This window comes from Chenggangzhangella methanolivorans (assembly GCF_019797865.1).
GTDB lineage: Bacteria > Pseudomonadota > Alphaproteobacteria > Rhizobiales > Methylopilaceae > Methylopila > Methylopila methanolivorans.
The window spans coordinates 3,896,935-3,953,351 of sequence record NZ_CP081869.1 but is presented as its reverse complement, the minus strand read 5'-3'; the positions used below and the strand labels follow the sequence as shown (position 1 = coordinate 3,953,351).

Annotated in this window: 48 protein-coding genes and 15 pseudogenes (1 of these 63 running past the window's edge); 41 read left to right on the top strand and 22 right to left on the bottom strand. The window is 68.3% G+C overall.

What is annotated here, in order from left to right; translation table 11 throughout:
• Positions 1-5: 5 nt before the first annotated feature.
• The 5 genes from K6K41_RS20655 to K6K41_RS20635 all read left to right on the top strand — a co-directional run bounded on the left by K6K41_RS20655 (position 6) and on the right by K6K41_RS20635 (position 3,493).
• Complete coding sequence (locus K6K41_RS20655; protein ID WP_315855066.1) at positions 6-659, top strand: response regulator; 654 nt, start codon at positions 6-8, stop codon at positions 657-659.
• Positions 660-784: 125 nt separating this feature from the next.
• Entirely contained in the window at positions 785-1,771 is a 987-nt protein-coding gene (locus tag K6K41_RS20650) for a hypothetical protein (RefSeq protein WP_261402061.1), read from the top strand.
• Positions 1,768-2,055: a hypothetical protein gene (locus K6K41_RS20645; RefSeq protein WP_261402060.1), complete on the top strand. Its 288-nt coding sequence runs from the start codon at positions 1,768-1,770 to the stop codon at positions 2,053-2,055. Before K6K41_RS20650 ends, K6K41_RS20645 begins: the two co-directional genes overlap by 4 nt.
• A gap of 217 nt (positions 2,056-2,272) precedes the next feature.
• Positions 2,273-2,575 carry an EF-hand domain-containing protein gene (locus K6K41_RS20640; protein ID WP_261402059.1) on the top strand — a complete coding sequence of 101 codons (303 nt, stop codon included), beginning with the start codon at positions 2,273-2,275 and terminating at the stop codon, positions 2,573-2,575.
• Positions 2,576-2,788: 213 nt separating this feature from the next.
• Positions 2,789-3,493, top strand: coding sequence for a response regulator transcription factor (locus K6K41_RS20635; protein WP_261402058.1), 705 nt, complete (start codon positions 2,789-2,791; stop codon positions 3,491-3,493).
• 44 nt (positions 3,494-3,537) lie between these two features.
• Here the strand turns inward: K6K41_RS20635 and K6K41_RS20630 are convergent, their stop codons facing one another.
• The 5 genes from K6K41_RS20630 to K6K41_RS20605 all read right to left on the bottom strand — a co-directional run bounded on the left by K6K41_RS20630 (position 3,538) and on the right by K6K41_RS20605 (position 7,721).
• On the bottom strand, positions 3,538-3,870 hold the full coding sequence (locus tag K6K41_RS20630) for a DUF2218 domain-containing protein (protein ID WP_261402057.1): 333 nt from the start codon (positions 3,868-3,870) through the stop codon (positions 3,538-3,540).
• A 79-nt stretch (positions 3,871-3,949) separates the two neighbouring features.
• Entirely contained in the window at positions 3,950-5,854 is a 1,905-nt protein-coding gene (locus K6K41_RS29680) for an iron chelate uptake ABC transporter family permease subunit (protein ID WP_315855065.1), read from the bottom strand.
• On the bottom strand, positions 5,851-6,066 hold the full coding sequence (locus tag K6K41_RS20615) for an ABC transporter substrate-binding protein (protein ID WP_261402056.1): 216 nt from the start codon (positions 6,064-6,066) through the stop codon (positions 5,851-5,853). Before K6K41_RS20615 ends, K6K41_RS29680 begins: the two co-directional genes overlap by 4 nt.
• Positions 6,042-6,782, bottom strand: coding sequence for an ABC transporter substrate-binding protein (locus tag K6K41_RS20610; RefSeq protein ID WP_261405799.1), 741 nt, complete (start codon positions 6,780-6,782; stop codon positions 6,042-6,044). Before K6K41_RS20610 ends, K6K41_RS20615 begins: the two co-directional genes overlap by 25 nt.
• 219 nt (positions 6,783-7,001) lie before the next feature.
• Positions 7,002-7,721 (bottom strand): TonB-dependent receptor, encoded by a 720-nt coding sequence (locus K6K41_RS20605; protein ID WP_261402055.1) that lies wholly within the window; start codon positions 7,719-7,721, stop codon positions 7,002-7,004.
• 140 nt (positions 7,722-7,861) lie between these two features.
• Between K6K41_RS20605 and K6K41_RS20600 the strand changes: the two genes are divergently transcribed.
• Positions 7,862-8,110, top strand: coding sequence for a hypothetical protein (locus K6K41_RS20600; RefSeq protein WP_261402054.1), 249 nt, complete (start codon positions 7,862-7,864; stop codon positions 8,108-8,110).
• A 117-nt stretch (positions 8,111-8,227) separates the two neighbouring features.
• Complete coding sequence (locus K6K41_RS20595) at positions 8,228-8,452, top strand: hypothetical protein (protein WP_261402053.1); 225 nt, start codon at positions 8,228-8,230, stop codon at positions 8,450-8,452.
• 296 nt (positions 8,453-8,748) lie between these two features.
• On the opposite strand, the pseudogene K6K41_RS30690 reads toward K6K41_RS20595, so the two are convergent.
• From K6K41_RS30690 to K6K41_RS20575, 6 genes and pseudogenes are all read right to left on the bottom strand, one after another.
• Positions 8,749-8,925: pseudogene (locus K6K41_RS30690) on the bottom strand (hypothetical protein); the annotation flags it as partial.
• 56 nt (positions 8,926-8,981) lie between these two features.
• Positions 8,982-9,347: an STN domain-containing protein gene (locus K6K41_RS20585; protein WP_261402051.1), complete on the bottom strand. Its 366-nt coding sequence runs from the start codon at positions 9,345-9,347 to the stop codon at positions 8,982-8,984.
• Between the two features lie 282 nt (positions 9,348-9,629).
• Entirely contained in the window at positions 9,630-9,842 is a 213-nt protein-coding gene (locus K6K41_RS29675; protein ID WP_315855064.1) for a hypothetical protein, read from the bottom strand.
• A gap of 202 nt (positions 9,843-10,044) precedes the next feature.
• Positions 10,045-10,131, bottom strand: a pseudogene (locus K6K41_RS29670) (hypothetical protein); the annotation flags it as partial.
• 350 nt (positions 10,132-10,481) lie between these two features.
• Positions 10,482-10,580, bottom strand: a pseudogene (locus tag K6K41_RS29665) (FecR family protein); the annotation flags it as partial.
• A gap of 96 nt (positions 10,581-10,676) precedes the next feature.
• Positions 10,677-11,180: an RNA polymerase sigma factor gene (locus K6K41_RS20575; protein WP_261402050.1), complete on the bottom strand. Its 504-nt coding sequence runs from the start codon at positions 11,178-11,180 to the stop codon at positions 10,677-10,679.
• Between the two features lie 495 nt (positions 11,181-11,675).
• On the opposite strand from K6K41_RS20575, the pseudogene K6K41_RS31045 reads away from it, so the two are divergent.
• From K6K41_RS31045 to K6K41_RS30665, 10 genes and pseudogenes are all read left to right on the top strand, one after another.
• Positions 11,676-12,017, top strand: a pseudogene (locus tag K6K41_RS31045) (efflux RND transporter periplasmic adaptor subunit); the annotation flags it as partial.
• A pseudogene (locus tag K6K41_RS31040) lies at positions 12,001-12,147 on the top strand (hypothetical protein); the annotation flags it as partial. The pseudogenes K6K41_RS31045 and K6K41_RS31040, both read left to right, overlap by 17 nt.
• Positions 12,148-12,443: 296 nt before the next feature.
• Positions 12,444-12,539: a hypothetical protein gene (locus K6K41_RS31035; RefSeq protein ID WP_487308376.1), complete on the top strand. Its 96-nt coding sequence runs from the start codon at positions 12,444-12,446 to the stop codon at positions 12,537-12,539.
• Positions 12,536-12,646 (top strand): annotated as a pseudogene (locus K6K41_RS31030) (permuted SH3 domain-containing protein); the annotation flags it as partial. The gene K6K41_RS31035 and the pseudogene K6K41_RS31030, both read left to right, overlap by 4 nt.
• Before the next feature lie 67 nt (positions 12,647-12,713).
• Positions 12,714-12,845 carry a hypothetical protein gene (locus tag K6K41_RS20565; RefSeq protein WP_261405895.1) on the top strand — a complete coding sequence of 44 codons (132 nt, stop codon included), beginning with the start codon at positions 12,714-12,716 and terminating at the stop codon, positions 12,843-12,845.
• Positions 12,842-13,396 carry an efflux RND transporter permease subunit gene (locus K6K41_RS30685; RefSeq protein ID WP_428978538.1) on the top strand — a complete coding sequence of 185 codons (555 nt, stop codon included), beginning with the start codon at positions 12,842-12,844 and terminating at the stop codon, positions 13,394-13,396. Before K6K41_RS20565 ends, K6K41_RS30685 begins: the two co-directional genes overlap by 4 nt.
• A pseudogene (locus K6K41_RS30680) lies at positions 13,315-13,812 on the top strand (efflux RND transporter permease subunit); the annotation flags it as partial. The gene K6K41_RS30685 and the pseudogene K6K41_RS30680, both read left to right, overlap by 82 nt.
• A 64-nt stretch (positions 13,813-13,876) precedes the next feature.
• Positions 13,877-15,417: pseudogene (locus tag K6K41_RS30675) on the top strand (efflux RND transporter permease subunit); the annotation flags it as partial.
• Between the two features lie 61 nt (positions 15,418-15,478).
• The gene (locus K6K41_RS30670) at positions 15,479-15,706 is read left to right on the top strand and encodes an efflux RND transporter permease subunit (protein WP_428978609.1); all 228 of its coding nucleotides are present in this window, start codon (positions 15,479-15,481) and stop codon (positions 15,704-15,706) included.
• A 19-nt stretch (positions 15,707-15,725) separates the two neighbouring features.
• Complete coding sequence (locus K6K41_RS30665) at positions 15,726-15,974, top strand: efflux RND transporter permease subunit (protein WP_428978537.1); 249 nt, start codon at positions 15,726-15,728, stop codon at positions 15,972-15,974.
• A gap of 62 nt (positions 15,975-16,036) precedes the next feature.
• On the opposite strand, the gene K6K41_RS20555 is transcribed toward K6K41_RS30665, so the two are convergent.
• Both K6K41_RS20555 and K6K41_RS20550 read right to left on the bottom strand, forming a co-directional pair.
• The gene (locus K6K41_RS20555; protein ID WP_261402048.1) at positions 16,037-16,837 is read right to left on the bottom strand and encodes a hypothetical protein; all 801 of its coding nucleotides are present in this window, start codon (positions 16,835-16,837) and stop codon (positions 16,037-16,039) included.
• A gap of 26 nt (positions 16,838-16,863) precedes the next feature.
• Positions 16,864-17,400 (bottom strand): RNA polymerase sigma factor, encoded by a 537-nt coding sequence (locus tag K6K41_RS20550; RefSeq protein WP_261402047.1) that lies wholly within the window; start codon positions 17,398-17,400, stop codon positions 16,864-16,866.
• Positions 17,401-17,565: 165 nt separating this feature from the next.
• Between K6K41_RS20550 and K6K41_RS20545 the strand changes: the two genes are divergently transcribed.
• The 21 genes and pseudogenes from K6K41_RS20545 (at position 17,566) to K6K41_RS20445 (ending at position 42,664) form a co-directional block, all read left to right on the top strand.
• Positions 17,566-18,372, top strand: coding sequence for a S8/S53 family peptidase (locus K6K41_RS20545; RefSeq protein WP_261402046.1), 807 nt, complete (start codon positions 17,566-17,568; stop codon positions 18,370-18,372).
• The gene (locus K6K41_RS20540) at positions 18,309-18,902 is read left to right on the top strand and encodes a S8 family serine peptidase (RefSeq protein ID WP_261402045.1); all 594 of its coding nucleotides are present in this window, start codon (positions 18,309-18,311) and stop codon (positions 18,900-18,902) included. The genes K6K41_RS20545 and K6K41_RS20540 overlap by 64 nt, the downstream gene beginning before the upstream one ends.
• Positions 18,903-19,246: 344 nt before the next feature.
• Positions 19,247-20,686, top strand: coding sequence for an SLC13 family permease (locus K6K41_RS20535; RefSeq protein WP_261402044.1), 1,440 nt, complete (start codon positions 19,247-19,249; stop codon positions 20,684-20,686).
• A gap of 33 nt (positions 20,687-20,719) precedes the next feature.
• Positions 20,720-21,903 (top strand): annotated as a pseudogene (locus K6K41_RS20530) (glycerate kinase family protein).
• A gap of 287 nt (positions 21,904-22,190) precedes the next feature.
• Positions 22,191-22,751, top strand: coding sequence for a hypothetical protein (locus tag K6K41_RS20520; RefSeq protein ID WP_261402041.1), 561 nt, complete (start codon positions 22,191-22,193; stop codon positions 22,749-22,751).
• Positions 22,752-22,976: 225 nt separating this feature from the next.
• The gene (locus K6K41_RS20515; RefSeq protein WP_261402040.1) at positions 22,977-23,135 is read left to right on the top strand and encodes a hypothetical protein; all 159 of its coding nucleotides are present in this window, start codon (positions 22,977-22,979) and stop codon (positions 23,133-23,135) included.
• 172 nt (positions 23,136-23,307) lie between these two features.
• Positions 23,308-24,249 carry a hypothetical protein gene (locus K6K41_RS20510; protein WP_261402039.1) on the top strand — a complete coding sequence of 314 codons (942 nt, stop codon included), beginning with the start codon at positions 23,308-23,310 and terminating at the stop codon, positions 24,247-24,249.
• Entirely contained in the window at positions 24,249-25,151 is a 903-nt protein-coding gene (locus tag K6K41_RS20505) for an HlyD family secretion protein (RefSeq protein ID WP_261402038.1), read from the top strand. Before K6K41_RS20510 ends, K6K41_RS20505 begins: the two co-directional genes overlap by 1 nt.
• Positions 25,148-27,715 carry an ATP-binding cassette domain-containing protein gene (locus K6K41_RS20500; RefSeq protein ID WP_261402037.1) on the top strand — a complete coding sequence of 856 codons (2,568 nt, stop codon included), beginning with the start codon at positions 25,148-25,150 and terminating at the stop codon, positions 27,713-27,715. The genes K6K41_RS20505 and K6K41_RS20500 overlap by 4 nt, the downstream gene beginning before the upstream one ends.
• A gap of 273 nt (positions 27,716-27,988) precedes the next feature.
• Positions 27,989-28,078, top strand: a complete 90-nt coding sequence (locus tag K6K41_RS20495) for a K(+)-transporting ATPase subunit F (RefSeq protein WP_261402036.1) — start codon at positions 27,989-27,991, stop codon at positions 28,076-28,078.
• A 12-nt stretch (positions 28,079-28,090) separates the two neighbouring features.
• A complete protein-coding gene (gene kdpA / locus K6K41_RS20490) occupies positions 28,091-29,794 on the top strand; it encodes a potassium-transporting ATPase subunit KdpA (protein ID WP_261402035.1) in 1,704 nt (567 codons plus the stop codon).
• Between the two features lie 117 nt (positions 29,795-29,911).
• Positions 29,912-30,865: pseudogene (locus K6K41_RS30660) on the top strand (HAD-IC family P-type ATPase); the annotation flags it as partial.
• Positions 30,866-30,977: 112 nt separating this feature from the next.
• Positions 30,978-32,117: a potassium-transporting ATPase subunit KdpB gene (gene kdpB / locus K6K41_RS30655; RefSeq protein WP_428978536.1), complete on the top strand. Its 1,140-nt coding sequence runs from the start codon at positions 30,978-30,980 to the stop codon at positions 32,115-32,117.
• 13 nt (positions 32,118-32,130) lie between these two features.
• The gene (locus tag K6K41_RS20480) at positions 32,131-32,736 is read left to right on the top strand and encodes a K(+)-transporting ATPase subunit C (protein WP_261402034.1); all 606 of its coding nucleotides are present in this window, start codon (positions 32,131-32,133) and stop codon (positions 32,734-32,736) included.
• A 175-nt stretch (positions 32,737-32,911) separates the two neighbouring features.
• Positions 32,912-35,616, top strand: a pseudogene (locus tag K6K41_RS20475) (DUF4118 domain-containing protein).
• Positions 35,613-36,310 (top strand): annotated as a pseudogene (locus K6K41_RS20470) (response regulator transcription factor). Before K6K41_RS20475 ends, K6K41_RS20470 begins: the two co-directional pseudogenes overlap by 4 nt.
• A gap of 157 nt (positions 36,311-36,467) precedes the next feature.
• Positions 36,468-38,090, top strand: coding sequence for an ABC transporter substrate-binding protein (locus tag K6K41_RS20465; RefSeq protein WP_261402033.1), 1,623 nt, complete (start codon positions 36,468-36,470; stop codon positions 38,088-38,090).
• 151 nt (positions 38,091-38,241) lie between these two features.
• Entirely contained in the window at positions 38,242-39,255 is a 1,014-nt protein-coding gene (locus K6K41_RS20460) for an ABC transporter permease (RefSeq protein ID WP_261402032.1), read from the top strand.
• Positions 39,252-40,169: an ABC transporter permease gene (locus K6K41_RS20455; RefSeq protein WP_261402031.1), complete on the top strand. Its 918-nt coding sequence runs from the start codon at positions 39,252-39,254 to the stop codon at positions 40,167-40,169. The genes K6K41_RS20460 and K6K41_RS20455 overlap by 4 nt, the downstream gene beginning before the upstream one ends.
• A gap of 178 nt (positions 40,170-40,347) precedes the next feature.
• Positions 40,348-42,033 carry a dipeptide ABC transporter ATP-binding protein gene (locus K6K41_RS20450; protein WP_261402030.1) on the top strand — a complete coding sequence of 562 codons (1,686 nt, stop codon included), beginning with the start codon at positions 40,348-40,350 and terminating at the stop codon, positions 42,031-42,033.
• 97 nt (positions 42,034-42,130) lie between these two features.
• The gene (locus K6K41_RS20445) at positions 42,131-42,664 is read left to right on the top strand and encodes a DUF2478 domain-containing protein (protein WP_261402029.1); all 534 of its coding nucleotides are present in this window, start codon (positions 42,131-42,133) and stop codon (positions 42,662-42,664) included.
• Between the two features lie 79 nt (positions 42,665-42,743).
• Here K6K41_RS20445 and K6K41_RS20440 read toward each other — a convergent pair whose 3' ends face one another.
• From K6K41_RS20440 to urtA, 9 genes and pseudogenes are all read right to left on the bottom strand, one after another.
• Positions 42,744-43,550, bottom strand: a complete 807-nt coding sequence (locus tag K6K41_RS20440) for a TorF family putative porin (RefSeq protein WP_261402028.1) — start codon at positions 43,548-43,550, stop codon at positions 42,744-42,746.
• Between the two features lie 201 nt (positions 43,551-43,751).
• Positions 43,752-44,069 (bottom strand): FmdB family zinc ribbon protein, encoded by a 318-nt coding sequence (locus K6K41_RS20435; RefSeq protein WP_261402027.1) that lies wholly within the window; start codon positions 44,067-44,069, stop codon positions 43,752-43,754.
• A 143-nt stretch (positions 44,070-44,212) separates the two neighbouring features.
• Positions 44,213-45,442 (bottom strand): formamidase, encoded by a 1,230-nt coding sequence (fmdA, locus tag K6K41_RS20430; protein WP_261402026.1) that lies wholly within the window; start codon positions 45,440-45,442, stop codon positions 44,213-44,215.
• A gap of 25 nt (positions 45,443-45,467) precedes the next feature.
• A complete protein-coding gene (locus tag K6K41_RS20425) occupies positions 45,468-46,523 on the bottom strand; it encodes an alpha/beta fold hydrolase (RefSeq protein WP_261402025.1) in 1,056 nt (351 codons plus the stop codon).
• A gap of 100 nt (positions 46,524-46,623) precedes the next feature.
• Positions 46,624-47,166: pseudogene (locus K6K41_RS31025) on the bottom strand (ATP-binding cassette domain-containing protein); the annotation flags it as partial.
• A gap of 99 nt (positions 47,167-47,265) precedes the next feature.
• Positions 47,266-48,022: pseudogene (urtD, locus tag K6K41_RS20415) on the bottom strand (urea ABC transporter ATP-binding protein UrtD).
• 11 nt (positions 48,023-48,033) lie between these two features.
• A complete protein-coding gene (urtC, locus tag K6K41_RS20410) occupies positions 48,034-49,161 on the bottom strand; it encodes an urea ABC transporter permease subunit UrtC (protein WP_378148903.1) in 1,128 nt (375 codons plus the stop codon).
• 33 nt (positions 49,162-49,194) lie between these two features.
• The gene (urtB, locus tag K6K41_RS20405; RefSeq protein WP_261402023.1) at positions 49,195-50,121 is read right to left on the bottom strand and encodes an urea ABC transporter permease subunit UrtB; all 927 of its coding nucleotides are present in this window, start codon (positions 50,119-50,121) and stop codon (positions 49,195-49,197) included.
• A 161-nt stretch (positions 50,122-50,282) separates the two neighbouring features.
• Positions 50,283-51,542, bottom strand: a complete 1,260-nt coding sequence (gene urtA / locus K6K41_RS20400; RefSeq protein WP_261402022.1) for an urea ABC transporter substrate-binding protein — start codon at positions 51,540-51,542, stop codon at positions 50,283-50,285.
• Between the two features lie 278 nt (positions 51,543-51,820).
• On the opposite strand from urtA, the gene K6K41_RS20395 reads away from it, so the two are divergent.
• The 3 genes and pseudogenes from K6K41_RS20395 to K6K41_RS20385 form a co-directional block, all read left to right on the top strand.
• Positions 51,821-55,198 carry a hybrid sensor histidine kinase/response regulator gene (locus K6K41_RS20395; protein WP_261402021.1) on the top strand — a complete coding sequence of 1,126 codons (3,378 nt, stop codon included), beginning with the start codon at positions 51,821-51,823 and terminating at the stop codon, positions 55,196-55,198.
• Positions 55,191-56,098: pseudogene (locus K6K41_RS20390) on the top strand (response regulator transcription factor). The gene K6K41_RS20395 and the pseudogene K6K41_RS20390 overlap by 8 nt, the downstream one beginning before the upstream one ends.
• Before the next feature lie 30 nt (positions 56,099-56,128).
• Positions 56,129-56,417, top strand: partial view of an MOSC N-terminal beta barrel domain-containing protein gene (locus K6K41_RS20385; RefSeq protein ID WP_261402020.1) — the 5' end (the start) only. 488 nt of this gene lie beyond the right edge of the window; 289 of the gene's 777 nt are visible here — the first part of the coding sequence; its start codon is at positions 56,129-56,131; its stop codon lies off the right edge, out of view.

The following is a 56,417-nucleotide window of genomic DNA, read 5'->3' as shown; positions in this document are numbered from 1 at the left end:
ACGCCATGGCCACGGCTCTCGTCATAGACGACCACCCGATCGTGCTGGAAGGCTGCCGGCGCGTCCTGCTCGACGCCGGCTTCGAGGACGTGCTCGAGGCGGCCGCGCCGCTGGAAGGCTTCCGGCTGTATCGGCGCGCGCGGCCGAGCCTCGTGATCGTCGACCTCGCGATCCGCGGCGCGGGGCTCGCCGGCCTGTCGCTGATCCGGCGGCTGCGCCTCAACGACGACCGGACCCCCATCCTGGTGTTCTCGATGCACAGCGACCCGGTCATCGCCTGGCGGGCGCTGAAGGCCGGCGCGACGGGGTTTCTCGCCAAGGACACCGGCCCGAAGACGCTGCTCGAGGCGGTCGAGCGGGTCCGGCGCAACCAGCCCTACATCGCCCACGACATGGCCGTGCAGGTCGCGCTGCTCGGCTCGCGCGGGCGCGCAGAGCAGGCGGAGCTCACCTCACGCGAGCTCCAGACCCTGTCGCTGCTCGGCGAGGGCCGGTCCTACGCCCAGATCGCGGACTCGCTCGGCGTCAGCTACAAGACCGTCGCCAACACCTGCTCGAAACCTCAAGGACAAGCTCAACGCCGGAAGCCTGCAGGATCTCGTGCGGCTCGCCGTGATGCATCAGGTTTCGCAGTAACCGGCGCCAAGCACAATTCTTGAGATTATTATTTTATTTTTGTCTCGTGAGCAGAATTGCTTATGAAGTTCATATATTTTGCGTTGCAAAATAACTTTGCCGCGCGCAGGATCGCTCTACTCTCCTGTTTCGAAGGGAGCGTCCGGGCATGGCGCCATCGTCGCGTGGCACGATCGTGGGTCTGGCTGTCGCGTCCGGTCTCGGGCTTGCGGCGATCGGCGGCTTCATAAGCGGCGAAGCGCGCGAGACCGGCCGGCTCGGCGCAAGCCGCTTCGCCACCTCCGAGGCGGAGGCCGCGGCGCGCCAGGCCTGCGCCTCGAACGCGCCCTTCGTGGTCCTCGACACGTTCGGGGTGTTCAAGCCCGCCAATGTCGAGGAAGCGTCGCCCGAGCCGGGCGACGAGCGGCCGCGACGCCTTCTCCACGGGGACATTGTGGCCGCGATCGCCGAGGCCTCCCATCCCGGCGCGATCGCGTACCAGACCGATCCGAGGTTCAACGTCCGCAGCCTCGTGGCGGACTTCGGCCGTCTCGCCCGCGACGTCGAAAGCGGGCGGATCGCCAAGCCCGCAGCGGTGGTCTCCTCGATCGTGCTGCCGGTCGACCTCGCGCAGGTCAATGCGCGGCTGCGGGTCGACCGCCCGTTCGACCAGTCGAACGTTCTGGCGCGCAAACGCGAGGTGCTCGAGGCGCTGAGCGAGAGCCACGGCGCCCAAAACCCCTACGCGCAGATCGACGGGGAGATGGCGCGGCTGCGCAAGGCCGGCGTGCCGGTGTTCGTCGCGGCTGGAAACACCGGTCCAGACCAGACGGTCAACGCGCTCGCGCTGAGCGAAGGAGTCTATGCGGTCGGCTCGCTCGACCGCGACGGCGCGCGGACGACCTACACCAGCGCGCCGGGCCTCGTCTCGATCTGGAGCCCGGGCTTCGTCGTGCTCACGGACGCGCCAGGCGGCCTCAGCGTCAGCGGCGGGCTCAACGTCGAGCTCAAGGGCGCGGACCTGCCCGAGCAGCGCGCCGTGATCGCCCGCTACGGCGGCAAGCGCGCGGCCGACGTCGCGCTGCGGCCGCCGTCGGAGCTGCGCCAGATCCGGAGCCCGGGCCGTCGCGCCAACGGCAGCGGTTTCTCGCGATGACGCTCGAACACGGCGTCTACCGCACCGAGGACCTGATGGCGGCCTACGGTTATCCGGAAAGCTCCGGCACCTTTGCGCGCGCGGTGGCCGACGGCCCCTACATGCATTTCCCGACCGACACGATCTTCCGCGCAACCGTCGACGGCGCGCTGTCGTTCGATCCGATCGGCGACCGCTCCGAGGGGCAGTTGCAGGTCGCGGACGCGACGTCTTTCGCGGCGCCCAACGTCTGCGCCAAGAAGCTCTTCCCGACCCGCGTCGCTTCCGCGGCTGGGATGAACTGACTTCGTGGCTACAGCGAAGTCGTAGAATAAAATTACCTTAAGAACGGGCACCCCATATCAACGCGCCGAAGCAACTCTTCCAATAATCCCAAAACAGTTGGGCAGTTTTCCCATTGCGAAAACGTCGCACCGAGCGTGCGATAGGTCGCCGCATCTGATGCGGCATGACCGTCGCCCGGCAGAGGCGGCTTAGAAGCAAAACATGTGAGGGAACGCAATGAGAAAAACGCTGCTCGCCGCCGCGGCGCTGGTGACGCTCTCCGGCGCGGTCGCGGTCGCGGCCGACTGGCCCGCTTTCGACAAACTCGACACCAACGGCAACGGCGTGATCGACCGTATCGAATACCAGAAGAACGTCGGCGCGCTGAAGATCGAATATGCGCCGAACTTCGCCGCCATGGACGAAGACAGCAACAACGGCGTCGACGAAGACGAGTGGAAGGCCGCGCAGAAGCTGACGACCAGCTATACGGCGCGCTGCCGGGAGGCGTCGGCGTCTTGGTGCAAGGACGCGAAATAGCCTTTCCCCGACGTCCCGAGGCCGGGCCGACCGAAGCCCGGCCTCGGAAGCCGGATAACTCGCGTCGCCGCAGCCAGGACCGGCGACATGACATGATCAGCGGCGGCGCTGCGAATCCGATTATTATTACGATCATAAAATAAAACGAGAGATTACGGGCCACTATACTTATTTATATTGCAGCTTGAGCGACCAGAGCTTCTTATGGGCGCAATGACAGTCACAATCATCGCGCTCGAGGGCAGCACGTCCGGATTTCTTGCGGACGCGCTCGCGCAGGAAGGCTTCTCCGCGAGCCTGACGGCCGAGTTCGAAACCGCGCCCGTGGCGCAAGCCGTCCTCGTGCTCGTCGGGACGATGTCGGCGGACGCGCTCTCGGTGATCTCCGAACTCAGGATCCGCCGCCCCTCCACGCCCCAGATGGTCGTCTGCGACCACGACGACGTCGATGCGCGGATCGCCGCCTACGAGGCCGGCGCGGACGACTGTCTGTCGCGGCCGTTCCATTTCCGCGAGTTCGTCGCCAAGCTGCGCGCCCTCCAGCGCCGCGCCGCCCGGGGCGCCGCGGTTCCGCTGCTGCCCCCCTCGCCCGCCGTCATCGACCTGGCCTCGCTCGAACTGAGAAGCGGCGACCGGGTCTGCCGGCTGACCAAGCGTGAGGCTGACCTGCTCGTCACGCTCGGACGCGCCGCCGGCGGCGTGGTCCGGCGGGAGGACGTGCTGCGCGACGCCTGGGGCGCGCCGCCTGGCGTGTCGGGCAATCTCGTCGACGTCTATGTCGGCTACGCCCGGCGCAAGCTCTCGGACATCGAAGCCGGCGTCGAGATCAAGTCGGTCCGCGGCGAAGGCTTTCAGCTGGCTGCGCGAAGACCCTCGCGCGCGAGGCCGCAGGCCCCGGCCTCAGCGCGATCGACGTGACCGTCGCCGGACCGGCGTCCGGCGGCGGTCGCACCCCCCGCGCTTCACCCGTGAGGCTGGTCTTCGGGCGGCTCGGGCGCCACCGGGACGCCTTGCGCATCCGTCCAGTCGAACGTCAGATCTTCACGGAAAGCGAAGCGGCGAAGATGCTCCTCCACCACCTTCTGGAGACGGGGCGCATCGCCCGGATCGACGGCGGAGACCACGACCGTCAGGCTGTCGTCCGTCGCGTCCATCTCGCAGCGGCCCATCGGCAGGGAGATCTCGCCATGGGCGGGCGTGAACGCGACCTCGAACTTGTGGCTCCAGTGCTTGCACAATTGCTGCAGCATCCGGCTGCCCGACGGGGTGACGACGATGGCGCGGCGCTGATCCATGACGAATTTCTCTTTTGCTTCAATATTTAACGATCAGTCTAAACCTGTGGAGCGGATCGACGAGAACCGAACCGACAGATCAGCCATCTCGATCCGGGACGCCTGACGCGGCGGAGACAGCAGGCGCGTCCACCATGACATGGAGACGACCGCGCGAGCAGCGCTCGACGCGCGCCTCAACCCGGTAGACAGCCGAAAGCACCGCCGGCGACAAGGCCTGATCGGGCGAACCCTCGGCCGCCACCGCGCCCCGGTCCAGCACGACGAGATGGTCGGCCCAGGACGCCGCGAGCGTCAGGTCGTGCAGCACGACCACCACGATCCGGCCCTCCCGCGCGAGCGCGCGCACGATCGTCATCACGTCGAGCTGGTGGCGCAGGTCGAGCGCGCTGGTGGGCTCGTCGAGCAGGAGAAGGTGCGGCGCGCGCGCGATCGCCTGGGCGAGGCTCGCAAGCTGCCGCTGGCCGCCCGACAGCCGCCCGATCCCCTCCATCGCGAGGTCGAGGATGTCGAGGCGATCGAGCACCTCGACGGCGCGGCGGCGGGTCTCGGGGCTGCTTCCGTCGAGGTCGGCGAGCGGCGAGGCCTTGAGCGCGCCGATCACGCCTTCGAGCACCGAAAGCTCGGCGTTCTGCGGCAGCGTCTGGGGCATGAAGGCGACATGGCCGGCGCGTTCGGCGAGCGAGAGCGCGGAGAGGTCGAGATCGCCGAGCCGGATGGAGCCGGACGCCGGCACGAGGCCCGCGAGGCTGCGCAGCAGCGTGGACTTGCCGGCCGCGTTCGGGCCGACGAGCGCCGTCACCTTGCCGGGCTCGAGCGGGGCGAACGTCAGGTCCTTGAGCACCGGGCGGTTGCGATAGCCGGCGCTCAGCCCCGAGACCTTGAGCGATCGCGCGCCGTCGGTCACAGCCGCTCCCCGCCGCCGGAAGATCAGCGCGAAGAAGACGGGCAGGCCGACGAGCGAGGTCACGATGCCGATCGGGATGATGACGCCCGGCATGATCGCCTTGCTGGCGAGGTCGGCGAGCGACATCACGGCCGCGCCCGTTAGCGCGCTCGCGGGCAGGAAGAAGCGATGGTCCTCGCCGATGAGCAGGCGCGCGATGTGCGGACCGACGAGCCCGATGAAACCGATGGTTCCCACGAAGGCGACCGCGGTCGCGGCCAGAAGGCTGACGCGCAGCAGCGAGAAGAACCGCAGCCGGGCGACGTCGACGCCGAAGCTTCGGGCGCGGTCCTCGCCAAGCCGCAGCGCGGTGAGCTTCCACGACGCGCCGACCGAGAACGGCGCGGTGACGAGGATCACGAGGGCCAGGATCGTGATCGACTCCCAGTTGGCGCGGCCGAGGCTTCCCATGCCCCAGAACACGAGCTGCTGGACCGCCTGGGCCGAGGCGACGAACTGGAGGAGGCCCACCAACGCGTTGAAGGTGAAGACCAGCGCAATGCCGAACATCACGAGGCTGTCCGGCCCGCCGCCGCGGATGCGGGTGAGGCTCTGCAGCAGCAGGACCGAGCCGAAGGCGAACAGGAAGGCGTTGCCGGTGACGATCCAGCTCGCCGGCACGCCCGGCAGGCCGACGCCGAGGATGATGGCGAGCGCCGCGCCGAGCGAGGCCGCCGACGAGACGCCGAGCGTGAAGGGGCTCGCCAGCGGATTGTTGAGGATGGTCTGCATCTCCGCGCCCGCGAGCGACAGCGCGATCCCGACCAGCACCGCCATGACGGCGGGCTGGATCCGCACGTTCCAGACGATGGCGAGGGTGCTGCGGCTCGCCTCGCCAGGCCTCAGGATCGCCTGGATCGTCTCGGCGATCCCGAGGCTGGACGGGCCGGTCGCGAGATCGAACAGGAACGAGACGAAGAGCACGGCGGCGAGCACGGCCACGATGACGACGCGGCGCAAGGTCCGCCGCTCGTAGGCCGCGAGCACGGCCTCGCGTCTGCCGGCGCGGTCGTCAAGCTGGGCGGCGTCGGGGCTCACGGGGCGGTCCCGGAAGACGTCTCGGACGGGGCGTCGAGGCTCGCCCAGAACGATCCTTTGAGCGGCCTCGCGAGGAAGCGGCCGTTGATCTCGTCGAGGCTCTTCTGCGGGTCGATGTCGGCGAACAGGGTCGGGTGTCTCCACTTGGCGAAGAGCTCGACCGCCAGAACGTTGAGCGGCGAGCGCATCAGCGTGGTGTCGATCGCGTGCACGCGGCGCTCGCGACGGCCGCGAGACCGTCGAGGCCGGGCTGACGGGTCGTCGCTTCGAGCCGCGCAAGCGTCTGTTCGCGGGTCCGCTCCGGCCCGAACAGGGATTCGGCCCAGAACGACCAGTCGGTCGCCACGAAAATATCCGGGTCGCTCTCGATCACGGCCTCGAGGCTGAGCTGGCCGACCATGCCGGGCAGCTTGTCCTCGGCGATGTTCCGGACGCGCAGCATGTCGAAGAACGGCGACATGAAGCCCTTGGCGAAGGACCAGCAACAGGTTCCGTCGGCCGATCGCCTGTAGATCATGAGCTTTGGGCGCGCGGGCTTTTCCGCCGCGAGCCGCTCGACGATGGTCGCGATGCGGCGGCGATGGAAGTCGGCGAACGCGGCGGCCTGTTTCTCCGCCCCGATCGCGGCGCCGACGAGCTCGATGCTCGGGATCGTGTTCCTGGCCGGGTCGACGAAGAAATCGACATAGAGCACCGGCACGCCCGCGGCCGCGAAGGCGCGCTCCACCGCGTCCTGCTGTCCGGGGCCGGCGAGCGTGGCGATCAGAAGGTCGGGCTTCAGCGCGAGCGCCGTCTCGACCGCGAACGTGCCGAACGACATCGTGCCGAGGCGGGGCTTTCCGGCGAGGTCCTGCTCCGCCTCGAACTGGCCCCGGCTCTCGGTGGCCCCGACGCCGACGACGAGATCGGCCGCGTCGCGACTGAGCAGCGCAAGCGCCGGATAATAGCCCGGCGCCTCGACGATGATCCGTTTTGCGGGACCCGCGATCTCGACCTGCCGTCCCGGCGACGTCCGTCACGACGGTTTGGGCGCGCGCGTTCGATGCGGCGACAGCGATCGCGCCGAAAGCCAGCGCGAACAGCAATGCGGGCCGGAGCGTCCGGCCCGCCCACATCCCCGGGCGGGTGCGTCGCCGTCCGTCCTGCATCAGAACGTGAACGTCGTCGACAGCCGATAGGTCCGCGGATCGCTCAACGACAGGAATCCATTGGAGAATCCGCCCTTCCAGTAGTTTTTGTCGAACACGTTGTCGACGTTGAAGCGCAGCGTGATCGGCTTGTCGTCGACGGGCGACAGGAGCACGTAGCGCGCGCCCAGATCGACCGTGGTCCAGGACGGGATCTTCAGGTCTGGGCGCGAATTCACCACCACCTGGTCGCTCGTGTGGGTGACGCGCCCGGTCAGCGTCAGTCCGTCGACGAACGGCGTGTCCCACTCGCCGCCGATCACTAGGCGCACCTTCGGCGCGCCGTAGGCCCGCTCGCCGTCGAGCGCTCCGCCGGTCGTCTTGGTCTGCACCGCGTCGAGGAAGGTGACGCCGCCGAGCAGGCGCACGCCTTCGACGATCTCGCCATAGGCGTTGATCTCGACGCCGCGGTTGCGCTGCTCGCCGTCGAGGTCGAGCGTCGGCAGGTCGCCCGGCCGGGCCGCCGGGGTGATGGTGGTGTTCGGCTGGGTGATCTGGAACGCCGCGAAGGTCGTGGTCACCATGCCCCAATCGACCTTCACGCCGGCTTCGTACTGCTTGCTGACGAACGGCGGCAGGACGCCGGGATTGGCGTAAGTCGCTTCGTTGATGGTCTGGCCAGCCTGCAGGCCCTGGATGTAGCTGGCGTAGATCGAGACGTTCTCCCAGGGCTTCACCACCAGGGCGGACCGCCGGGCTCCAGGCGTCGCTGTCATATCCCGGGGCCTGGACGCGGGTCGAGGCGTTCCAGGTGTCGACCTTGACCTCCTGGTAGCGCAGGCCCGCGGTGAACAGGATCCGATCGTCGAGGAACGACAGCGTGTCGGCGACGCCGATGCTCTGCACCGTCGTCTCGTTCACCGTCTTGGGCTTTCCGGGATCGGTCAGCGTCGGCTTGCCGTCCGGGAAGACGGGGTCGTCGATCGTGCCCGCGATGAAGGGCGCGCTGGACGAAAACGCGCTCTTCTCCTCGAATTCGGCGCGCGACAGGCTGAGGTTGAGCTGGTGCTCGATCGGTCCGGTGGTGGCCGTCGCCCTGACCCCGCCCTGCATCGACAGCACGTCGTAGTCGGACTTCTGCCAGTAGGGCGTCAGCGAATACGTCCCGTCGCTGCGGAACGTCGCCGGACCGCCGACGACGAAGCGCTTCTTGGATGTCTGGCCGCCGATGGCGGCGTAGGCCGTGATGTTCTCGGCGACGTCGACCTCGACGCGCGCCATGCCGAGCGTGTTCTCCGAACGGCCCTTGTCCCAGTCCGGAAACAGGCTCTTGTCGCCGTCGGGCGCGTCCGGAACCTTGAAGCTGAAGTCGGTCAGCACGGACCGGACGCTGGCGAAATTCGCGCGCGGGCTGTCCCGCTGGCTCTGGTGGGCGATGTCGATCGCAGCGCGGACGCGCTCGCCGCGATAGTCGAGATTGATGGCCGCGGCCCTGTGGTGGGCCTCCTGGCGGTCGACCGGCGTGTCGCCGCCGTCGACGCTGCCGTTGATCCGCACGCCGAACGCGCCGTCCGGCCCGAAGCGGCGTCCGACATCGGCATGAACGCCGAACATCGAGTCCGAGAGGTAGCGGGTCGTGAGCTCCGTCAGCGGCTCGTCGAAGGCCCGCTTCGTGGTGAGGTTGACGGTCCCGCCGATCGCGCCGGAGCCCGCCGCCGCCATGCCGTTGAGGAGCGCGCTCGGCCCTTTGAGCACTTCGACCCGGTCGATGTAGTCGGCCGACGGAAACTCGATCGGAGCCATGCCCGCAAGCCCGTTCAGGCTGCGCGTGCCGGTCGTCGAGATGTTCTGGAAGCCGCGGATGAACTCGGCGTCGTTGCGCCCCCCCGTCGCGGTGGTGATGATCGAGGGGTCGTTCGACAGCACCTCGTTGACGGTGCGCGCCTGCTGGTCGCGGATCGTCTTGTTTGTGTAGTTCGTCTGGCTGAAGGGCGTGTCCATCACGCTGCGGTCGCCCAGCATGCCGAGCTGGGCCGCCGGTCGCCACCTGCCCGCCGGCGTAAGGAGGGTGGAGGGGCGCCGAGCGTGGAGTTCGGATTGACGCCCTGGACCGCGATGGCCTGGAGCGGCGTCGCACCGTCCTCCGCCGCGGCGCCGTCGACGGTCGCCTCCTGCGCGACGATCGCGATCGTGGTCGAGTTCGTGAACGAATAGGCGAGCCCGGAGCCGGCGAGGATCCGCCCCAGCGCCTCGCCGCTCGTCGCCGAGCCCGAGAAGCCGCCGGACGTCTTGCCTGTTGCGATCGAGGCCAGATAGGTGACCTGGAGGCCCGCCTGACGCCCGTAGATGGTCAGGGCCTGGCTCAACGGGCCGGCCGGAATGTCGAACGGCGTCCGCGCGGACTGGGCCGCGGCCGGCCCGGTCCCGGCGCCCGACGCGATCCCGATCGCCGTCGCGCACAGAAGCGCGGCCGCCAGCCTGCGCCGGCCCGCCGCGAGCGCCCTCGTCTCCCCGTCCCCCGCGCCATCGTCGAGCCGCTCCGCCTGATCGAACAGTCGGAGGATCCGCGCCAGCCCCCGGGCGCCGCGCTCCTCCTGAGGCTGTTACAATCGGCGGCCCGGAATATTCGCCCCCGGGCGAAAGTTTTTTCAGAGGGGCGAAACGACCGTCAGCAAAGGGGAGATTTCGCGCACCTGCGCGCCCGCTGGATGCACGACGGCCTGCAGCGCGCGGATCGGATCCTGCAGGTCGTAGATCCCGCTGACCCGCTGCGACCCGACGAACGGATCGGCGATCACGATCCGGCCCGGAACCCGGCCGATCCGGGCGACGAGCGCCGAAATCGTCTCCCGCTCGGCCACGATCGTGCGGTCCCGCCCACGCCGCGATCTGGCCTTCCGCCATCTGGTGCAGGTCGACCGCCCCCGAAGACGCGTCGAACGACAGGCTGTCGCCGGGCCCGAGCCGCCGTCCGCTCGACAGCGAGGCCGCCGGCGCGCGCGCCTCCACCAGGCCGTGGCCGACGCCCACGGTCACGACGCCTGCGTCGCTCGACAGATCGAAAGCCGTGCCGAGAGCGGTCGCGGTCACCTCGCCGCTCTGCACGACGAAGGGCCGCCCGGCGTCCTTCGCCACGTCGAAATACGACATGCCGGCGAGCAGTTCGACGCGGCGAACCTGCGCGCTGAACTCCAGCCCGATCGCGTCGGTCCGAGCGCCACGCTGCCGTCGGGCAGCTCGATCCGGCGGATCTCGCCGGTCGCGGTCATGTGGTCGGCGCGCGCGCCAAGGAGGAGCCGCGGCGCGACGACCGAACCGGCTCCAAGGGCGGCGAGCGCCGCGACGCCGCCGACCATGACGCTCCGCCTCGTCCTGGCGCCCCGTGCGCGCCGCGCCGCGTCGCGCTCGCTCGTCAGAACCTGGCCCGAGGCCCCGTGGATGCGGGCGACGCGGGCCCAGACCTTTTCATGAAGCGGGCTGCGGGAGCGCCAGGCGCGCGCCATCTCGGCCGGAACGGGATTGTCGGGGTCGCTCTGGAGACGAATGACAAGGTCGATGGCTTCGTCGACCAGCCGTTCGTTGTCCTGCGCCTCGTCCATCCATGACCTTCCAGGGCCGACTTGTCGGGCCGCGAAGCCCTCCGCCCTGTTGGTACAAACGAGGAGCGCGAATTTTCTCCCTATAGCCCAAAAACGTCAGAAGGCGTCCACGCGCAGCAGAAGATGCCGATAGGCGCGGTGGATCAGCTCCCAGGTCCGGCTGTTCGACAGGCCGAGCTCGTCGGCGACCTCGGCGATCGTGCGGCCCTCAAGGTGGTGGAGCTCGAAAGCCCTGCGCGTCTTTTCGGGCAGCTCGCCGAGCGCCTCGGCCATCTGCTGGAGGCATTGCCGGGAATAGACGGCCGTCTCGGCGCAGGGGAACGGATCGGCGATCTGGGCGAGCGCTTCCTCGCCGAGATCGGCGACCGGAAGCAGCGCCTCGCGCCGGCGATGATTGAGGCCGAGCGTGCGCGAGACCTCGAACAGATAGGCGCGCGGATTGTCGGTTCCGGTCGCGGCGGCGGGCGGAGAGGCCAGAACCTTCAGGAAAGCGTCCTGGGTGAGGTCCGCGGCGGCTTCCGCGTCGAAGCCGCGTCGGCGCAGCGACCGGACGATCTCCTTCGAGTGGCGCCGGAACAGCGACGAAAGATCCCACCTCATCGACGCCCACGCCCATCCGGCGCAGGGCGAGGCCGCGCAGGGCCGCGCGGCTTCGAAGGCGTGGTCTGGCCTTCGGAACGAACGTCGTCGATCTCAGTCCGGCGATCGAAGCTCATATTCGGGCGCGTCTCGGGAGGCCTGGCCTGACGCCAAGCTCGAGACGATTAGATCGGCCAGAAATTCACGTGCAACGCCAATGAATTATATCGATTCCAAGCACGCGTTCGCAGCGCCTCGCGTTTGAGCGCGGATGCAAGCCCGAACCCTCTAAATTCTGAACCGCCACGCCCCTCCGGCCGCCCCCGTCGCCGCCTTCCGTCGCCCGTCGCTTTCGGGCAGCCGCGTTGCCGAGGGGCAACGATCGCCCCCGTCGTCGCGGGCGGCGCGGCCGAACGAGCGGTCGTTAACGCCAAGCATCACGACGGCGTTCGCAAAGCCCTGAAATGGTCCTCTTGCGCACGCCGTGTGGTATGACTTGGCTCTGGAGCTCAGTTCATGGCGCGTCTTGGAATTGCCCTCGTCTCCGTCGCGATCGCGGCCGCTGCGGGCGTCGGCGTCTGGCATTTTCAGCGCGACGCCGGCGGCGCCGCGCCCGCGCCCCGGCCGAAGCCCGCCATTCCGGTCACGGCCGTGGAGGCGCGGCGCGCCGACGTTCCGCTCGTTCTCTCGGGCCTCGGCGTGATCCAGCCGCTCAACGTCGTCACGGTCCGCAGCCGCGTCGACGGCGAAGTGGTCGAGCTCGCCTATGAGGAAGGCCGCGAGGTGAAGGAGGGCGACCTTCTCGTCCAGATCGACCCGCGGCCCTACAAGGCGGCGCTCGATCAGGCCAAGGCCAAGCAGGCCCAGGACGAGGCCCAGTTCTCCAACGCCGAACGAGATCTCGCGCGCTCTCAGGCAGCTCGCCCAGTCGAACTTCGCCTCGCGCCAGCAGGTCGACAGCCAGGCGGCCGAGGTCGCGCGGCTGAAAGCTTTGATCGAGGCCGACAGGGCCGCGGTCGAGGCGGCGCAGATCGAGCTCGACTACACCACGATCCGGGCGCCGATGAGAGGCCGCGCGGGCTTTCGCCTCGTCGACAAGGGCAATCTGGTGCGCTCGTCGGACGCCACCGGCATCGTCACCCTGTCGCAGACCGACCCGATCACCGCCGTCTTCACCCTGCCCGAGCGCGACTTTCCCGACGTCTCCGCGGCGCTGCGGCGCGGCCGCGTCGAGGCCGTCGCGAGCTCGCCGACGGACGTCAGCTCGGGCGCGGCGAGCTCAGCGTGCTCAACAGTCAGATCGACCAGACGACCGGCACCTTCAAGGCCAAGGCCACCTTCGCCAACGCCGACGGCGCCCTCTGGCCGGGCAATCTGTGAGCGTGACGGCGAGCGTCGGCGCGCTCGAGAACGTCGTCACAATCCCCGACGACGCGCTTCAGCGCGGGCCGCAAGGCGCCTTCGCCTTCGTGGTGAAGGACGACGGTTCGGCGGAGCGCCGGCCCATCACCGTGTCGCTGCAGGCCGGCGGGCTCGCGGTGGTGACGCGGGCTCGTGACGGGCGAGCGCGTCGTCGCCGCCGGGGCCTCGCGGGTCGCGGAAGGCGCGCGGCTCGACGTCTCCGAAGCGCCGCGCGCCGAGGCGCCGGCGGCCGCCAACGGCGCCCCGAAGACCGGCGCGCCGTGAGCGGCCCCGAGGCTCCCGTCGCGAGCGGCGGCGTCTCCGGCCCCTTCATCCGCCGGCCCGTCGCCACATGGCTGATGATGGCCGCGATCCTGATCGCTGGCCTTGCGGCATACCTGCGCCTCCCGGTGGCGCCGCTGCCTCAGATCGATTTTCCGACGATCCAGATCACCGCCAGCCTGCCGGGCGCCTCGCCTGAAACGATGGCGTCCTCGGTCGCGCAGCCGCTGGAGCGGCAGTTCGCGCAGATCCCGGGTCTCAACGAGCTCACCTCGGTGAGCGCGATCGGCGCGACCACGATCACCGCCGAGTTTGACCTCGACCGTAACATCGACGCAGCCGCCCAGGACGTGCAGGCGGCGATCAACGCCGCTGCCGGCGACCTTCCGCCCAACCTCCCCTCCCCGCCGAGCTATCGCAAAACCAACCCGGCGGACGCGCGATCTTGCTGTTGTCGATCACCTCCGAGGAAATGCCGCTGGTCGAAGCCAACGACATCGCCGACAGCCGGCTCGCCCAGCAGATCAGCCAGATCAAGGGCGTGGGCCAGGTGACGATCGCGGGCGAGCAGAAGCCCGCCATCCGCGTGCAGATCGACCCCGCCAGATCGCCGCCAAGGGCCTGACGCTGGAAGAGATCCGCGGCGTCATGGCCACCGTCTCGACCGACAGCCCGAACGGCGTGATCGACGGCCAGCGGCGCCAGTTTCACGATCTATTCCGACGGCCAGCTCACGCAGGCCGCGCGCTGGAACGACGTGGTGCTCGCCTATCGCGGCGGCGCGCCGATCCGGGTGCGGGACGTCGGCCAGGCGGTGACGGGCCCCGAGGACCAGTTCCAGGCCGCCTGGGTCAACGGCCAGCGCGGGCTCTTCCTCGTGATCCGCAAGCAGCCGGGCGCGAACGTCGTCGAGACGGTCGACGCGGTGAAGGCGGAGCTGCCGCGGCTCACCGCCTCGCTGCCGCCCTCGCTCAAGGTCGCGATCATGAGCGACCGGACATCGACCATCCGCGCCTCTCTGGCCGAGGCAGAAGGTGCTTATCGAGGCCATCGTCCTCGTGGTGCTGGTGATCTTCGTCTTCCTGCGGTCCGCCGCCGCGACCGCGATCTCGGCCATCACCGTGCCGATCTCGCTGCTCGGCGCCTGCGCGGTGATGTACGGCTTCGGCTATTCGCTGAACAATCTGTCGCTGATGGCGCTCGTGATCGCGGTCGGCTTCGTGGTCGACGACGCGATCGTGGTGATCGAGAACATCGCCCGCCACATCGAGGACGGCATGAAGCCGTTTCCAGCGGCGCTGAAAGGCGCGGGCGAGATCGGCTTCACGATCGTCTCGATCTCGGTGTCGCTGGTCGCAGCCTTCATCCCGCTGCTGCTGATGGGCGGGCTGATCGGAAGGCTGTTCCGCGAATTCGCCATGACGGTCGCGATCACCATCGCGGTCTCGGCGGTCGTGTCGCTGACGCTCACCCCGATGCTCGCGGCCCGTCACCTCAAGGACGAGCACGGGCGCCGCCACGGGCTGTTCTATCGCGTCGTCGAGCGCGGCTTCGACGCCACGTTGAAGGGATACGGCCGCGCGCTCGACGTCGTGCTTCGCCACCAGTTCCTGACGCTGCTCGTCTTCTTCGCAACGATCGGGACGGCCGGCTGGCTGTTCGACGCTGCCCAAGGGGTTCTTCCCGCAGCAGGACACCGGCCTCATCACCGGCTCGAGCGAAGCCGCGCAGGACGTTTCTTCAGGAGAGCTCGCGCGGCTCCAGCGGGAGCTCGACAAGATCGTGCTGGCCGATCCCGCGGTCGAGACGGTGGCGAGTCTCGTGGGCGCGGGCGGCGGCGCACAGGCGCCCAACGCCGGCCGCGGCTTCATCCAGCTCAAACCCCACGCCGACCGCGACGTGACCGCCGACGAGGTGATCGCGCGGCTGCGTCCGAAGCTCGCCGAGGTGCCGGGCGCGACGCTGCTGCTGCAATCGGCGCAGGACGTGCGGCTCGGCGGACGTCGCACGCGCACGCAGTACCAATACGTCCTGCAGGACGCGAACCTCGAGACGCTCGACGAATTCGCGCCGCGGGCGCTCGAGGCGCTGCGGGGGCTTCCCGAACTCCGCGACGTCGCGACCGACAGCCAGGATTCCGGCGCCACGCTGACGCTCAAGATCGACCGCGACCAGGCCTCGCGCTACGGCATCCAGCCCCAGGCGATCCAGGACACGCTCTACGACGCCTTCGGCCAGGGCAGGTGGCGCAGTCGTCACCCAGCTCAACACCTACAAGATCATCCTCGAGGCGCCGCAAGCCGAGCGCGGCGACGTCGAGACTTTGCGGCGGCTCTACGTCCGCTCGCCGGCGAATGGCGAGCAGGTGCCGATCTCGGCGCTCGCCTCATGGTCGCGAGACGAGACCGCGCCGCTCACCATCAACCACCAGGGGCTCTTTCCGGCGGTCACCATCAGCTTCAACCTCGCGCAGGGAAAGTCGCTCGGCGAGGCCACGGCCGCGATCGAGAGCGCGATGCGACGGCTGGGCGCGCCGGCCTCGCTCGTCGGCTCCTTCGCCGGCACCGCGCAGGCGTTCCAGGCCTCGATCTCGACCGTGCCGCTGCTGATCCTGGCGGCGCTGGTCGCGGTCTACCATCCTCGGCATTCTCTACGAGAGCTTCGTCCACCCGCTGACGATCCTCTCGACGCTGCCCTCGGCCGGCGTCGGCGCGCTCGGGGTGCTGCATCTCGCCGGCTTCGAGTTCTCGCTGATCGCGCTCATCGGCATCGTGCTGCTGATCGGCATCGTGAAGAAGAACGGGATCATGATGGTGGACTTCGCGCTCGCCCGCGCAGCGCGACGAGGGGCTCGCCCCGCATGAGGCGATCCGCAAGGCCTGCATGCTGCGCTTCCGGCCGATCCTGATGACCACCATGGCGGCGATGCTCGGCGGCGCGCCGCTGATGCTCGGCCACGCGGTCGGCTACGAGATTCGCCAGCCGCTCGGCTACGCCATGGTGGGCGGCCTGTTCGTGAGCCAGATCCTGACCCTGTTCACGACCCCAGTGGTCTATCTCTATCTGGACCGGCTCGGCCGCCTTCTGGGAGGCGAGCGCGCCGCGCAGCCCGGCGCGGCCGCAGCGGAATAGCCGAGGCCGCGCTCGCGCATCGCTACGAACCGCTCTTCCAGCCTCCGGCGATGAGGCCCTTTTCATCGTCCTGCGGCAGAGCGCCCTCGCCGCCGAGGCGCTCGATCGCGCCTTCTATGACGCTCGCCCCGATGCGGTCGCGTAGTCCGACCCGCCGGCGCTGCGCGCCAGCGCCTCGGTCGTCCAGCCGCCGGCCGGAGCGCGGCAGCCGAGCCCGACGACCGCCCCGTCGCGGCCTCGACGCTGATCTCGTATTCGCGGCAGAGACGCCCGTCGCCGAGACGATGCGTGGAGACGACCGAGACCGCGCCCTTGAGCTTCGCGCCGTCGTCGGTCCAGGCGAGCCGTTCACCGCTCGGCGTTTTCTCCAGCGCCGAGGCGAGCGCGACGTCTGCCGCGGGCGCGCCCGAGATCGCTGCGATCCCGCCCGCCGTCCCGGTCGTCGTCCCGCTGCGCCCGACCGAAAAGCCGAGCGCGCCGCCGACCGCGAGCGCAAGGCAGGCGGCGAGCGCGGGCGCGGCGACACGGAAGCGCGGCGCAGGCCGCGCGGCGGGCGCGCTCGCAGGCGCGGCCGCAGGCTGAGAGGCTCCTCCGCCCTCGATCACGCCGAAGCGCCGAGGCGCCGCAGGCTGCTCGGCCGCGCTCGCGCCGCGAAGCGCGGCGGCGAGACGGTCGAGGCCCTCGTCCGCCTCGGCCGACGGCTCCGGCGCGAGCAGCTCGCGGGTCTCGACGAACAGCGCATAGCGTTCGGCGAGGTCGACATCCTCGACGATGCGCGCGCGCAAGCTCGCGGCCTCGGCCTCCGGCAGTTCGCCGTCGGCGAGGGCTGCAAGCCGCTCGTCGGAAATCTCGTGTCCGTTCATGTCGCCGGTCCTCGTATCGCCGGTCATCATGACCCGCCAGCCTCTGCTCCTTCGAGCGGACTCTCGCCGTCCGCAAGCCCGAGCGCCTCGCCGAGCGCCCTCCGGGCCCGGCTAAGACGGCTCATCACCGTTCCGATCGGCGCGCCGAGCTTCTCGGCGGCCTCGCGGTAGCTCATGTCCTCGACGCAGACGAGCGTCAGGACCTCCCTGTGGTCCGGCGCGAGCCGGGCCATCGCCTCGAACACCGCGGAAGCGGCGAGCGAAGCGTGGGCGACGCGCCGTCCGTCCTCTCCCGAAAGCTCGACGGCGTCCTCGACAGGCTCGGAGACGCCCTCGCTCTTCTTCTTGCGGATCCCGTCCAGCCAGACGTTCCGCAGGATGCGGAAGGCCCAGGCGTCGAGCCGCGTGCCCTCCTCGAACGTGTCTTGCGCCTTCAGAGCCCGCTCGCAGGCGAGCTGCACCAGGTCGTCGGCGAGCGTCGCGTCGCCGCACAACGAACGCGCGAAGCGTCGCAGGCGCGGCAGAAGCGCGACCAGCTCCTCGGCGAAGGGCGACGATGGCATCAAACGTCCTCATGTCGCGGAAAACGCATCGATCGGCCGGTCTATTCCGTGAACTCCGGACGAGGGGGTCACGAAATTGCGACCGGGCTTCCCCGCCCACGCGGAATAGGTTGAGGGCCCCGAACGTTTCCGGCGCATCGCCCGACACGCGAAAGGTCCCGGCCCATGATCCCGCGGTTTCGCCTCGCAGCCCTCGGGCTGATCGCCCTCGTTCCCTGGACCGCCTTCGAGGCCGCGCTCGACCACGGGGCGCCGACGTTCCTCGCCTCGCCCGCCCTTGCGGACGACGACGACGATGATGACGACGACGACCGCGGCGGGCGCTTCGTCCCGCGCTTTTCCTATGACGATGACGATGATTATGAGCCTGCTCCCCGCTACCGGCCCGCGCCCCGCGAGCGCCGCGCCGCGCGGCCGGCCCCGCGGCCTCGCATACGGCCCGAAATCGTGGCCTCCGGCGTCGACGCCGCGGCGCTCGAGCGCATCCGCGCCGCGGGCTTCCGGGTGCTGGCCGAGCGACGGCTGCAGATCCTGCCCGAGGCGACCGTCCGCCTCGCCCCGCCGCGCAACCTCTCCGACGCCCGGGCCCGCGCCCGGATCGCCGAGCTCGCAAGCGGCGCGACAGTCGACGTCAACGCGATCTATCGGCCGAACGCCCGCGAGGGCTGCGCGCCCGGAACCTGCTTTCCCTATCGCCGCGACGAGTGGGCGGTGGCGGCCTGCGGCGCGCGCGGCCTCGTCGGCATGATCGACACCCGGGTCGACTCCGGCCACCGCGCGCTCGAGGGCCGCGCCATCGAGACGCTGGTGTCGCGCGGCGACGGCCGCGAGCCGTCTTCGCCCGCGCACGGCACCGAGGTCGCGATCCTGCTCGCAGGCGACGGCGAACCCTCGCCGACGCGCGCATCGTGGCGGTCGACGCCTTCCACCGCGCCGGCGGCGCTGACAAGGCGGACGTGTTCGACCTCGTGACCGCGATCGACATGCTGGTCCAGCGCAAGGTCGGAGTCGTCAATCTGAGCCTCGCGGGCCCGGCCAACGAGCTCCTCGACCGCGCCGGCAAGAAGGCCGCGGAGAACGGCGTGCTGATGGTGGCGGCGGTCGGCAATGAAGGGCCGAAGTCCAAGCCCCGGTTTCCCTCCGCCTACCCCTGGGCGATCGCCGTGACGGCGATCGACGCCAAGGGCCAGCCCTATTCGCGCGCCGGCCGCGGCGAGCACGTCGCCTTCGCGGCGCCGGGCGTGCGGCTTGAACTTCCGGACGCCGCGCTGAACCCGGGCAAGACGCGTTCCGGCACCTCCTACGCCGCGCCGCTCGTCGCCGCCGCGCTGTCGGCGATCCGCGCCCGCGGCGGCGAGACGCCGATCGAGGAGGTGGTGGAGGCGCTCGCCGGCCATGTCGAGGACCGCGGCGCGCCGGGCCGCGACCCGATCTACGGCTGGGGCGCGCTGACGAGCGCCAAGGGCTGCCCGACGACCGCCGCGCTCAGCGCGGGGCGGTGAAGGCGGGCGGCGCGCTCCTGTCCGGCCTTGAGCCGGGACCCAAAACCGAGACAGTCGACCACATCGCTCCCCGGCTTGTCGCCGAACTTCCAATTCGCATCGGTTCTGGGTCCCGGCTCAAGGCCGGGATGGGAGCGTCGCCGCGAACCTGTTCGTCATGCCCCGGTTCATCCGGGGCATCCGCCGGTCCGATGCGCGGCGGTCAAACATTTGGCGTGGATCCCCCGGATGAACCGGGGATGACGACGGCGGTTCTGTCGCCCATCAGGAAATACCTGATCGCTCTCCGGGAATAACCTTCCGCCCGCGTCCGTTCTTCCTCCCGAACCCGATGGGAGGAGCCGATGCCGGCGATCGTTTTCGGAGAGGACAGGGACGGCGGAGCTTTTGCGAAGGCCCTTGCGGGGCTCCGCGCGAAGCCTGCGCTCGCGGCCTCCCTCGTCGCCGTCGCCCTTGTCGAGATCGTCGCCTCCGGCCTCGACGCCGAGGCCCGCCGCGCGCTCCAGATCTTCCTGCTGGCGCTCATCGGCTGGACGCTGACCAAGCTCGACGACGCCTTCGTGGCGCTCGCCGCCGCGCTCGCCATGGCGCTTCTCGTGCTCGACGAGCCCGACGAGATGTTCGAGGCGCTCGGCGACGAGATCGTCTGGCTCATGCTCGCGGCCTTCGTGCTCGCCGCAGCCGCCCGCGCCACGGGCCTGACCGACCGCCTCGCGAGCCTGGCGCTCTCCCGCGCCCGCACGACGCGGGGCGCGTTCCACGCTCTTACCGCCGTAATGCTGGCGAGCGCCTTCGTCGCGCCCTCCACCTCGGGTCGCGCGGCCCTGATGGTCCCGATCTACGAGCGGATCGCCGAAGCCCGCGGCCCCGAGGCCCGCCGCGCGCTCGCGCTGCTGTTTCCGACCGTGATCCTGCTCTCGGCCTTCGCCTCGCTCACCGGGGCCGGCGCGCACGCGCTCGCGGCGCAGATCCTCGACGAAATCGGCGACGGGGAGATCGGCTTCCTGAGCTGGGCGCTCTACGGCCTGCCCTTCGCCGCCGCCTCGAGCTTCCTCTCGGCCGAGGCCGTGCTGCGCCGCTTCGTGCCTCGGCAAGAGCGGTCCGCGGCCTTCACCGCGCCGGTTGTCGCCGAGACCGTCCCGGACCGTCGCGCCGGCCCCGTGCTCGCGATCCTCGGCGCGGTTCTCCTCGGCTGGCTGACCAAGCCGCTGCACGGGACTGACGAGACGGTCGTCGCGCTGATCGGCGCCTGCGCCGTCACCGCGCCCGGCCTCGGCGGCGTCGACTTCAAGGCGGCGGTCAAAGGCGTCGAGTGGCCGCTCATCCTCTTCATGGCCGCCACCGTCGTGATCGCCGAAGGGCTCGACGAATCCGGCCTCGTGAAGGCCGCCGCAAAGGCCGCGCTCGACCCGCTCCAGAGCCTTGGCCTGCCGCCGCTCGCCTGGCTGCTCGCCATAGCCCTGGCGGGCCTGCTCTCCCACCTCGTGATCCACAGCCGCACGGCCCGCGTCGCCGTCCTGCTGCCGCCGGCGCTGGTGGCGGCGGAGGCCGCGGGCGTCTCGACGCTCGCCGCCATGCTGACGCTCGTGGCCGCCACCGGCTTCTGCCAGCTGCTGATGGTGAGCGCCAAGCCCGTCGCCCTCTTCGGCCAGCTGCCGGGCGGAACCTTCGGCTCGGCGGATCTCCTGCGCCTCGGCGCGGTTCTCCTGCCCCTTCAGCTCATCCTCATCGCCCTCTTCGCAGGCGTCGTCTGGCCGCTTCTCGGCCTCGACCTCGCCGACTGACCCACCCCGACCCGCTGACCAAGGAGCCTTCCCATGTCGATCCGGCCCATTCGCGTGCTGCTCGCCCCGTCCGGCTTCAAGGAAAGCCTCGGTGTCTCCGAGGTCATCGAGGCCATGGCGGGCGGCGTCGCCTCCGCGGCTCCGAGCGCCAGAATCCTCCGCGCGCCGATGGTCGACGGCGGCGAAGGGTTCACCAAGACGCTGGTTGCGCTGACCCGCGGGACCATGGAGCCGGTGGTGGTCACAGGCCCGGTCGGCCGCCCGGTCGACGCCTTCGTGGGCTTCATGGGCGGCGCGGGAAAGCGCGTCGCGGTGATCGAGATAGCGGCCGCGGCCGGTCTGCGGCTGGTGCCGCGCGACATGCGCGACCCGACCGCGACCACGAGCTACGGCGTCGGCGAACTGATCCGCGCGGCGCTTGATCGCGGGGCGAACAAGATCCTGATCGGCTGCGGCGACAGCGGCGTCAATGACGCCGGCGCCGGCATGGCGCAGGCGCTCGGCGTCAGGCTGCTGGACGCGGACGGCCGGGAGATCGGCCGCGGCGGCGGCGCGCTCGGCGCGCTCGCGCGCGTCGATCTGTCGGGCCGCGACCCGCGGCTCGCGGGCGTCGACATCGACGTCGCGGTGAACTGGCACAATGTGCTGCTCGGCGATCGCGGCGTCGCGCGAGTCTTCGGTCCCCAGAAGGGAGCGACGCCGACCCAGGCCGAGGCGCTCTCGTCCGGCCTCGAGACGTTCGCCGCGGTCGTGCGGCGCGACGTCGGCGTCGAGTTCGACGGCATGGCGGGTTCGGGCGCTTCCGGAGGCTCGGGGCCGGGCTCCACGCGCTGATCGGCGCGACGCTGCATCCGCGCTGGGACGTCGTGATGCGCTATATCGATCTCGATCGGAATCTCGCCAAGGCCGATCTCGTCATCACCGCCGAAGGAAGCCTCGACGGCCAGACCCCGTACGGCAAGGCGCCGGCCGAGATCGCCCGCCGGGCGAAGTCATGGAAGCTGCCGGTGATCGCGCTCGCGGGCACGGTCGGACAGGGCGCGGCCTCCACCCTCTCGGTCGGCGTCGACGCGTATTTTTCGATCCTGACGCGGCCCTGCTCGCTCGACGAGGCGGTGGCGGACGCCCGCCGTCTGGTGCGCGACGCGACCGAACAGGCAGTGCGGCTGTTCGCGCTCGGGCGCGGACTCGACGCCCGCGGGCGGATCGCCGCATAATCCGCATAAGTCATACATAAGAAATTCAGACAGACGACCATCGCCGTCGAAAGCATAAATTTCTGTCAAGACGCCGTCAGCGGCTGTCAATAAGCTTTACATCTCGCAGTATTGATATTCGATGGAGTCAAAATCACGAAATCGATGATCACGGACTCGTATCTCGCGGAATAGATCCGCTCGCGTCTTCGTTAAGCAGCGGCTCCCGGCGCGAAAGCGCGCCTCGAACCCTCAGGCCGGGGGGAGACGACGCCCGAACCGGCCGCCGTCAACGAAGGAACGAACCCATGCAGCGGTCATCCTCTCTCCGCCTCTCGCTCGCGGCCGGCTTCGCCATGCTGGTCGCCGCCCCCGCGCTCGCCGAGGAGCGCGTCTGCCGCGGCGCCATCGGCTCGGTCACGGTCGACAACCTCGTCGTGCCGCAGAACGCCAAGTGCACGCTCACCGGCACGAAGGTGAAGGGCAACATCGTGGTCAATTCGGGCGCGACGCTGGTCGCCGAGGACGTGAACGTCGTCGGCAACGTCCAGGCCGAGAACCACCGCAAGGTCACGGTCGAGGACGACAGCCGCGTCGGCGGTTCGATCCAGATCAAGCAGGGCGGCGGCGCCGTGGTCTCCGACACGCGGGTCGACGGCGACATCCAGTTCGAGACGCTCAACGGCGGCATGAAGATCACCCGCAACGACGTTCGCGGCAACGTGCAGGCGTTCCAGAACTCCGGCGAGCTCAAAATCAAGCGCAACCGGATCGATGGAAACCTGCAGTGCAAGGAAAACAGCCCCGCCCCGATCGGCGGCAAGAACAACGTCGACGGGAACAAGGAGGATCAGTGCGCGCGTCTGTAAACGCGGCCTGACCTTGTCCGAAAGCGATCGCGGCCCCGCAAAACAGCGGGGCCGTTTTCATTTGAGGCGCCGCAAGCTCCGCAGAACTAAAAGGAAAGCGATCGTCTGCGACGTTTTTTGGAAGGCCCGGGAATAAACCCCCGACGCGTCTCGTTCTTCAACCAGGGCGGCGGAAAGCCGATCAGGCCAACGCCGGAGCCCTGACAGAGAAGAAGGAAAACAGAGATGCGTGACCTCACCGTTGAAGAACTCGGTCATGTCTACGGCGCCGGCGGCAAGGGCCGTCGGAGCGACGACGGCGGCCGTGACCGCTCGCGCAAGAGCAAGAAGAGCCGCCGCAGCCGCAGCAAGAAGAGCCGCAAGAGCCGCGACACCCGCGACTGACGGCCGTTGCGGGGCGGGGCCGGCTGAGGCGAAGCGCCGAGGCTAGCTCCCGCCCTGCGACCGCCGCCGCCGCGGCGATCCGCGCTCTGTTCCCGCCCTCAAGGGGCGCGGACCGCGGCGGCGGCGCCTTCCAGCCCCGCCCTTCCCGTCTTCCCACTCCCGAGCCGATCCGATGACCTACGCGAAGCCCATTCTCGCCGAGCCTCACGTCGCGCTGCGCCGCCGCGTGCGCCTGCTCGGGCAGCCGCAGCTTCAGGACTATCTCGACTTCGTGCGCGAGAAGGCCGTCGACGGCCACAAGGCCGACGTCCGGGCGCTCGTGGACGAATGGAGGGCGGCCAACGACCATTACTACGATCTCGAGACCGCCGAGGCCGGCGCCGCGGACGAGATCGAGATCCGGGAGATCGATCCGTCCTGCGCGCCGCTCGCCGAGCGCCTCTTCGCCGAGCCGCGGTTCGCGCAGGCCTTCGCGGAGCTCCCCGTCAGGCTCGCGCTCGTCGAGCTCGACAGGCTCGTGGTGAGCCAGCTGTCGGTCTCGCTCGATTTCGCCGAAGGGCTGGCGCGCGGCCTCGGACCGACTCCGACGCCCGAGGCGCTCTTCCGGTTCTGCCAGAACGTCGACCGCGCCGAGGCGCCGGTCGACATGCGCCGCCTCGACGACGGGCGCTGGCTGTTCTCTTCCGAGTCGACCGACTTCCGCGCCCATGAACCCTCGCTGCTGGCCCCTGTGGAGGCGCGCGATCTCGCGGTCGCCGATCCGGTGATGGCGCTCGTCGGCGTCGCGATCGGATACGGTTCGAACTTCCTGCACGCGGTGGAGGCCGACGGGCGGCTGATCCTGCAGAACGGCTATCACCGCGCCTATGCGCTGCGCTCGCTCGGCGTCACCCATGCGGTCTGCGCGATCCAGACCGTGACGCGCCGCGACGAGCTTCGCCTCGTCGCCTGCGAGACGGTCGTGGGCGCGCCGGAGTTCTACTGCCGCGCCGCGCGCCCGCCGCTGCTGAAGGACTATTTCGATCCGCGCATCGCCAAGGTGCTTCACGTCCGCAAGGTCACGCGGATGATCGAGGTGGCGCTCAAGGTGCGCGAGCTTCAGGCGGTCGAGTGATGGCCGCGCGCGCCGCCAATCTCGCCATGGCTCCGGAGATGGCCGCAGCCCCTCCGCCGCCTCCCCCTTCCGGGGAGAGGGAGACATCGGCGGATCTCTTCCGCGCCGAGGCGGTCGAGGAGCAGCGCTCCCAGTGGCTCGGCTCCGTGCTGGTCGCGCCGGGGATCTCCGCGGTCCTGTTCGCGGCGTTCGCGGCGTTCGCGGGCGCTGGCGTGATCGCGCTGCTGACCTTCGGCGGCCACACCCAGAAGTCGCGCGTCGCCGGCTGGCTCGCGCCGGACTCCGGCATGGCCCGCGTTTTCGCGCCGCAGGCCGGCCGCATCGTGAAGCTGCATGTCCGCGAAGGCGACGCAGTGCGCCGCGGCGATCCGCTGGCGTTGATCTCGACCGAACTCGAAAGCGCCGCCATCGGCCGCACGCATGCGGCCGCCGTGGCCGAGCTCCAGAGCCGCCGGGAGAGCCTCAAGCTCGAGCGCGACCGGCAGGACCGGCTCCACGCCTTGCAGGAGCGGGCGCTCGGCGAACGCATCCCGGTTCTCGTTCGAGAGGGCGAGCGGCTCTCGGACGAGATCGCGCTCCAGCGCTCGCGCGCGATTCGGCCGACGACGCCGCGCGACCGGATCGCCGGGCTCGCTCGAAGGGATTTTCGACCGAGCCCAGCCGTTCAGGAGGCCGAGCGCGACCGCCTGCGGATCGCCGCCGATCTCCAGAGCCTCGAACGCGAGCGGCTGGAGAACGAGCGCGAGCGGTTGACCGCCGAGGCCCAAGCCCGCGAGGCCCCGCTCGCCCGCGACGCGAAGCTCGGCGAGATCGTCCGCCAGGTCTCGGCTCTTTCGCAGGAGCTCGCCGAGGCGGAAGGCCGCCGCGAGGCGGTGATCACGCGCCGCAGGACGGCGTGGTGACGGCGGTGCGCGGCGCGCTCGGCGGCGGCGTCGGGGCGGAGGCCCCGCTGCTCTCGATCGTGCCGGAAGGCTCGAAGCTCGTCGCCGAGCTCTTCGCGTCGAGCCGCGCCATCGGCTTCGTGCGCGAGGGCCAGACCGTGCTCCTTCGCTACCAGCCGTTCCCCTACCAGAAGTTCGGCCTCTATCGCGGCGTCGTCACGGGCGTCTCGCGCTCGGCCGTCAGCCCCGCGGAGCTCCCGCCGCAGCTCGCAGGCCTCACCGGGCTGATCGGAGCCGACGAGCCGGTCTACCGCATCGAGGTCGCGCCCGACCGCCAGGACGTGACCGCCTATGGCAGGCCGATCCCGCTCCAGGCCGGCATGCGGCTCGAGGCCGACATCGAAATCGAGCGCCGCCGCCTCTTCGAATGGATGATCCCCTCGCCCCACCGGGAGGACGCCGTCATGAGCCTCGTCGAACGCCTGAACCTCGGCTTCGGCCGCCGCCTCCCCGTCGTGCTCCAGACCGAAGCCGCCGAATGCGGGCTGGTGTCGATCGCCATGGTGGCGAGCTGGTTCGGCTACCGGGTCGGCCCGACCGAGCTGAAGCGCCGCTTCGGCCTTTCGCTCACCGGCGCGAGCTTCAAGGAGCTGGTGCGCATCGCCGACGAGATCGGCCTCGCCTCGCGCCCGGTGCGGCTCGAGATGAACGAGCTTTCGCTGCTGCGCCTGCCCTGCGTGCTGCACTGGGACCTCAACCATTTCGTCGTGCTCAAAAGCGTCGGCCGCAACGAGATCGTCATCCACGATCCCGCGGTCGGACGCCGGCGGATCCCGATCGCGGAAGCCTCGCGGCGTTTCAGCGGAGTCGCGCTCGAGCTCTCGCCCACCGGCGGCTTCGAGACCAGCGCGCCGCCGCCGCGGATCAAGATCCGCTCGCTGCTCGGGCGGCTCCACGGGGTGAAGCGCTCCCTCGGCCTGTTGCTCGTGCTCGCGCTCGGGTTGGAGATCCTCGCGCTAATCGCGCCGCTGTTCATGGTCTGGGTCATCGACCATGCGCTGGTGACGGCCGACCGCGACCTGCTGACGACGCTCGTGCTCGGCTTCGGACTGCTGCTCGTCGTCCAGACGGCGGTCTCGGCGATGCGCGGCTGGACGGTGATCGCGCTCGGCGCGCAGCTCAAGGTTCAGGCGCGCGCCAACCTGTTCTCCCACCTCATCAACCTGCCGCCGAGTTGGTTCGAGACGCGCTACGTCGCAGACGTCATGTCCCGCTTCGGCTCGCAGGAGACCATCCTGCAGGCGATCACCACCGAGCTCGTCGTGGGCGTGCTCGACGGACTGATGTGCGCCGTGACGCTGACCCTGATGCTGATCTTCGCGCCGGGCCTGACGCTCGTCGCGCTCGCCGGCGCCGCGCTCTACGTCGCGCTCCGCATCGCGCTCTACGCTCCGCTCCGGCAGGCGGCCTCCGAGGCGATCATCTGGTCCGCCCGCCGCGACGGTCATTTCCTCGAGACCATGCGGGGCGTCTCGGCCATCAAGCTCTTCAACGGCTATGACGACCGCCGCGCGCATTGGCTCAACCTGTTGGTCGAGACCATGAACCGGCGCCTCACCGAGCAGAAGCTCGAGCTTCTGTTCCGCACCGCCAACATGTTCCTGATCGGCGGGCTCGCGCTCCTCGTCGTCTGGCTCGGCGCCCTGCAGGTGCTGGAAGGCGCGTTCACCGTCGGCCTGCTGGTCGCCTTCATCTCCTACAAGGACATGTTCGTGCGCCGCGTCAGCGACCTGACCGACCGGCTGGTCGACCTGCGCATGCTGCGCCTCCACGCCGAGCGCCTCGCCGACATCGCGCTGACGACGCCCGAAAAGCGCGACCGCGCCGTCGTCGAACCGCAGGAGCGCGGCCGGCCGCGTTCGATCGAGGCCAGGAACCTCTCGTTCCGCTACGGGCCGAACGACGCCTGGGTGCTGAAGAACCTCAACCTGCGCGTCGAGGCCGGCGAGTGGGTCGCGATCGTTGGCCCCTCGGGCTGCGGCAAGACCACGCTGATGAAGCTGCTCGCCGGCCTTCTGGAGCCGACCGACGGCCAGATCCTGATCGACGGCGAGCCGCTCGGCGCCTTCGGGCCGGACCGCCACCGCTCGCTGATGGGCGTGGTGATGCAGGACGACCAGCTCTTCGCCGGCTCGATCGCCGACAACATCTCGTTCTTCGCCGCCGAGCCCGACGCGCGCCGGATCGAGCGCTCGGCCAAGCTCGCCGCGGTGCATGACGAGATCGCCGCTATGCCGATGGGCTACGGCACGCTCACAGGCGACATGGGCGCGGTGCTTTCGGGCGGCCAGAAGCAGCGCGTGCTGATCGCCCGCGCGCTCTATCGCGAGCCAGGCCTGTTGCTGATGGACGAGGCCACGAGCCATCTCGACGTCGCGCGTGAAGCCGCGGTCAACGCAGCGATCGCGGAGACGCGCACGACCCGCATCGTCATCGCCCACCGCCCCGAGACCATCCGGGCGTCCGACCGGATCATCGATCTCGGCGAGACGTCGCCCGCGGCCCGGCACGCCGTGACCGCCTGAGCCGTCTCCGCAGACGGGCTCCGCCGGCCGGTCCAGCAAAGCTTTATACGATCTTTATAAAACACCCTCGCCTCCCGTCTCGAACGCTTATGGCGTTGATGACATCTGTGCGGTCGTACGCGCACAGTCGTCGCCGATCGGCGAGACGTTGCGCGCAACCATAAGCGCGAGACGTACGATGCTTGATCTTGTCATGCTTGGACTGGCGGGGGGCTTCTTCGCCCTGACCGCCGGCTATTGCTTCGCCTGCGACCGGTTGTGAGGGCGCTCCCCATGACCTTCGACTTCGCGCTGGCGGCGATCGTGACGGCCGGCCTCCTCGGCTATCTCACCTTCGCGCTGATCCGCCCCGAGCGGTTCTGACGGACCAAAATCATGACCATCAACGGCTGGCTGCAGATCGCGATCTATTTCGCGATCCTGACCGCGCTCGCGGCTCTGCTCGGGCGCTTCATGGCGCGCGTGTTCGAAGGCGAACGCACCTTTCTTACCCCCATGCTCGGCCCGGTCGAGCGCGGCTTCTACCGCCTCGCGGGCGTCGACGAGACAACCGAGCAGAGCTGGATCGCCTATGCGGTCGCCATGCTCGTGTTCAACGCCGCGGGCTTCGTCCTGCTCTACGCGATCCTGCGGCTTCAGGATGTGCTGCCGCTCAATCCGCAGGGCATGTCCGCCATGGGGCCGGAGCTCGCCTTCAACACGGCGATCTCCTTCGTCTCCAACACCAACTGGCAGAACTACGGCGGCGAAAGCACGCTGAGCTACTTCAGCCAGATGGTGGGCCTCACCACTCAGAACTTCGTCTCGGCCGCGACGGGCGTGGCGCTGCTGCTCGCCATCATCCGCGGGTTTTCGCGGGCCTCTGCGAAGACGGTCGGCAATTTCTGGGTCGATCTGACCCGCACGACCCTCTACGTGCTCATGCCGCTCTCGATCCTCGTCGGACTGTTCCTCGTCTGGCAGGGCGTGCCGCAGAACATGGGCGCGTATGTCGACGCCACGACGCTCGAAGGCGCGAAGCAGACGCTCTCTCAAGGCCCGGCGGCCTCGCAGATCGCCATCAAGCAGCTCGGCACCAATGGCGGCGGGTTCTGGAACGCGAATTCGGCCGTTCCGTACGAGAACCCGACGCCGCTCTCGAACTTCATCCAGGTCCTGTCGATCCTGCTGATCCCGGCGGCGCTCTGCGTCACGTTCGGGCGGATGGTGAAGGACGAGCGGCAGGGCTGGGCGATCTACGCCGCCATGTCGGTCGTGTTTTTGGCTTGCGTCGCCGTTTCCTATTGGGCGGAAGGCTCCGGCAATCCGCTGCTCCACGCGCTCGGCCTCTCGGGCGGCTCGATGGAGGGCAAGGAGGTGCGCTTCGGCGTGACCAATTCCAGCCTCTGGTCGGTCGCGACCACGGCCGCTTCCAACGGCTCCGTCAACGCGATGCATGACAGCCTGACGCCGCTCGGCGGCATGATGGCGCTCGTGCTGATGCAGCTCTCCGAAGTCATCTTCGGCGGCGCGGGCTCGGGCCTCTACGGCATGCTGCTCTATGTGATCGTCGCGGTGTTCGTAGCGGGGCTGATGGTCGGCCGCACGCCCGAATATCTCGGCAAGAAGATCGAGGCGCGCGAGGTGAAGTTCGCGCTGCTCGGCATTCTGGTGCTGCCGCTCTTCATCCTTGGCTTCATGTCGATCGCGACGGTCGCGCCCTTCGGCGTCTCGAGCGTGCAGGACGCCGGTCCCCACGGCTTCTCGGAGATCATGTATCTCTACTCGTCGTCCGTCGGGAACAACGGCTCGGCGTTCGGCGGCTTCACGGGCAACACGCCCTGGTACAACGTCACCGGCGGCGTCTCGATGCTGGTCGGCCGCTACCTCATGATCATCCCCGTGATGGCGATCGCCGGCGCGCTCGTGGCCAAGAAGGCCGCGCCCGCCTCCGCCGGCACCTTCCCGACCCATGGCGGCTTGTTCGTCGGCCTGCTGGTCGGCGTCGTGCTGATCGTCGGCGGCCTCACGTTCTTCCCGGCGCTCGCGCTCGGACCCATCGTCGAACACCTCGCCATGCTCGCCGGCCAGACCTTCTGAGGCAGGCCGCGATGACACGGAACCAGACGGTGCTGCGTGCTTCGAGACGCCCGCCGGAAGGCGGCGGGCTCCTCAGCATGAGGACCGTTGGAGGGTTGGGAGAGCAAAACCTCCCTCATGGCTCGAGGAGCCGCCCCCGAGGGCGGCGTCTCGAAGCACGCAGTTCGCTCCCACAGCCGAAGTTTTCCTTACCCGCCTGGCGCTGACCGGGCCAGAGCAACCAAGATGTCCAGAAACGCAACCTCAAGCCTGTTCGCGCCCGGGATCGTCGGGCCCGCGATCTCGGCCTCTTTCAAAAAACTAGACCCGCGCGCCCTCATCAAGAACCCGGTGATGTTCGCCGTCTGGGTGGTGGCGCTTCTCACCACGATCATCTTCGTCCGCGACGTCGCGACCGGCGGCGCCGATCTCGGCTTCTCGTTCCAGATCATCCTCTGGCTCTGGTTCACGTTGATCTTCGCGAACTTCGCCGAGGCCGTCGCGGAGGGGCGCGGCAAGGCGCAGGCCGACAGCCTTCGCCGCACCCGCAGCGAGACCGAGGCCTATCTCGTCGCGGCCGACGGTCAGGTGAGGCGTGTCCCCGGCGTCAGCCTCAAAGTGGGCGACGTCGTCGTGGTCGAGGCGGGCGAGATCATCCCGGCGGACGGCGAGGTGATCGAGGGCATGGCCTCGATCAACGAGGCCGCGATCACCGGCGAGTCCGCCCCCGTCATCCGCGAGAGCGGCGGCGACCGCTCGGCGGTCACAGGCGGCACGCAGGTTCTGTCCGACATGATCCGCGTGCGGGTGACGGCGGCCGCCGGCTCCACATTCCTCGACCGCATGATCTCGCTCGTCGAGGGCGCGCAGCGCCAGAAGACGCCGAACGAGATCGCGCTGACGATCCTGCTCGCGGGCATGACGCTGATCTTCATCTTCGCCGTCGCGTCGATCCCGAGCTTCGTGGCTTACGCGGGCGGAGAGATCGGCGTGATCGTGCTGGTGGCGCTGTTCGTGACGCTGATCCCGACCACGATCGGGGCGCTGCTGTCGGCGATCGGCATCGCGGGCATGGACCGGCTGGTGCGCTTCAACGTGCTGGCGATGTCCGGCCGCGCGGTCGAGGCAGCTGGCGACGTCGACACGCTGCTGCTCGCTCGACAAGACCGGCACCATCACGCTCGGCAACCGCCAGGCCGCCGAGATGATCCCGATCTCGGGCGTCACCGAGCAGGAACTCGCCGACGCGGCGCAGATCGCGTCGCTCGCCGACGAGACGCCGGAAGGCCGCTCGATCGTGGTGCTGGCGAAGGAGAAATACGGCATACGCGAGCGCGACATGGCTTCGCTGAAGGCGACCTTCGTGCCGTTCACGGCCCAGACCCGCATGTCGGGCGTCGACATGGACATCTCGTCCGTGCGCAAGGGCGCGGTCGACGCGGTGCTGAAATATGTGGCTGAGCCGGCCTCCATGGCCGAATACGGCTCCAACGTCGCGCGCGCCTTCAGCGTGAACGTCGACACGAAGGCCGAACAGGAGATCCGCGACATCGCGGAGCGCGTCGCCAAGGCCGGCGGCACGCCGCTCGCGGTCGCGCGCGACGGGCGGCTGCTCGGCGTTATCCACCTCAAGGACATCGTCAAGGGCGGCATCCGCGAGCGCTTCGCAGAGCTTCGCCGCATGGGCATCCGCACCGTCATGATCACGGGCGACAACCCGATGACCGCGGCGGCCATCGCCGCGGAGGCCGGGGTCGACGACTTCCTCGCCGAGGCGACGCCGGAGGACAAGCTCAAGCTCATCCGCGACGAGCAGGCCAAGGGCAAGCTGGTGGCGATGTGCGGCGACGGGACGAACGACGCGCCCGCGCTCGCCCAGGCCGACGTCGGCGTCGCGATGAACACCGGCACGGTCGCGGCCCGCGAGGCCGGCAACATGGTGGACCTCGACAGCGACCCGACCAAGCTCATCGAGATCGTGGAGATCGGCAAGCAGCTGCTGATGACCCGCGGCTCGCTCACCACCTTCTCGATCGCCAACGACGTCGCGAAGTATTTCGCCATCATCCCGGCGCTGTTCGTCACGGTCTATCCGCAGCTCGGCGCGCTCAACGTCATGGGGCTCGAAACGCCCCAGAGCGCGATCCTGTCGGCGATCGTGTTCAACGCGCTCATCATCGTGGCGCTGATCCCGCTCGCGCTGAAGGGCGTGAAGTACCGCGCCATCGGGGCCGGCCCGCTGCTGCGACGGAACCTGCTGGTCTACGGACTCGGCGGCCTCGTCGCGCCCTTCGTCGGCATCAAACTCATCGACGTCGTCATCACGACCATCGGCCTTGCGTGAAGGAGCGCTGACCATGCTGAACCATCTTCGCCCCGCGCTCGTCCTGCTCGGCGCCTTCACCCTCCTCACCGGCGTCGCCTATCCGTTCGCAATGACCGGGATCGCGCAGGTCGCGTTCCCGAGGCAGGCGCTGGGAAGCCTCGTCGAACAGGACGGCAAGGTGATCGGGTCCTCGATCATGGGCCAGAGCTTCACCACCGACCGCTACTTCCAGAGCCGGCCCTCCGCGACCGTCGGCCCGGACCCGGCCGATCCGTCGAAGTCGATCTCGGTCCCGTACAACGCGGCGAATTCCGGCGGCTCGAACTACGGGCCGACCTCGAAGGCGCTGATCGAGCGCGTGTCGGCGGACGTCGAGGCCCGCAAGGCTCAGAACCCGTCGAGCCCCGTGCCGATGGACCTCGTGACCGCCTCGGCGTCCGGACTCGACCCGCATCTCTCCCCCGAGGCGGCGCTGTTCCAGGTCGAGCGCGTCGCCAAGGCCCGCGGCGTGCCCGCCGATCAGGTGAAGGCGCTCGTGGAGCGGAGCGTCGAGCCGCGGACGTTCGGACTGCTGGGCGAGCCGCGGGTGAATGTGCTCGCGCTCAACCTCGCGCTGGACAAGGTCGGCTCGCAGTGACGATCTGAGAGCGGCGAATTGCGTGCTTCGAGGCGCCCGCCGATGGCGGGCTCCTCAGCATGAGGGGTGTTGAAAATGCCGGACGCGCAGAAGAGGCCTAAGCCGAGACGTTCTTCATGCTAAGGAGCCGTCCACAGGACGGCGTCTCGAAGCACGCAGACGACCCGAGCAAGGCATGACGTCAGAACACGGAGAGGACCGGCGGCCGTCTCCGGACGCCCTTCTTGAGACGGCCCGTCGCGAGACGCCGGGCCGCCTCAAGATTTTCCTCGGCGCCGCGCCCGGCGTCGGCAAAACCTTCGAGATGCTTTCCGAGGCCCGCGCCGCCGAGGCGGCCGGACGCGACGTCGTGGTCGGCGTGGTCGAGACCCACGGGCGCGCCGAAACAGAGACGCTGCTCAAGGGCCTCGAGATCCTGCCCCGCCGACCTTCAGCCAAGGGCGGGCGCGCATTCGACGAGATGGACCTCGACGCCCTCATCGCGCGCCGGCCGGAGCTCGCGCTCGTCGACGAACTCGCGCACACCAACGCGGAAGGCTCGCGCCACGCCAAGCGCTGGTCGGACGTCGAGGAGCTCCTGAACGAAGGGATCGACGTCTGGACCACGCTCAACATCCAGCATGTCGAGAGCCTCAACGACATCGTGGCGCAGATCACCCGGATTCGGGTGCGCGAGACGGTGCCGGATTCGATCCTCGACCGCGCCGACGACATCGAGCTGATCGACATCACGCCCGGCGACCTCATCGCGCGGCTGAACGACGGCAAGATCTACCTTCCCAAAACCGCGGAACGGGCGACCGCGCATTACTTCAGCCAGGGCAATCTCACCGCTCTTCGGGAGCTTGCGCTGCGCAGGACGGCGCAGCGTGTCGACGCCCAGCTCGTCACCCACATGCGGGCGAACGCGATCGCGGGGCCCTGGGCGGCAGGGGAGCGCGTGATGGTCTGCGTCGAGGACAGCGCCCAGGCCGCCAACCTCGTGCGCGCCGCCAAGCGCATGGCCGATCGCCTGGCCGCGCCGTGGCTCGCCGTCCATGTCGAGGCGCCCGGTGGGGGCCGCGTCTCCGAGAGAGCAAGGACGGCGTCGCCCAGGCGCTGAGGCTCGCCGAGCGGCTGGGGGGCGAGGCCGTCATCCTGCCTGCGCTTCGGCGCGAGATCGTCGACGACATTCTGAGCCTCGCGCGCGAGCGCAACGTCACGCAGATCATCGTCGGAAAGTTGCCGCGGCCTCGCTGGACGCGGCTGCTGCAGGGCTCGACCGCCGCCGAGCTCATCGAGCGCTCGGAGGGCGTCAGCATCCACGTCGTCGCCGCGGGCGCGATGCCGAAAACCGATTCAAAGGGCTTGAGAACGACGCGCTCGGAACCGGTCTCCGCCGCCTCGCTCGGCGCAGCGCTGCTCGCCACGGCGGTCGCGCTCGGGCTCGGGCTCGCGCTCGAGCCCTGGGTCGGGGTCGAGACGGTCGACCTGCTGTTCCTGACCGCGATCGTCGTGGTCGCCGTGCGGTTCGGCGTCTGGCCCTCGCTTGCGGCGGTGGTCGCTGGTTCTCTCGCCTACAACTTCTTCTTCCTGCCGCCGACCTACACCCTCACGGTCGCCAACCCGACCAACGTGTCGGCGCTCGTTCTGTTCACGCTGGTGGCGCTCGTTGTCTCGAACCTCGCCGCCCTCGTGAACCGGCAGGCCTCGGCCGCGCGCCGCCGCGCGCGCTCGACCGAGGCCCTCTACAGCTTCAGCCGCAAGCTTGCGGGCGTCACCACGCTCGACGACGCGCTGTGGGCGACCGCCTACCAGATCGCCTCGATGCTCAATCTGCGCGTCGTGCTGCTGCTGCCGGACGCATCCGGCGAAAGGCTGGAGATCGGCGCGAGCTATCCGCCCGAGGACATACTGGACGCCGCCGACCTCGCCGCCGCCAAATGGACCTTTGAGAACAACACGCCGGCGGGCCGCGGCGCCGACACGCTGCCGGGGGCAAAGCGCCTGTTCCTGCCGCTCAGGACCGCACGCGGAGCCGTCGGCGTGGCGGGGCTCGACGGCGACGCGCCGGGCGCGCTGCTAAACCCGATCAGAAGCGCCTGATGGACGCTCTCGCCGACCAGGCCGCGATCGCGATCGAGCGCGTGACCCTCGTGGCCGACATCGCGGTCGCCGAGCGCGCCGCCGAGACCGACCGGCTTCGCCAGGCGCTGCTGACCTCGATCTCGCATGATCTCAGGACGCCGCTCGCCGCCATCATGGGCGCGAGCTCGACGCTGAAAGACTTCCGGTCGCTGCTGGACGAGGCGGCGACCGACGACCTTCTGGAGACGATCCGTCAGGAATCCGACCGGCTGAACCGCTTCATCGCGAACCTGCTCGACATGACGCGGCTCGAATCCGGCGCGCTCGAGCCGAACATCGGGCCGCACGACGTGAGCGACCTCGTCGGCGCCGCTTTGAAGCGCGCTGGCAAGCTTCTGAGCGAGCGGAGCGTCATGGTCGACATCCAACCGGATCTGCCGATGGCGAAGGTCGACGCCGTGCTGTTCGACCATGCGCTGTTCAACCTGCTCGACAACGCCGCGAAATACGCCGACGGCGCAGCCGTCGCGATCCGGGCGACGCGCGCGGGCGGGGTGCGACAGGGTGGTGGTCGAGGTGCTGGACGAAGGTCCGGGCATTCCTCAGGACGACCTCGAACGCGTGTTCGACAAGTTCTACCGGGTGACCAAGGGCGACCGGGTGCGCGCGGGCACCGGGCTCGGCCTTGCGATCTGCCGCGGCTTCGTCGAGGCCATGGGCGGGACCATCACGGCGGGGAACCGCCAGGACCGGCGCGGCGCGGCCTTCACCATCTCGCTGCCGGGCGCGGCCCCGGTCGGAGCTCTGCAATGACCTCGGCCCCGATCCGGATCCTCGTCGTCGACGACGAGCCGCCCATCCGCAAGCTCCTGCGGACCGGTCTCGGCGCGCAGGGCTTCGACGTCGAGGAGGCGCCGAACGGCGCGGAGGCGCGGCGAAGGATGGCGCGCAAGCCGTCGCCCGACCTCGTCATCCTCGACCTTGGCCTGCCCGACGTCTCCGGCCAGGATCTCCTGAGGGACTGGCGCGCGGCCGGCGACCTGACCCCCGTGGTCATCCTGTCGAGCCGCACCGACGAGACTGGCATCGTGGAGGCGCTCGAGCTCGGCGCCGACGACTATGTGACGAAGCCGTTCGGCGCGGCCGAACTCATGGCGCGCATCCGGGTGGCGCTCCGGCATCGGCTGCAGATCCAGGGAGAGCGCGCGGTGTTCACGCTGGGCGAGCTCTCGGTCGATCTCGTCCGCCGGATCGTGAAGCTCGGCGACCGCGAGGTGAAGCTCACGCCGCGCGAATACGAGATCCTGCGCGTGTTCGTGCAGAACGCGGGCGGGCGCTGACGCACGACCACCTGATCCGGCAGGTCTGGGGCGTGTCGGTCGAGGTGCAGAACCTGCGCGTCCATGTCGCCCAGCTCCGCCAGAAGATCGAGGCCGATCCCGAGCGACCGCATTACATTCTGACAGAAACGGGCGTGGGATACCGCCTGCGCGCGCCGGACCAGTGACGTAGGCGCTGCGGCCGTCTGCGGCTGCACAGTAAGACAGCGAACCGGCGCCGCTTATTGAACAGGCATGACCGTCATTTGTGCATGCAGAAAATGACAATTGCATGCAATATCTGGGCGCAGGTCATGCTTGTTCTTGAAGGGGAGCGCCCGGTCGATGAACAGACGCGATTTCCTCAGCGCCGCCTCGACCCTGACCGCCGGCGGCCTTCTCGCGACGGCCGCGCCGCGCCTCGCTCATGCGCTGTCGCGCGACGAAACGCTCGCGCTGATCTCGGAAAATGGGCCGAACAATCTCGACATCCACGGCGTCGGAACGAACCGCGCCGGATATGAGGCGGCCTGGAACTGCTACGACCGGCTCGTCACCTACGGGATCAAGACGCTGCCCGACGGTTCGCGCGGCTATGACAAGGACGTCATCGCGCCGGAGCTCGCCGAGCGCTGGGAGGCCGACGCCAAGGGCGTCACCTTCTTCCTGCGCAAGGACGCGACATTCCATGACGGGACGCCCGTCACCGCCGCAGACGTCAAATGGTCGTTCGACCGAGCGGTCAGCGTCGGCGGTTTCCCGACCGTCCAGATGGCGGCCGGAAGCCTGCTGAAGCCCGAGCAGTTCTCCGTGGTTGACGACCACACGTTCCGCGTCGCCTTCGCGCGGCCCGACGCCCTGACCATCCCGGATCTCGCGGTGATCGTGCCGGCGGTGTTCAACTCGGCGCTGGTGAAGAAGCACGCGACCGAGAAGGACCCCTGGGGCCTCGCCTACACCAAGAACAACCCGGCGGGCGGTGGCGCCTATCGGGTCGCGCGATGGACGCCGGGAACCGAGGTCGTCTACGAGCGCTTCGACGCGTGGAAGTCCGGGCCGTTGCCGCAGCTCAAGCGCGTGATCTGGCGCACGATCCCGTCTTCCGGCAATCGGCGCGCGCTGGTGGAGCGCAGCGACTGCGACGTCTCTTTCGACCTGCCCGCCAAGGACTTCGCCGAGATGAAGCGCGAGGGGCTGGTGAAGGTCGCCTCGAACCCGATCTCGAACGGCATGTGGTCGCTCGAGATGAACGTGACCAAGCCGCCCTTCGACAATCTGAAGGTCCGGCAGGCCATCGCCTGGGTGGTCCCGTATCAGAAGATCATGGACGTGGTGATGTATGGCGAGGCCAACCCGATGTTCGGGGCGGCGTCCAACACGCCCGACGACCTCGTCTGGCCGCGCCCGACCGCCTACCGGACCGACGTCGAGAAGGCCAAGGGTCTGCTCGCCGAGGCCGGATTCGCGGACGGGTTTTCGACCGCGCTTTCCTTCGACGTCAGCCAGGGCGCGATCGGCGAGCCGATCGCCGTGCTGATGCAGGAGAGCCTCGGCCAGATCGGGATCAAAGCCTCGATCGAGAAGATCCCGGGCGCGAACTGGCGCGGCCAGATGGCCAAGAAGTCGATGCCCTTCATGATCAACTTCTTCTCGGGCTGGCTCGATTATCCCGAATACTTCTTCTTCTGGGCCTATCACGGCCAGAACGCCGTCTTCAACACGATGGCGTACAAGAACCCTGCGCTCGACAAGGAGGTCGACGCCGCCCGCGCGGCGGCGGCCTCGGGCGACGCGGCCACCTATGAGGCGGCGATCAAGACAATGATCGCGATCGCCTATGAGGAGGTTCCGCGGATCCCGCTGTTCCAGCCCTATCTCAACGTCGCGATGCAGAAATCGGTCGGCGGCTACGCCTACTGGTTCCATCGCCAGCTCGACTACCGGACGATGGGCAAGGTCGTGACCTGACCCCTCGCGCCTGAGGCGCCGGCGGGTTCGACGCGCGGCGCCCGAAATGCATCCGCACAGACGATGAGCCACGGGCCGTCTCGCCCGAACGCATCCGCATGCCCGCGCGGATCATGAAGATCCGCAGCGCTTGAAGCCGAGGGAGCCGCCCATGCTGCGCGCGACGCTCAAACGACTGGTGACGATCGTTCCGACGCTGATCGGCGTCGTGGTCGTGACCTTCCTGCTGACCCGCGTGCTGCCGGGCGACCCGGCGGCGTACTTCGCCGGCCCCACCGCCGACGCCGCCTCGATCGAGCAGATCCGGAAATCGCTCGGGCTCGACCAGTCGCTGCCGCAGCAGTTCCTGCGCTATCTCGGCGACCTCGCCCGCGGCGACCTTGGAAACGCGCTTTCGACCGGCCAGCCGGTGCTGAAGGAGATCGCCTCGCGCCTGCCGGCCTCCGCCGAATTGACGCTGTCGGCGCTCGCGCTCTCGATTCTGATCGCGGTTCCGCTCGGCATCCTGGCGGCCGTGAAGGAGGGGTCGTGGATCGACCACCTCTGCCGCGTGGTGACGACCGCGGGCGTCTCGCTGCCGGTGTTCTTCACCGGCGTGCTGTTCGTCTGCATCTTCTACTACAGGCTCGGCTGGGCCCCGGCCCCGGTCGGCCGGCTCGACCTCTATTCGGTCGCCCCGCCCCACGTCACAGGCTTTTTCCTGATCGACAGTCTGCTGGCGGGCGACTTCGACACGTTCCGCGCCACCGTCGCGCAGCTGATCCTGCCGGCCTCCACCATGGCGCTGTTCGCGCTCGCGCCGATCGCCCGCATGACGCGCGCCTCGATGTTGTCGGTGCTGTCGTCGGAATTCATCCGCACCGCGCGGGCGAGCGGGCTCAACTCCCGCACCGTCATTCTGCGCTACGCCTTCCGCAACGCGATGTTGCCGGTGGTCACCACCCTCGGCATGGTCTTTTCCTTCTTGCTCGGCGCCAACGTGCTGGTCGAGAAGGTGTTCGCCTGGCCCGGCATCGGCTCCTTCGCGGTCGAGGCCCTGATCCAGTCCGACTATGCGCCGGTGCAGGGCTTCGTGCTCGCCATGGCGCTGCTCTACGTCGCCCTCAACCTGATGATCGACCTCGCCTACGGCGTCATCGACCCACGCGTGAGGCTTGAAGCATGAGCGCCATCGACGCATCCGCGACGCCGTCTCCCGCGGTCTCCGAAGCGCCGGCCCGGCCGGCGACTGGGCTTTCAGCCACGCTCGGCCACGCCCGCTACGTCGTGACCGAAAACCCGGTCACGGGCTTCGCCTTCGCGCTGTTCGCCGTGATCCTGCTCGCGGCGATCCTCGGTCCGGCGCTCGCGCCCTATGACCCGCTCGCCTCCGACACGGCCGCGGCGCTGCAGCCGCCCTCGGCCGCGCACTGGTTCGGCACCGACCAGGTCGGCCGCGACATCTTCAGCCGCGTGCTGGTAGCGACTAGGCTCGATCTCGTCATCGCGGTCTCCTCGGTCGCGCTGGTCTTCGCGCTCGGCGGCTTCGCGGGGATCTGCGCGGGCTTCTACGGCGGCTGGACCGACCGGCTGATCAGCCGCGTGAGCGACACCATCATGGCGTTCCCGCTGTTCGTGCTGGCCATGGGCATCGTGGCGGCGCTCGGCAACACGGTGACCAACATCGTCATCGCGACCGCGATCGTGAACTTCCCGCTCTACCAGCGGATCGCCCGCGCCGAGGCGAACGTGCGCCGCGACGCAGGCTTCGTGCAGGCGGCGCGCCTCACCGGCAATTCCGAGATGCGCATCCTGCTCTGCCAAATCCTGCCCAACATCATGCCCATCATGGCGGTGCAGATGTCGCTCACCATGGGCTACGCGATCCTCAACGCCGCGGGCCTCTCCTTCATCGGGCTCGGGGTGAAGCCGCCGACGCCCGAATGGGGAATCATGGTGGCGGAGGGCGCCGGCTACATCATCTCGGGCGAGTGGTGGATCGCGCTGTTTCCGGGCCTTGCTCTGATGATCTCGGTGTTCTGCTTCAACCTGCTCGGCGACGGCCTGCGCGACATCATCGACCCCCAGCGGAGGACATGATGGGAGGGTCGCGCGAGATGTCCTGCGTGCTTCGAGACGCGTCCCTTCGGGCCGTTCCTCAGCATGAGGATCGTGGAGGTTGGGGAGCCAAACACCCTCCTCATGCTGAGGAGGCGCGGAGCGCCGTCTCGAAGCACGCAGTCCGTTTGTCCCAGCCACTTTCCGGAGGGCGCACACGATGACTGCTCTGCTCGATGTAAAGGCTCTCACGGTCGAGTTCGCGACCCGTCGGGGAACGGTTCAGGCGGTGAAGACCGTCGACCTCGAGGTCGCCAAAGGCGAGACCGTCGGCATCGTGGGCGAGTCCGGTTCGGGCAAGTCCGTGACCTCCTATGCGGTCATGCGCATCCTCGACCGCGCGGGGCGCATCGCGGGCGGGTCGGTGGCCTTTTCCGGCCTCGACCTCAAAGGCGCGACCGAAGCCCAGATGACCGACATCCGCGGCCGGGAGATCTCGATGATCTTCCAGAACCCGCGGATGGCCTTGAACCCGATCCGCAAGGTCGGCCGACAGATCGAGGACGTGCTGCGCCGCCATGCGCAGGCGGGCTCCATGGACGCCCGCGCCAAGGCGATCGAGATGCTGGAACAGGTTAAGATCGCGCGGCCGGAGGAGCGCTACCACGCCTATCCGTTCGAGCTCTCGGGCGGCATGTGCCAGCGCATCGTGATCGCGCTCGCGCTCGCCTGCCGGCCGCAGCTGCTGATCGCCGACGAGCCGACGACCGGCCTCGACGTCACCACTCAGAAGGCGGTGATGGACCTCGTCACCGAGCTCACCCGCGCCCGCGGAATGTCCACGATCCTGATTACCCACGACCTCGGCCTGGCGGCCGCCTATTGCGACAAGGTCGTGGTGATGAAGAAGGGCGAGGTGGTGGAGACCGCCGCCGCGCGCGACGTCTTCGCCGCGCCCAAGCACGACTACACCCAGAAGCTCATGTGCGCGACGCCGCGCCCAGGCTCGACGCTGCGCGGCCTGCTGCCGGCCGAAGTCGCCGCCGCGCCGAACCCGCCCGCCGCTGTTTCGGGCGAGGTGCTGCTCAAGGTCCAGAACCTCGTGAAGGAGTATCCGCGGCAGGGCGTGACGAAGTCCGGGGCGCAGATGTTTGGCCGGGGAGCCGCGCAAGAACCCGAAAAGCCGTTCCGGGCGGTCGACGGGATCTCTTTCGAGATCCGGCGCGGGGAGAGTCTCGGGCTCGTCGGCGAAAGCGGCTGCGGCAAGTCAACCACCTCGATGATGGTGATGCGGCTGCTCGACCCGACGTCGGGAAACATCACGCTCGGCGGCGACGACATCGGCGCGATCCAGGCGAAGAGCTTCGCCTCCTCGCCCCATCGCAGGCGCATCCAGATGGTGTTCCAGGATCCGACCGACAGCCTCAACCCGCGCTTCACCGCGTCCCGCGCCATCGCCGATCCGCTGATGCGGATGGGGGCGCTCAAGGGCGCAGGCGCCGTCCGCGCGCGCTGCGAGCAGCTGGCGAACCTGGTCGGGTTGCCGCTCGACCTGCTGGACCGCTTCCCGCACCAGATGTCCGGCGGCCAGAAGGCCCGCGTCGGCATCGCCCGCGCCATCGCGCTCGACCCGGAGCTCGTCATCCTCGACGAGCCGACGGCCGCGCTCGACGTCTCGGTGCAGGCGGTGGTGCTCAACCTGCTCGACGACCTCAAGGCCAAGCTCGGCATGAGCTACCTGTTCGTCAGCCACGACCTCCACGTCGTGCGCCTGCTCTGCGACCGGGTGATCGTCATGCGGCAGGGCGCGATCGTCGAGCAGGGCTCGTCGCAAGACGTGCTCGAGGCCCCGAAGGCCGACTACACCCGCGAGCTGATCTCCGCGATCCCCCACCCGCCCGGCTGAGGGCGCGGGCGGCTTATCTCGACCGCCGATGCGATCTATGGTTCCTCATCGTCGTTCGACCGGCGCGCCGGTCCGACACAACGCGGCAACCAGGATCTTGGCCGTTCGCATCGTCGCGCTGCAGGGAGCGGCCGGCTTCGTCGTTCAGGTGAGGCTGGCGGAGTTCGCGCGCGCCCGCGCGGTCGAAGGGATCCGGGTCGCGGGCTGCGTCGAGGAGTTCAGCGGGGCGCCGGGCCAGGGCTGCTCCGGCCGCGCGCTGCGGGACCTGACGAGCGGCCGGCGGCGGATCATCGGACAGGATCTCGGATCGGGGTCGCTCGCCTGCCAGCTCGACGCCGTGGGCGTGTCGGACTCCTGCCAGGACGCGCTCGACGCCATCGAGCGTGGCTGCGACGTGGCTGTGCTCGCCAAGTTCGGAAAGCTCGAATCTGAGCGCGGCGGCCTCGTGGACGCCTTCGCCGCAGCGGCTGCGCGCGACGTCCCGATCGTCACCGCGGTCGCTCCCCAGTTCGCAGAAGCTTGGGCGCGCTATTCAGGAGGTCTCGCCGCTTACGTCGATCCGAGCCGCGAGGCGCTCGAGACGTGGTGGCTCACCGTCTGCGCGCCGCCGGCCAGGGCGGCGGCCGTCTGAGCGACGTCCGTGAGGCCTGAGACTTCGCTTGCCGACGAAAAGCGGCCGCCGCGCCAGAGCGGGCGCGGCGGCCTAGGCGTCACTTCAACTTGCTGAGCGCGGTGTCGAACGAGAGGCTGACCACGTAGCGGTCGCCGCACGAGTTGAACTGGCCGATGCTGACGAAGCACTCACGACGCGACAGGTCGCTGTCGTGATAGCGGAAATCGAGCGTCATCGCCTTATAGGTCACGCCCACACCGGCGTCCCAGTAGAGGTAGTCCGGCGAGAAGTTCTTGCTGGTCCACTGCTTCGAGAACGAGCCCGAGATGTAGCTGCCGACGCCCGGCATCGGCTCGAAGGGAAGCTTGTACTTGGCGAAGGCGGTGGCGTGGACGATCTCGGCGCCGAGATTGATGAAGTCGCCGCCGTAATAGACGTTGCCGCCGATCTCGAAGTCCTCGGTCACGGCGAACTTCGCGATGCCGTAGACCTTGCCGTAGTCGAGCTGGCGCACGCCCTTCACGCCGCCGTTGAAGTCAACCCAGACGTAGCCGGCGTCGAGCGAGAGCTGGCCGAAGCTGTAGCGGACGCCGCCATAGTAATCGATTTCAGTCGCGGGATCGGACGCGCCGCCGAAGTTGACGTTCGAGGCCCAGATGCCCGCGTAAAGCAGGCCATAGGCCTGAAGCTCGGCGTAGCCCTGCACGGCGGGCTCGCCCTTGGTCTGCGAGATGCCGCGCAGCACCCACTCGCTGGTGCCCTTCACGCCGAACGCGATGTCGAACGGCGTGGTGGTGGCGTCGATGATTTCCGGCATGTCGGCGGCCGAGGCGGCGGTCGGCGCGAAGGAGCCGATGGCGGCCGCGACGACGGCGGCGCCTGCGGCCTTGAAAAGAGCGTTCATGATGGCGTTCCCCGATGAGATAAGGCGATTGAAACTGGCCAGACTCATCGTGAATTTACAAGAGATCTCAGATTGTTACCGCAACGCAAAATAGAACTATGGACTTTTTGCAACAGCTTTTTGAATGGGCGCAAAAGATGGTCGCCGAGCCCATTTTTCGGGCGGCCTGCAGACTCGAAATGAGGCGGATGAGCCCGGTTTTTAGTGGCTGATCATCCAGGGGCGCGCCTTGGGGAAACTCTTCGCTGCCGAAGAGGGCTGCTTCAGCCCACGGCTTGAGCAGCACCCGCAACCAGGCGCATGCGACTTCGAGCTTTTCGGCTCGTTCGACGACCGTTCATTGGTCGCGGCGGCGATCCGGCGGGCCGAATTCATGGTGGCGAGCGCGGGCGCGACCAGCATCACGCGCGGCGCTTGCGCTCCGCAGTCCGGGCATCCGCAGGGCTGGTCGAAGGCCGACATCGGCCGCAGCGCCGTGAAGGTTCCACAGTCGTCGCAGGCGTAATCGTAGACGGGCATGCTCAAACCCTCGCTGGCGCCAGGCCGTCATCCTGGACGGCGGCGGGGCCGACGATCCGGGATCATTCTCAGTCGAACGCGCCCTCTTCGGAGGACGATCCCGGCTCTTGGCTGACGCCAAGGCCGGGATGACGCTTCTCGTGTCAGAGATCGTACGCGATCGGCATGTCGATCGAGCCGTCCAGAAACTTGGTCGGACCGGCCGCGTTCGGATTGATGTCGAAGTCGAAGATCTTGGTCGGAAGCCACAGCGTCGCGCAGGCGTTCGGGATGTCGACGACGCCCGAGATGTGGCCCTGCACCGGCGCGGTGCCGAGGATCGAATAGGCCTGCGCGCCCGAATAGCCGAACTTCTTCAGGTATTCGATCGCGTTGAGGCAGGCCTGACGATAGGCGACATGGACGTCGAGGTAGTGCTGCTCGCCGGCCTCGTCGACCGAGATGCCCTCGAAGATCAGGTAGTCGTCATACTTCGGGGTGATGACCGACGGCTTGAAGATCGGGTTCTTGATCCCGTATTTCGACATGCCGTCCTTGATGACGTCGACCTTGAGATGCAGCCAGCCGGCCATCTCGATCGCGCCGCAGAAGGTGATCTCGCCGTCGCCTTGGCTGAAGTGCAGGTCGCCCATCGAGAGACCCCCGCCGTCGACATAGACGGGGAAGTAGATCTTGGAGCCGCGCGACAGATCCTTGATGTCGCAGTTGCCGCCGTGCTCGCGCGGCGGGACGGTGCGGGCGGCCTCGGACGCGGCCTTGTCGCGGCCCTCGCCCTTGAGCCGGCCCATATGGGCAGTCGGCGCGAACGGCACGGTGCCCACCGGCGGCACGCGGTCGGCGTGCTTCTCGACGAAGGGGATCTCGCGGTCGTTCCAGGTCTTGAGCAGCTTGGGATCGGGCAGGCAGCCGATCAGGCCCGGATGGATGAGGCCCGGGAAGCGCACGCCCGGGATGTGGCGGGATTTGGTGAACATGCCCTCGAAGTCCCAGATCGACTTCTGGGCGTGGGGGAAGTGCTCTGTGAGGAAGCCGCCGCCGTTGTTCTTCGAGAAGAAGCCGTTGAAGCCCCAGTTGCTCTCGGCCTTGGCGCCGATGTCGAGGATGTCGACCACCAGCAGGTCGCCGGGCTCCGCGCCCTCGACGCCGATCGGGCCCGACAGGAAGTGCACGATGGTGAGGTCGATGTCGCGGACGTCGGACGGATCGTCGTTGTTCTTGATGAACCCGCCGGTCCAGTCATAGGTCTCGATGATGAAGTCGTCGCCGGGCTTGGTCCAGGCCACGATCGGAATGTCGGGGTGCCAGCGGTTGTGCACCATGTCGTTGTCGTAGGCCGACTGCGACAGGTCGACCTTGATCAGCGTCTCAGTCACGTTTTTCGTCCTCCCGTTTGAGAAATCAGCTGGCGAGCAGGTCCTTGATCGCCGCGTCCACGAAGGCGATGTCGGGGCTGGTGCCGCGCGGATCGCCTGCGAAATGGCCCCAGTCGCTGACGCAGACGCGCAGCTCCGCATTGGGCATGTGCGCGACCTCGATCTCGCTGTCTTCCGGCGGGAAATAGAGGTCGGTGGAGCCGGGCATGACGATCGCCTTGGCCTTGATGCCGGCGAGCGCCTTCTTGAAGTCGCCGCCGTATTTCGGGTCGCCCGAGATGTCGGCGTTCTGCCAGGTCCAGATCAGCGACAGGAGGTCGTTGGCGTCCTTCGGCAGGAAGAAGCCTTCCCAGAAATAGACGAGGAAATCCTCGAGCGAGGAGTAGTTCCACGGCACGTCCGGCGCGCGGCCGCCGAACGGGCGCTCCGGGATCTGGAGGTCTAGGAACTTGCGGTAGAAGGTCTGCGAGAAGCCCCAGCCGGCGTAGACGCGGGCCGCGGCGCGAAGACCCTTGCGGGGCGGCTCGTCGTAAAAGCCTTCCTTGAAAGCCGCGTCCGCGGTCAGCGCCGCCTTGACCCCTTCGAGGAAGACGAAATTGTGCCGCGAGCATTTGGCCGCGCCCATGAAGGGCAGGATGCGCTCGACCATGTCGGGGAAGCTTGCGCCCCACTGGAACGACTGCGCGGCGCCCATCGACCAGCCGCAGACGAGCTTGATTTTCTCGATCCCGAACTTCTCGGTCACCAGCCGGTGCTGCAGCACGACCTGGTCGTAGACGGTGATCCGCGGGAAGCGCGCGCGGTCGTAGGGCTCGGGCGTGTTGCTCGGCGAGGACGAGACGCTGTTGCCGAGCATGTTGGGGATGATGATGAAGTACTTCGTGGGGTCGAGCCCCATGCCCTCGCCGATCATCCACTCGTTGTCGGCGTGGTTCGCCGAATACCAGGTGGGATAGACGATGACGTTGTCTTTGGCGGCGTTCAGCGTCCCGTAGGTCTTGTAGGCGAGCTTGGCTGCGCGAAGCGTCGCGTCGCCGGACAGGACGATGTCGCCGAGTTCGAAGGTTTCGTAGTCGGTCATTCTTAGCCCTCCGTTTGACGGACAGGTGCTCAGACGGACAGAGACTTAGACGGACAAGTACCTAGAGACCTTTGCTTCATCGACGGCCGCCCGCGGCTCGTCATGGACGATCTCTCGCGTTCTCGACGACGAGGATGCGGTCGGCGACGTCGAGCGCGAAGCTGAGCACCTGTTCGGACACGATAATGGAAAGTCCGCGCTCGTCACGGATGCGGCGCAGCGTGCGCGCCATCTCGCGGATGATCGAGGGCTGGATGCCTTCGGTCGGCTCGTCGAGCAGCAGCACCTTGGGCTTGGTCGCGAGCGCCCGGGCGATCGCGAGCTGCTGCTGCTGGCCGCCCGAGAGTTGCCGGCGCGCCGGCCCTTCATCTCGAGCAGGACGGGGAAGAGCTCGTAGATGTCGGAGGGCACGGTGCGGTCGCCCGAGGCCGAAAGTCCGGTCTCGATGTTCTCCTTCACCGTCATGGTGGAGAACACCATGCGGCCCTGCGGCACGTAGGCGACGCCCTTCTTGACGCGCTGGTGGCTCTTCAGCGCGCTGATCTCCTCTCCGCCGAGACGGATCGCGCCTGCGGTGGTGGGCAGGATGCCCATGGTCTTCATGAGCGTGGTCTTGCCCATGCCGTTGCGGCCCATGATGGCCACGATCTCGTTGGTCGCGACGCCGAAGCTCATCCCGTGAAGGACTTCGCTCTGGCCGTAGGCGACGTGCAGGTTTTCGACGTCCAGCATCGTCCGCTCCTCAGTGCCCGAGATAGACTTCGATGACCTTCGGGTCGGACTGCACCTTCTCCATCGAGCCCTCCGAGAGGATCTTGCCCTGATGGAACCGTCACCTTGTGGGCGATGTCCTCGACGAACTTCATGTCGTGCTCGATGACGAGCACCGAGCGGTTCTTGATGATGGTGTTGAGCAGTTCCGCCGTCTTGATGCGCTCGGAGACGCTCATGCCGGCGACCGGCTCGTCGAGCATCAGGAGCTCGGGGTCCTGGATCAGCAGCATGCCGATCTCGAGCCACTGCTTCTGGCCGTGGGAGAGGAAGGCGGCGTTGTCGTGCAGCCGGTCCTTGAGGAAGATGAGCTCGGCCACCTCCTCGACCCGGTCACGCACCGCCTGGTCGCGCTTGAAGGTGAGCGCCCCCCAGACAGAGCGGCCCTTCGGGTAGGAGATCTCGAGGTTCTCGAAGATCGTCAGGTCGTCATAGATTGAGGGCGTCTGGAACTTGCGGCCGACGCCCGCGAGCACGATCTGGCTCTCGCTCATCTTGGTGAGCTCCTTCTCGCGGAAGCGGATGGAGCCGGCGGTCGACTTGGTCTTGCCGCAGATGAGGTCGAGCACCGTGGTCTTGCCGGCCCCGTTCGGGCCGATGATCACGCGAATCTCGTTCTCGTCGACGTAGAACGAAAGGTCGTTGACCGCCTTGAAGCCGTCGAACGAGACGGTGAGGCCTTCGACCGAGAGCAGGAATTCTTTTGCGGGCGTGCCGATCGGGGTCATGGGTCAGCTCCTCACTCGGCGGCCGCGGCCGCGGCCTTGGCGACGTCATGACCGGGATCGGTCGGGTCCTTCGACCGCAGCTTGAACACCCGGTCGATCGAGGGCTGGACGTAGTCGCGCCAGATGCCCGCGAGGCCGTTCGGGAAGAACAGGACGACCGCGATGAACAGGCCGCCGAGGCCAAGCAGCCAGAGCTCAGGGAAGCTCTCCGACAAGCTGGTCTTGGCGTAGTTGACCAGAAGCGTCCCGTAGATCGCGCCGAAGATGGAGAGCCGACCGCCGACCGCGCAAAAGATCACCATCTCGATCGAGGGCACGATGCCGACGAGCGACGGCGACATGAAGCCGACCTGCAAGGTGAACATCGCGCCGCCGATCGCCGCGAAGGCGGCGCCGAGGCAGAACACGAAGATCTGGAAGTTCGCGACCGAATAGCCGGAGAAGCGGACACGGTCCTCCTTTTCGCGCATCGCGACCAGGATGCGGCCGAGCTTGGAATCCCGCACGAACATCGCGCAGCAAACGACGCCGATCAGCAGCACGGCGTTGACGAAGTAGAGGACGAACTTCGCGCTGTCGGTGCGGATGTCCCAGCCCATCAGCGTGCGCAGGTCGGTGATGCCGTTGACGCCGCCGGTGTAGCCCTGCTGGCCGATGATCAGAATCGTGGCGATGGCCGCGAGCGCCTGGGTGATGATCGCGAAATAGACGCCAGAGACGCGGCGCTTAAACATCGCCGAGCCAATCAGCAGCGCGAAGGCGACCGGCACGAGGACGATCAGGAAGAGCGTCGGGATGAAGTAGTGGAACGGCTCCCAGAACCAGGGCAGCGAGGTGAGCTGGTTCCAGTCCATGAAGTCCGGGATGCCGGGCGTCGACTGGATCTTGGTGTTCTCGACCGACGACGCCTCGAGCTTGAGGTACATCGCCATGCCGTAGCCGCCGAGGCCGAAGAACAGGCCCTGGCCGAGCGAGAGAATGCCGCCATAGCCCCAGCACATCACGAGGCCGACGGCGACGAAGGCGTAGGTGAGATACTTGCCGACGAGATTGAGGCGGAAGCCGTCAAGCGCCAGCGGGAAGACGACCAGCAGCAGGGCCGCGACGACGGCGAGCGCCAGAAGATCCTTGCGGTCCATGTAGGAGGGAGCGGTTTTCATCTGCGCGGCTCCTCAGCGACGGACCTTGAGGGTGAACAGGCCCTGCGGCCGCAGCATCAGGATGCCGACGACGGTGAGCAGGGTGATGACCTTGGCCATCGAGCCGGAGAGGAAGAACTCCAGCGTCGACTGGGTCTGCGAGATCGAGAAGGCCGAGGCGATGGTGCCGAAGAGGCTCGCGGCGCCGCCGAAGACGACGATCAGGAAGGTGTCGACGATGTAGAGCTGGCCGGCGGTCGGGCCGGTGGAGCCGATCATCGTGAAGGCCGAGCCCGCGACGCCGGCGATGCCGCAGCCGAGGCCGAAGGTGAGGCGATCGACCTTTTCGGTGTCGATGCCGACCGCGCCCGCCATCTGGCGGTTGAGCACCACGGCCCGGATCTGCTGGCCGAAGCGCGAGCGGAAGATCATGAAGAACACCGCGACGGTGATCAGCAGCGTCAGACCCATCACGAACAGGCCGTTGATCTGGACCTCGACCACGTCGGTGACGGGCAGGGAGCCCATCATCCAGTCGGGCAGCGTGACGCCCACTTCGCGCGGGCCGAAGACCGAGCGGTAGACCTGCTGAAGAATGAGGCTGAGGCCCCAGGTCGCGAGCAGCGTGTCGAGCGGGCGCTTGTAGAGGCGCTTGATCAGCGCCCATTCGACCAGCATCCCCAAGGCTCCTGACGCGCAGAACGCCAAGGCCATCGCCACGAAGAAGTAGATGGGAAACAGCGAGGGCAGGTGCTCGGTGAAGAACACCGACGTCAGCCAGGTGACGTAGGCGCCGAGGATCATGAACTCGCCATGGGCCATGTTGATCACGCCCATCTGGCCGAAGATGATCGCGAGGCCGAGCGCCATCAGCAGATAGACGGAGAAAAGGATCAATCCCGCGAAGCCCTGCATCGCGAAGATCGATCCGAGATCGCCGAGCGAATATTCTCCGAACATGTGCGTGTCCCCGCGAAAACGCCGTCGTCCCGGACGGCCAAGGCCGATTCAGGATCGTCTTGCAAACGAGGCGCCGATCGCTGCGCCATGCCCGGAAGACGATCCCGGCAGAAAGCTCGCGGGGCCGGAACGCTTCTCGGCGTCCGGCCCCGGCGGTCACATCACTGGTAGCCCTTGGGGAAGGGGTTCGGCTCGATGAGGTCCGGGCTCTCGTAGACCACCTTGAACTGGCCGTCCTTCTGGGCGAGGCCCACGCGGGTCTTCGACCAGAGGTGATGGTTCGCGTGAATCTTGACGTAGCCTTCCGGCGCCTTGGTGAACTCGATGCCGTCGGAGGCGGCGGCGATCTTGTCGACGTCGAAGGAGCCCGCCTTCTCGACGGTCATTTTCCAGAGCCAGGGGCCGAGATAGGCGGCCTGGGTCACGTCGCCGATGACGGTCTTCTCGCCCCACATCTTCTTGAACGCCGCGACGAATTCCTTGTTGTTCGGATTGTCGAGCGACTGGAAGTACTTCATGCAGGAGTAGGCGCCCGCGATGTTCTCGCCGCCGATGCCGTCGATCTCGTCCTCGGTGACCGAGATCGTCATCAGGATCTGCTTGTCGAGATTGATGCCGGCGGCCTTGAGCTGCTTGTAGAACGCCACGTTCGAGCCGCCGACCACGTCCGTGAAGATCACGTCGGGCTTGGTCAGCTTCAGCTTGTTGATCACGGAGTTGAACTGGGTGTGGCCGAGCGGGAAGTACTCCTCGCCGACGACCTTCGTTCCCTTCATGAAGTTTTCGATGTGCTTGCGCGCGATCTTGTTCGACGTGCGCGGCCAGATGTAGTCCGAACCGATGAAGTAGAAGGTCTTGGCGCCCTTCTCCTTCACGACCCAGTTCAGCGACTCGAGGATCTGCTGGGTGGCTTCCTGGCCGGTGTAGATGACGTTCTTCGACTGCTCGAGGCCTTCGTAGAAGGTCGGGTAGTAGAGCATGCCGTTGTACTGCTCGATGACCGGCAGCACCGCCTTGCGCGAGGCCGAGGTCCAGCAGCCCATGATGGCCGCGACCTTGTCCTGCACGAGCAGCTTCTTGGCCTTCTCGGCGAAGGTCGGCCAGTCGGACGCGCCGTCTTCCTGGATGAACTTGATCTTGCGGCCGAGCACGCCGCCCATGGCGTTGATCTGCTCGATCGCGAGCTTCTCGGCCTGGATCGAGCCCGTCTCCGAGATCGCCATCGTGCCGGTCGCCGAATGCAGGATGCCGACCGTCACCTCGGTGTCGGTGACCGCGAGCCCGGTCGTGTTCACCGCCGAGGTGGCGGGCGCCTGGGCGAAGGCGGTCTTCGGCAGCAGGCCGGCCAGCGGCGCGGCCGCCATGCCCATGAGAATCTGTCGGCGCAGCCGCGAATGGCCAGCCTCGTCATGTTCCGCCATCAAACCCTCCGTCGGCCAGTCCCCGCGACTGGCTATCGATCGTCAGGCTCGCGCGATTTTTGCGTCGCAGCATATACGTTGGTTGACGTATATGGACCGCCGGACGCCCTGCTTAGGGTCGCGTCTCGCGCGCGAAACCATTGGCGCGAATGGGAGATCGCGGCTCAACCTCCGGCGCGGCAAGAGTCTTGCTCCACAAAGGCGAGATTGTCTGGGAGGCGGTTTTTTGCACTGCGTTAAGGCAGGGCGTGGCGATTTTGCGTTCAGGAGCGCAGATCTTGACTGATCGGCTCCGCATCGTCCCCGTTCGCCGTCGCTACAATCAGTTCGTCGCGAACGAGACGCTCGAGGACTATGCGCTGCGCTTCACCGCCAAGGCGCGGCGCTGGTCGGCGGTCCGGGTCGGCAACACGGCGCTCGGCGCGGTGTCGTTTCTCGCGCTCGAGGCGATCGGCGGCGCAATCACGCTGAGCTACGGCTTCGAGAACGCGCTTGCGGCGATCGTCGTGGTCTCGGCGCTCATTTTCCTCACTGGCCTCCCGATCGCCTATTACGCGGCCCGCGACGGGCTCGACATCGACCTGCTGACCCGCGGCGCCGGCTTCGGCTATATCGGCTCGACCATCACGTCGCTGATCTACGCCTCCTTCACCTTCATCTTCTTCGCGATCGAGGCCGCCATCATGGCGCTCGCGCTCGAGCTCTGCTTCGGGCTGCCGCTCGCGATCGGCTACATCGTGTCGGCCGTGGTGGTGATCCCGATCGTCACCCATGGCATCGCCTGGATCAGCCGGTTCCAGGTCTGGACCCAGCCGCTCTGGATCATCCTGCACCTCACCCCGCTGATCTTCATCGCCGCCAAGGGCGATGCGAGCTTCGCGCAATGGATCGGCTACGAAGGAGCGAACCCGCATGGCGGAACGCTGAACCTGCTCGGCGCGGGCGCCGCGGGCGCGGTCGTGTTCGCGCTCGTCGCGCAGATCGGCGAGCAGGTCGACATCCTGCGCTTCATGCCCGAGCGCAAGGTGAGCGGCCGCGCCGCCTGGTGGTCGGCGCTGCTCGCGGCGGGGCCAGGCTGGATCATCCCCGGCGCGGTCAAGATGCTGATCGGATCGTTCCTCGCCATCCTCGCGCTCCGCCACGGCGTGCCCGCAAGCCACGCCGGCGAGCCGACCCAGATGTACCTCATCGCCTTCGGCTACGTGACCTCGTGGCCGGCGGTCGCGCTCGGGTTGACGGCAGCTTTCGTGGTGGTGTCACAGCTCAAGATCAACGTCACCAACGCCTATGCGGGCTCGATCGCCTGGTCGAACTTCTTCTCGCGGCTCACCCACGCCCATCCCGGCCGGATCGTGTGGCTGTTCTTCAACGTCGGCATCGCCGTCCTTCTCATGGAGGCCGGCATCTACAAGACGCTTGAGCACACGCTCGGGCTCTATTCGATCGTGGCGGTCGCCTGGCTCGGCGCGCTGGTGGCGGACCTCACCATCAACAAGCCGCTGGGCTTGAGCCCCAAGCGCATCGAGTTCAAGCGCGCCCATCTCTACGACATCAACCCCGTGGGCGTCGGGGCCATGGTGGTGGCGACCGCGGTCGCCATGGTCTCCTACGCCGGCGCCTTCGGCCCCTACCCTCAGGCGCTCGCGCCCTTCGTGGCGCTGCTCGTCGCCATGGTCGCGGCGCCGCTGATCGCGATCGCGACCGGGGGGAAATATTATCTCGCGCGCAAGCCCCGCGCCGAATGGCGACTGCGCCCGTCTCTCACCTGCAAGGTCTGCGAGAACGCCTTCGAGCCCGAGGACATGGCGCACTGCCCGGTCTATTCGGGCGCGATCTGCTCGCTCTGCTGCTCGATCGACGCGCGCTGCCGCGACGGCTGCAAGCCGCATGCGCGCTACCAGGCCCAGGTCGTCGACGTCATCACAGCGCTGATGCCGCAACGCTGGATCGCGCGGCTGAACACCCGCACCGCGCATTTCTCGGGCGTGTTCGCGACCCTACTCGGGATCCTGAGCCTCGTCCTGCTGCTCGTGCACTTCATCGCGGCCAAGACGGCACCCGAGGAGGCCGCGGCCGTCGCAGGCACGCTCTGGGCGGTGTTCCTGATCCTCGCCATCATCGCGGGCGTCGCAGCCTGGTTGTTCGTTCTCGCGCATGAAAGCCGCGAGATCGCGCAGGAGGAATCCTCGCGCCAGACCTCCGCGCTGATGCGCGAGATCGAGGCGCACAAGAAGACCGACGCCGCGCTCCAGCGCGCCAAGGAAGTGGCCGAGGCCGCCAATCTCGCTAAAAGCCGCTATGTGGTCGGCATCAACCACGAGCTCCGCACGCCGCTCAACGCCGTGCTCGGCTACGCGCAACTGCTTGACGCGGAATCCGGCCTGTCTCCGAAAGCCCAGACGGGCGTGCGCGTCATCCGCCGCAGCGCCGAGCACCTTGCGGGCCTGCTCGACGGGCTGCTGGACATCGCGAAGGTGGAGGCGGGCCGGCTGAAGCTCTCGCGCGAGGACATCTGGACTCGCGAATTTCTCGCCCAGCTCGCCGACATGTTCCGTCTTCAGGCCACGGCCAAGGGCGTCGATTTCGCCTTCGAGGGCGACGGCGCGCTGCCGCCGGTGGTGCGCGGCGACGGCAAGCGGCTGCGGCAGGTGTTGATCAACCTGCTGTCGAACGCCGTGAAGTTCACCGACGCCGGCAAGGTGACGCTGCGCGTGACCTATCGCAGCCAGGTGGCGACTTTCGAGATTCTCGACACCGGTCACGGCGTCCGGCCGGAGGACCGCGACCGCATCTTCGAGCCCTTCGAACGCGGCGGCGCGGCGCTCGCCAACCTCCAGCCCGGCATGGGGCTCGGCCTCACCATCACCAAGCTGCTGGTCGAGGTGATGGGCGGCGAAATCTCGCTCGAAACGGAGGCCGGGCGCGGCAGCGCCTTCAAGGTCAAGCTGATGCTGCCGCACGCCGCGAACGCCCGCCCGCCGGTCGTCGCGACCGAGCGCGTCGTCGGCTATCTCGGGCGGCGGCGGCTCGTGCTCGTGGTCGACGACGACGGCGACCAGCGCAATCTCATGCGCGAGACGCTGGAGCCGATCGGCTTCACGATGCTCTCCGCGAACGACGGCGCGGCGGCGCTGCACATCACGTCGCACCGCATGCCGGACCTCGTGCTGCTCGACGTCTCGATGCCGGGAAAATCCGGCTGGGAGATCGCCCGCGAGCTTCGCGAGGCCGCGCCCGACATCCGCATCATCATGATGTCGGCGAACATTGGCGAATCATCGGGACAGGAGGGGCGCGCGCCGGACCACGACGCCGCGATGCCGAAGCCGATCGACCTGCAGGCGCTGCTCGGCCATGTGGAGCGCCTGCTGCGACTGACCTTCGTGACCGAGACCGAGGCCCCTTCCTTAGCCCCTCTCCCCGTCCTCGACGCGCCGCCGCCGCGGCCCTCCGCCCGCCATGTCGAGGAGCTGACCCGGCTCGGCGAAATGGGCTACATCGCGGGCATAGAGGCCAAGCTTATCGAGCTCGAAACCGCAGATCTCGGCGCCGGCCCCTTCGTCACCGCCGCGCGCGAAAAGATCCGCGCCTTCGATCTGCGCGGCTATATGAAGATGCTCGAGCCTGAGACGACGCGGGAGCGCGGCGATGTCTGAAGGCGGCGGCCGCAGCGTCGTCCTGGTGGTGGACGACAGCCCCGAAACGCTCGCGATGCTGACCGCGGCGCTCGAAAGCGCCGACATGCTCGTGCTCGTCGCGATCGACGGCGAAAGCGCGATCGCGGCCGTGCGCCACGCCGCGCCCGACCTCGTGCTGCTCGACGCGGTGATGCCCGGCCTCGACGGCTTCGAGACCTGCCGGCGCCTGAAACGCCTGCCCGAACTCGCCGACGTGCCGATCATCTTCATGACCGGACTCAAGGAGACCGACCGGATCGTCGAGGGCTGGAGGCCGGCGGCGTCGACTATGTGACGAAACCGATCGTGCTCGACGAGCTCATCGCCCGCATCCGCGTCCACATCGGCAACGCGCGCAAGTCGCGCAGCGCCCGCGCGGCGCTCGACACCACGGGGCGCTACCTCTTCGCGGTGAACGGCGCCGGCCGCATCGTCTGGTCGACCCCGCAGGCCAACCGCCTGCTCGCGCTCGCCGAGGCGGCAGAGGACGGCGACCAAAAGCTCCCCGCCGCGCTCTCGCGCTGGCTCTCGGCCCGGCAGGACGGACGCTCGGACCTCGCCCCTCTGAAGCTCGAAGCCGTCGGCGGCGCGCTGTCGATCGCCTTCGTCGGCCGCGCGGACCGCGACGAGATCCTGCTGCGCGTCACTGAGGAGAGCGGCGCCGACCATGCCGCGGTCTTCCGCGAAAAGCTCGGGGTCACGGCGCGCGAATCCGAGGTGCTGCTCTGGATCGCGCGCGGAAAATCAAACCGCGACATCGCCGACATCCTCGGCATGAGCCCGCGGACCGTGAACAAGCATCTCGAGCAGATCTACGTGAAGCTCGGGGTCGAGAACCGCGCCGGCGCCACGGCGGTCGCGGTCAGGCATATGGGCTGACCGCCCCACATTTTCCTTCTGGAGCATCCAATGAGCGTCGGTTCCGTCTCCGCCCTGTGGCGATATCCGGTGAAGTCGGTCCTCGGCGAGCAGGTCCGGTCGGCCTCGTTGACCTCGGTCGGCATCGAGCTCGACCGGGCGTTCGCGATCATCGACGTCGAGAGCGGCAAGGTGGCGAGCGCCAAGCGGCCCCAGCTCTGGCGCAAGATGCTTGATGTCGGTCGCCGAAGGGGGGACACGATCCGGTTTCCGGACGGCGAGACCATCGGCGTCGCCGAGGCCGGGATCGACGAGAAGCTGAGCGCCTTCCTCGGCCGGG

What these genes read in the sequence shown, in the direction of transcription:
- K6K41_RS20555 (WP_261402048.1), bottom strand. Translation starts at nt 16,837, where the DNA reads ATGAACGGACACGAGATTTCCGACGAGCGGCTTGCAGCCCTCGCCGAC.
- kdpB (WP_428978536.1), top strand. Translation starts at nt 30,978, where the DNA reads ATGATCCCGATCTCGGGCGTCACCGAGCAGGAACTCGCCGACGCGGCG.
- K6K41_RS20495 (WP_261402036.1), top strand. Translation starts at nt 27,989, where the DNA reads ATGACCTTCGACTTCGCGCTGGCGGCGATCGTGACGGCCGGCCTCCTC.
- K6K41_RS20480 (WP_261402034.1), top strand. Translation starts at nt 32,131, where the DNA reads ATGCTGAACCATCTTCGCCCCGCGCTCGTCCTGCTCGGCGCCTTCACC.
- urtA (WP_261402022.1), bottom strand. Translation starts at nt 51,542, where the DNA reads ATGGCGGAACATGACGAGGCTGGCCATTCGCGGCTGCGCCGACAGATT.
- urtC (WP_378148903.1), bottom strand. Translation starts at nt 49,161, where the DNA reads ATGGACCGCAAGGATCTTCTGGCGCTCGCCGTCGTCGCGGCCCTGCTG.
- K6K41_RS20425 (WP_261402025.1), bottom strand. Translation starts at nt 46,523, where the DNA reads ATGACCGACTACGAAACCTTCGAACTCGGCGACATCGTCCTGTCCGGC.
- urtB (WP_261402023.1), bottom strand. Translation starts at nt 50,121, where the DNA reads ATGTTCGGAGAATATTCGCTCGGCGATCTCGGATCGATCTTCGCGATG.
- K6K41_RS20640 (WP_261402059.1), top strand. Translation starts at nt 2,273, where the DNA reads ATGAGAAAAACGCTGCTCGCCGCCGCGGCGCTGGTGACGCTCTCCGGC.
- K6K41_RS20450 (WP_261402030.1), top strand. Translation starts at nt 40,348, where the DNA reads ATGACTGCTCTGCTCGATGTAAAGGCTCTCACGGTCGAGTTCGCGACC.
- K6K41_RS20655 (WP_315855066.1), top strand. Translation starts at nt 6, where the DNA reads ATGGCCACGGCTCTCGTCATAGACGACCACCCGATCGTGCTGGAAGGC.
- K6K41_RS20550 (WP_261402047.1), bottom strand. Translation starts at nt 17,400, where the DNA reads ATGCCATCGTCGCCCTTCGCCGAGGAGCTGGTCGCGCTTCTGCCGCGC.
- K6K41_RS20575 (WP_261402050.1), bottom strand. Translation starts at nt 11,180, where the DNA reads ATGAGGTGGGATCTTTCGTCGCTGTTCCGGCGCCACTCGAAGGAGATC.
- K6K41_RS20545 (WP_261402046.1), top strand. Translation starts at nt 17,566, where the DNA reads ATGATCCCGCGGTTTCGCCTCGCAGCCCTCGGGCTGATCGCCCTCGTT.
- K6K41_RS20465 (WP_261402033.1), top strand. Translation starts at nt 36,468, where the DNA reads ATGAACAGACGCGATTTCCTCAGCGCCGCCTCGACCCTGACCGCCGGC.
- K6K41_RS20520 (WP_261402041.1), top strand. Translation starts at nt 22,191, where the DNA reads ATGCAGCGGTCATCCTCTCTCCGCCTCTCGCTCGCGGCCGGCTTCGCC.
- K6K41_RS20510 (WP_261402039.1), top strand. Translation starts at nt 23,308, where the DNA reads ATGACCTACGCGAAGCCCATTCTCGCCGAGCCTCACGTCGCGCTGCGC.
- K6K41_RS20635 (WP_261402058.1), top strand. Translation starts at nt 2,789, where the DNA reads ATGACAGTCACAATCATCGCGCTCGAGGGCAGCACGTCCGGATTTCTT.
- kdpA (WP_261402035.1), top strand. Translation starts at nt 28,091, where the DNA reads ATGACCATCAACGGCTGGCTGCAGATCGCGATCTATTTCGCGATCCTG.
- K6K41_RS20515 (WP_261402040.1), top strand. Translation starts at nt 22,977, where the DNA reads ATGCGTGACCTCACCGTTGAAGAACTCGGTCATGTCTACGGCGCCGGC.
- K6K41_RS20650 (WP_261402061.1), top strand. Translation starts at nt 785, where the DNA reads ATGGCGCCATCGTCGCGTGGCACGATCGTGGGTCTGGCTGTCGCGTCC.
- K6K41_RS20505 (WP_261402038.1), top strand. Translation starts at nt 24,249, where the DNA reads ATGGCCGCGCGCGCCGCCAATCTCGCCATGGCTCCGGAGATGGCCGCA.
- K6K41_RS20440 (WP_261402028.1), bottom strand. Translation starts at nt 43,550, where the DNA reads ATGAACGCTCTTTTCAAGGCCGCAGGCGCCGCCGTCGTCGCGGCCGCC.
- K6K41_RS20535 (WP_261402044.1), top strand. Translation starts at nt 19,247, where the DNA reads ATGCCGGCGATCGTTTTCGGAGAGGACAGGGACGGCGGAGCTTTTGCG.
- K6K41_RS20435 (WP_261402027.1), bottom strand. Translation starts at nt 44,069, where the DNA reads ATGCCCGTCTACGATTACGCCTGCGACGACTGTGGAACCTTCACGGCG.
- K6K41_RS20645 (WP_261402060.1), top strand. Translation starts at nt 1,768, where the DNA reads ATGACGCTCGAACACGGCGTCTACCGCACCGAGGACCTGATGGCGGCC.
- K6K41_RS20455 (WP_261402031.1), top strand. Translation starts at nt 39,252, where the DNA reads ATGAGCGCCATCGACGCATCCGCGACGCCGTCTCCCGCGGTCTCCGAA.
- K6K41_RS20630 (WP_261402057.1), bottom strand. Translation starts at nt 3,870, where the DNA reads ATGGATCAGCGCCGCGCCATCGTCGTCACCCCGTCGGGCAGCCGGATG.
- K6K41_RS20595 (WP_261402053.1), top strand. Translation starts at nt 8,228, where the DNA reads ATGTTCTCGGCGACGTCGACCTCGACGCGCGCCATGCCGAGCGTGTTC.
- K6K41_RS30665 (WP_428978537.1), top strand. Translation starts at nt 15,726, where the DNA reads ATGCTGCGCTTCCGGCCGATCCTGATGACCACCATGGCGGCGATGCTC.
- K6K41_RS20460 (WP_261402032.1), top strand. Translation starts at nt 38,242, where the DNA reads ATGCTGCGCGCGACGCTCAAACGACTGGTGACGATCGTTCCGACGCTG.